This is a genomic window from Halomonas salinarum, assembly GCF_012062845.1.
GTDB classification, from domain to species: Bacteria; Pseudomonadota; Gammaproteobacteria; order Pseudomonadales; family Halomonadaceae; genus Onishia; species Onishia salinarum.
In genome coordinates this window covers 1-57,671 of sequence record NZ_WWNB01000010.1, presented here as the reverse complement: position 1 = coordinate 57,671, position 57,671 = coordinate 1, and the positions used below count along the sequence as shown (strand labels likewise).

The window sequence follows — 57,671 nt, the reverse complement described above, 5'->3', positions numbered from 1 at the left end:
AGAATGTACCCGATGGTGAAATTGCCGGCGATTGCCGGCCGACGCCCGAGGTGGCGAGAAGGGGACTGCCATGCTGAGCAAAGAACTCGAACTCACGCTGAATACGGCCTTTACCGTGGCGCGTTCCAAGCGTCATGAGTTCATGACCGTCGAACACCTGCTATTGGCGCTGCTGGATAATGCTTCAGCGTCAGACGTGTTGCGTGCCTGCGGTGCCAATCTGGACAAGTTGCGCTCGGATCTGCAGGACTTCATTAATTCCACCACGCCGCTGATTCCCGAGGATCAGAACGACCGTGAAACGCAGCCGACCCTGGGCTTCCAGCGTGTGCTGCAACGTGCGGTCTTCCATGTACAGTCCTCCGGCAAGAGCGAGGTCACCGGGGCCAATGTGCTGGTGGCGATCTTCTCCGAGCAGGAAAGCCAGGCGGTCTACTTCCTGAAGCAGCAGAATGTGGCGCGAGTGGATGCCGTTAACTACATCGCCCATGGCATCTCCAAGGTCTCGGGACATGGCCAGCAGTCGTCGTCTTCGCCGTCTCAGGACGCCGAGGAGGCCGAAGAGGGCGTCAGCGAGGGCAATGCCCACCCGCTGACCGGTTACGCCACCAACCTGAATGAGCAGGCGCGCCTCGGCAAGATCGACCCGCTGATCGGTCGCGACCATGAACTCGAGCGCGTGGTGCAGATCCTTGCCCGCCGGCGCAAGAACAACCCGCTGCTGGTGGGCGAGGCTGGCGTGGGCAAGACCGCCATCGCGGAAGGCCTGGCCAAGCGTATCGTCGAGGAAGACGTGCCCGAGGTGATTGCCGACGCGGTCGTCTACTCCCTGGACATGGGCGCACTGCTCGCCGGTACCAAGTATCGGGGCGACTTTGAAAAGCGTCTGAAGAGCCTGCTGGCCGAGCTCAAGAAGCAGCCCAATTCGATCCTGTTCATCGATGAGATCCATACCGTGATCGGTGCTGGCGCAGCCTCTGGCGGGGTCATGGACGCCTCCAATCTGCTCAAGCCGTTGCTTTCATCGGGAGAGTTGCGCTGCATCGGTTCGACTACGTTCCAGGAATTCCGTGGGATCTTCGAGAAGGATCGGGCACTGGCGCGTCGCTTCCAGAAAGTCGACGTCATGGCGCCGTCCGTCGAGGACACCATCCGCATTCTCAAGGGACTACGCGGCCGCTTCGAGGAGCATCACAAGCTCAAGTATACCGATGGGGCGCTGGAGAGCGCGTCGCGGCTTGCTGATCGCTACATCAATGACCGGTACCTGCCGGACAAGGCCATCGACGTGATCGATGAGGCTGGTGCCCATCAGCGGTTGCTGCCGCCAGAAGTGCGGGTGGATACCATCGACGTCGACCAGGTCGAGGCGGTCGTGGCCTCCATTGCCCGTATTCCGCCGAAGAGTGTCTCCAACTCCGACCGCAAGCTACTCGAGAATCTCGAGCGTGACCTGAAGATGCTGGTCTTCGGTCAGGACGAGGCGATCACGGGCCTGGCAGCCGCCATCAAACTGTCTCGGGCGGGACTCAAGTCGCCGGACAAGCCTGTTGGCAGCTTCCTGTTCAGTGGCCCCACCGGTGTTGGCAAGACCGAAGTGGCTCGCCAGTTGGCCTCGCTAATGGGGGTCGAGCTGGTGCGCTTCGACATGTCCGAGTACATGGAGCGTCACACCGTGTCGCGCTTGATCGGTGCACCGCCAGGCTATGTTGGCTATGACCAGGGCGGGCTTCTGACGGAAGCCGTCACCAAGCAACCGCATTGCGTGCTGCTGCTTGATGAAATCGAGAAGGCTCATCCGGATGTCTTCAACCTGCTGCTGCAGGTCATGGACCACGGCCGCTTGACTGACAATAACGGCCGAGAGGCGGATTTCCGCCATGTCGTGCTGGTCATGACCTCAAATGCCGGGGCCGAGCAGATCACGCGTCGTTCCATCGGCTTCAATCCGCAGGATCATTCGACCGATGGCATGGAGGTGATTCGCAAGACCTTCTCACCGGAGTTCCGCAACCGTCTGGATGGCATTATTCCGTTCAGCTCGCTGCCCGCCGAAGTGGTGCGCAGCGTGGTCGACAAGTTCCTGGTTGAGCTCCAGGCCCAGCTTGATGAGAAACGGGTGCAGCTTGACGTCGACGAGGACGCGCGTGCCTGGTTGGCTGAGCGTGGATATGATCCCGACATGGGGGCGCGCCCGATGGCTCGCCTGATTCAGGAAAAGCTCAAGAAGCCACTGGCCGAGATGATTCTGTTCGGCAACCTGGCCGAGCAAGGTGGGGTCGTTCACGTGACACTGGACGAGAGCAGCGACGAGTTGCACCTCGCCACCGAAGAAGAACTCGCGGAACCTTGAGGGTTCGGAGCCTTGATGGTTTGATGGCGATACCTGCCTAGCCACCACCGACCGGCGCCCTGTCTGATGACGGGGCGTCTTCTTTTGGCCGGTCGGTTGGTGAAAGGCGCGCCGGGACGGGGCCGGGACGCTTAACGGGAACGGTAGACGATGCGTCCCTTGGACAGATCGTAGGGAGTCAGCTCGACCTTGACCTTGTCGCCGGTAAGGATGCGGATGTAATTCTTGCGCATCTTGCCCGAGATGTGGGCGGTCACGACGTGGCCGTTTTCCAGCTCGACGCGAAACATGGTGTTGGGCAGCGTATCGACGATGACGCCTTCCATTTCGATATGGTCTTCACGAGCCATATAGGCATTTCCTCATGATGGTGATTAGCAAAGCGATGTCTTGATGATGACTGCGCCGGTAGCATCGCGGCCGGAAAGGCCGGGATTGGGACGGAACGTTGGCCACCTATCATCAATATAGCGCGGTATTGTGCCGTATGCCGGACGTCAAGGCAAAACATGCTGTGCTTGAGCGCTGTTCAGCGCTGCCTCATGCCATTGGAATCGTGCGTCGCCAGTGGCGACCATCGAGGTATTCCAGGGGCTGAAAATAGCGCTTGTAGTCCATCTTCCGGCATTCACGAATCCAGTAGCCCAGATAGACGTGTGGCAGTTGCTCGCTGCGGGCGCGTTCGATCAGGTGCAGTACCGCGAAAGTGCCCAGTGAGCGCCGAGCAAGCGTCGGTGATGGGTCGAAGAAGGTATAGATGGCTGACAGACCGTGGCCCAGCCTATCGATGGCGGTGACGGCCACCAGCTGATCGCCGAGCCGAAACTCCAGCAGGCGTGCATAGGCATGGTCCAGCGTCAGGAAGGTGCGGTACTGCTCGTGACTGGGTGGAAACATGTCGCCATCGGCATGGCGCGTGCGCACATAGCGGGCATAGAGTTCATAGTGTTCGGGGTCATAGCTGGCGTCACGTTCATGCACCGTCAGGTCGGCATTGCGATTGATGAGCCTGCGCTGACTGCGACTGGCGGCAAACTCCGCGACCGGTATGCGTACCGAGATGCAGGCACGACATCCCTCACAATGAGGTCGATAGAGGTGTCGACCGCTGCGGCGGAACCCGAGTAGGGTCAGGGCATCGTAGATCCCCTGGCCGGGAGATTCCTGAGGATCAAGAAAGAGGGTGGTCGCTTCGTGCCCCTCGAGATAGCTGCAGGCATGAGGGACCGTCAGGAAAAAGCGCAGGTCCCGAACCGGATGTTGCGGAGCGCGACTGCTCACGTTCAACGGCCCCCTTCGTCATTGATGTCATCGTGGCGGGGCGTGGTGAACATTCGCGGCGCGATGCTCTTTTGCCCCTCAATATACTGATCAAGATAGCTGATGAATTCCTGGCGAGCGATCTCGCGTGCGCCCATGCTGGCGAGATGCGAGGTATGCATCTGGCAGTCGATCATACCGCCGCCCAAGGCTTGAAGCTGGCGGGTCAGATGCACCAGCGCGACCTTGGAGGCATCGGGTTCACGGCTAAACATGGATTCACCGAAGAACACACGGCCCATGCCGACGCCGTAAAGACCACCGACCAGGCAGCCGTCGCGCCAGACTTCGACCGAGCGTGCATAGCCAAGCGAGTGCAGCGCAATATAGGCTTCGCGCATCTCCTCGTTGATCCAGGTGCCTTCCTCCGCTGATCGTACGGCGGCGCAGGCTTCAATCACTGACGGGAATGCCGTGTTCCATGTCACCGTGAAGCCCGCATTGCGCAGCCGTTTGGCCAGGCTGCGGCGAATGCGAAGCTCTTCAGGGAACAGCACCATGCGTGGGCTGGGGCTCCACCACAGGATCGGCTGACCGTCGCTGAACCAGGGGAAAATGCCGCGGCGATAGGCGGCGATCAGCCAGTCAGGCGTAAGCGAGCCGCCTGCGGCGAGCAAGCCATCCGGCTCGTCGAGTGCCTGTTCGAGCGAAGGAAAATGCACAGGAGAGGGGGGCAACCAGGGCAGCATGGTGAGAACGAGTTCGTTGTTGGAGAGACGAGAGTGTCTCAAGGGCTGTGTTTAACGCGAGGTGTTCAAATGCGGTGGTTCAGGCTTAGTGTGACGGGGTTAGCGGTCCGCCTCAAGCATGTCATGGTCCCTGGGGGCGAATGTCTGGCGGCGCGGGAGAATGAAGAGTGGCATGGCCCCTGTGCCCTGACCCCAAGGCTCGGTATCATGCCTGTCGATGTAGGACACACGAAGACGCCACAGACGGCGCAAGGGGAATGGCGACTTGAGTGTCAACAACAAGGCAAGTAGCCGCCGCGAATCGGCGGCCGGTGCCAAGGAGAGGGCGCGCCACTTCGGGGTGCGACTGCAAGGTGCCGCCCGTGAGGGCGTGGTGATTTTGCTGCTGGCAGCCTGTGTTTTCCTGCTGCTGGCCATGTTCAGCTATGAGGCGTCGGATCCCGGCTGGTCGCATAGTGGCCCGGATGTGACGGTGAGCAACTGGATGGGCCCTGTGGGCGCCTGGCTTGCGGATGTGCTGTATTCGCTGTTCGGTGCCAGTGCTCTCTGGTGGCCGGGCATGCTGGGATTCGCCGGCTGGCGGATGAGCCGTGTGCGCCAGGTGAACCTTGAATGGGACACCCTGGGGCTCGCTGTGCGCACCGGTGGGCTCTTCCTGCTGGTGATGGGGACGACCACCCTCGGGGCCTTGCATTTCTTCAATCCGGAAAGCGGGCTGCCCTATGCCGCCGGCGGCATCATCGGTGAGGAAATGGTGCGCAGCCTGACACCCCTGGTGGGCAATCATGGCACCACCTTGCTGTCATTAGTTGCGCTGCTGTGTGGTTTTCCGCCTTTCACCGGGGTCTCCTGGCTGAGAGTGATGGATGAGGCCGGCCATCTGATGCAACGCGGCATTGCCTGGTGCCGTGATCGGGCACAACGAGCACGCGATGAAGCCGATGCCCTGAGTGTGGACGCCGATTCTGCTGGCGAATCCGAGCAGGCGTCAGAGTCGACGGCGTTTGCCGATGCCAATGATGAGACGACAGTATCCGCCCGTTGGTGGCAGCGCCTTTGGCCCTGGAGTCGCCGCTATAGCGACGATGAGATGCCCAAGGGTGGGCCAGGGCTTCGTGAGCCACAGTGGAATCCTGATCAAGGCACCGACATACCTTGGGATGTGCCCGAGCGCACGCCCTCCGCCAAACAGCCCGGTGCTGCCTATAGTGAGCGCTTCGCGCCTCAGGCTGCGTCCGAAAAGGCATCCACCGCTGAGCCGGCGGCCCAGTCTGCAGCCGCTATGACAGCTGCTTCAACAGCGGCTGGCGAGGCACATCCAACCAGCGCCGCATCCACATCGCAGGCTGCGGCCACGACGGAAAGCGCGCCGTCGGCGAGAAAGCGCACCGCAGAACCCGAGGCGTCAAAGGCGCCCCCGATGCGTGCCGAGACGATTCCCGAGCCTGTGTTGCCGGATGACGAGGAGGCGCCCTGGGCCGGGATGTCGCTGCGCGCCGAGCGGGATATGCCGGCCAAGGACTCGGAAATTCCCCGGGAACCGGCTCAAGCCTCGGTCTCAGAACCGGCATCAGCCTCAGATACCGAGGCCGAGACTGGCTCTGTATCTGAGGCAACCGAGCCCTACCAGGAGCAGGATGATCGCCCCGCACCGGCGATGGCGTCCTCTGCGTCCGCCCCGCAATCCGTTGCCCGCCATGGGCGCCGTGAGCCGATGATCAGCTGGCAGGAAGCGGACTGGGACGACGAAGCGCCGACCAGAGAGGAGTCATCGCGTGACTCCGTACGAGATGAAGCACCTGAGCTAGCGGGGGACGCAGGCCGTGAGGCACCCGAAGCAGCGCCATCGGCGGCCCCAGTGCCGCCGGCAGCCTCGGAGCCCGCGCCGAACCCCGCATCGGATGGCGCAGGCCATCATGAGCGCGTGTCTACGGCAACAAGGCCGGAAGCAGACGAGGACGTGACGCAAGACAAGGCAGGCACGCCAGAGCCCGCCTCAGTGGCGCACGCCGATGTGCGCCCCGCGTCTCCTTTAGAGCCGAGAGTCGCCAGCGCCGACCAGGCCCGTGCCGCGGCTGATGATCCGGGTGAACCTGCGCTGTGGACCGTCGAGCACCTGCAGAATCAACGCTCTACGGTTGACGATCTGCCGGACCTGGATGGGAAATTGCCCTCCTTGCGGCTGCTGACGCCCGCCGAGGCCCAAAAGCCCAACTACAGCGAGGAACAGCTCGCCGAGATGGCCGAACTGCTCGAGGTGCGCTTGCGCGAGTATGGCGTCAAGGCCGAGGTGGTGCACACCTGGCCTGGTCCCGTGATCACGCGCTTCGAGATCAAGCCCGCTGCCGGGGTCAAGGTCTCCAAGATCAGTAACCTGGCCAAGGACCTGGCGCGCTCCTTGATGGTCAAGAGCGTGCGGGTGGTCGAGATCATTCCCGGTCGTCCCACGGTCGGCATCGAGATTCCCAATCCGCACCGGGCGATGATTCGTCTGCGCGAGGTCATCGATTCCGATTGCTATCAGGATGAGGGCTCGCCGTTGACCATGGCGCTGGGTCAGGATATCGGCGGGGCACCGGTGGTCGCCAACCTGGGCAAGATGCCGCATCTGTTGGTCGCTGGTACCACCGGCTCGGGCAAGTCGGTAGGCGTCAATGCCATGTTGATCTCGATGCTGCTCAAGGCCTCGCCCGATGAAGTCCGCATGATCATGGTCGACCCCAAGATGCTGGAGCTGTCGGTGTATGACGGTATTCCGCATCTTCTGGCGCCGGTGGTCACCGACATGAAGGAGGCCGCCAATGCCCTGCGCTGGTGCGTGGCCGAGATGGAGCGTCGTTACAAGCTGATGGCGGCCATGGGCGTGCGCAATATTGCCGGCTTCAACGCCAAGCTCGACGAGGCCGAGCGGGCCGGGGCCCAGGTCGCCGACCCGCTATGGGAGCCCCAGCCCTGGCAGATGCATGAGGCCCCGCCGGTGCTTGAGAAGCTGCCCTATATCGTGGTGGTGATCGACGAGTTCGCCGACATGTTCATGATCGTCGGCAAGAAGGTCGAGGAGCTGATCGCGCGACTGGCCCAGAAGGCGCGTGCCGCCGGTATCCATCTGATCCTCGCCACCCAGCGGCCCTCGGTGGACGTGGTGACGGGGCTGATCAAGGCCAACATTCCGACCCGCATGGCCTTCCAGGTGTCCTCGCGCATCGACTCGCGGACCATCCTCGATCAGGGCGGTGCCGAGAACCTGCTGGGTCATGGTGACATGCTCTACCTGCCGGCCGGCGCAGGTTTGCCGATGCGTGTGCATGGCGCCTTCGTCGATGACGATGAGGTGCACCGGGTCGCCGAGGACTGGAAGCGTCGCGGCGAACCTGAGTACATCGATGAGATCCTTTCTGGCGGTGTCTCAGCGGATGCCCTGACGGGACTCGAGGGAGATGGCGGTAGCGGCGATGACGACGCCGAGCAAGACGCGCTCTACGACGAGGCGGTGATGTTCGTCACCGAGTCGCGTCGCGCCTCGATCTCGGCCGTACAGCGTCGCTTCAAGATTGGCTATAACCGTGCAGCGCGCCTGGTCGAGACCATGGAAGGCGCCGGTGTGGTGTCATCCATGGGCACCAACGGTTCCCGCGAAGTGCTGGCGCCGCCGCCGGTAGGCGACTGACGCCGCTCGTTGTCGTTTCACAAATCGTGCAGCAAACAAGGAAGGCGCGTCGCCGGGGCAACCTGGCGCCGCGTCCCCTGTCTGAGTAGTGCGTCTTTGCTGAATGCACGCGAAGACAGGACATATTCGCCGGCCATTGCCGGCCAAGGAGACGCCATGACACCGACACGCCTTGCCACCTTCGGCTTTGCCCTGATGATGCCCCTCACGGCGCTTGCTGATGCCGGCGCCGAGCGTCTGACGCAGTTGCTTGAGCCGATCAACACCTATCAGGCTGACTTTGAGCAGCAGATCCTCGATGGCAGCGGCCAACGCCTGCAACAGGCGAGCGGTCGCATGTGGCTATCGCGTCCGGGACGCTTTCGCTGGGAGGTTGAGTCCCCCTATCGTCAGGAGGTGGTCTCCGACGGTGACGATGTCTATCTGCATGATCCGGACCTTGAACAGGTCACCGTGCAGCCGCTGGATACACGGGTGACTCATACCCCGGCTCTGCTGCTCTCGGGCAGCGTCGATGAGCTGACCGCAAACTACGACGTCGAGCGTCGCCAGCAGGGCACTGCCGAGACCTTTACCCTCGACCCTCGCAGCCCGGATACGCTCTTCGAGGAGCTACAGCTGACGTTCTACTCGGAAGAGCTTGGCATGCTGCAGATGACCGACAGTACCGGCCAGCGCACGGCCATCGACTTCGGGAACGTGGAGCAGAATGCCAACATTGATGAAGCGCGTTTTAATTTCCAGATTCCCGACGGGGTCGATGTGATAAGGGAGACCGCGCGCTAAAGCCCTCGAGGTGACGTCCCCGTCTGTATCATCGGCCTTGTCGTATCCAAGTGCTTAAGCCCCAGTACCAACGCCCAAATACCCAAGCCCCTGAGCCTTACGGCCGGGGGCTTTCGGTTTGTGTTTTACTTTTTTTGTGGGAGCTTGGGCTTTTCTGGCGGACCCGCGCTACATCAGCCCTGCTGGTCGGCCTGTGCATCGAGCTCGGCGCGCCAGTCGAGCATCTGTTTGAAGCGTTTCTCCTGACCGTATTCGCTGGGGGCGTAGAGACGGGTGCGTGGCGCGCCCTCGGGCCAGCAGTCATGCGATGACCCGGCGGGGTAGCCGTTGGGTTCATTATGGGCGTAGCGATACCCCTGGCCGTGGCCGAGAGACTCCATCAGCTTGGTAGGCGCATTGCGTAGATAACTGGGGACTTCCAGGGTCGGGTGCTCGGCGGCAAATGCCTTGGCTCTGTTCCAGGCCTGGTCAATGGCATTGCTCTTGGGGGCAATGGCCAGATGAATGGCCGCCTGGGCGATAGCCCGCTGGCCTTCATAGTCGCCCAGGCGCAGGTAGGCATCCCAGGCGGCCATGACCAGCGGCAGCGCCCGTGGGTCGGCATTGCCGACGTCTTCTGAGGCGATTGCCGTCAGTCGCCGGATCACATCCAAGGGGTCACCCCCGCCCTGGGTAAACTGGGCGATGTAGAGCAGTGCCGCATCGACGCGCGAGGAGCGGATCGACTTGTGGATGGCGGAGAGCAGGTCGTAGAAGTGATCGCCCTGCTTGTCGAAGGCACTGGCCTGATGGCCGAGCACTTCGGCCAGGCCCTCCTTCTCGAGCCGTTCTCCGCCATCGTCGGGTACGGCGAAGTCGCAGGCCGTTTCCAGAAGGCCGAGCGCCCGGCGGGCATCACCGCCAGCGGCATGGGCCAGCAGCTTGAGTACCTCATCTTCGGCACGGATATGCCTTGTTCCCAGGCCGCGCTCCCGGTCCTCAAGGGCCTGGCGCAGCACCGAGAGCAGCTCTTCTTCATCGAGCGCCTTGAGCACATAGACCCTGGCCCGAGACAGCAGCGCCGAGTTGACCTCGAAGGAAGGGTTCTCGGTGGTGGCACCAATCAGCGTCAGAAGGCCCGATTCCACATGCGGCAGCAGGGCATCCTGCTGGCTCTTGTTGAGGCGGTGGATCTCATCAAGGAACAGTAGAGTAGGACGGTTCTGGCCCTGGGCTACTCCCGCCCGTTCCACGGCCGCGCGGATATCCTTGACCCCTGCCATCACGGCCGACATGTGCTCAAGCTCGGCGCCGGACTCATTGGCGAGGATCTCAGCAAGGGTGGTCTTGCCGACACCCGGTGGGCCCCACAGGATCATCGAACGCACCGTGGCGGTTTCGACCATGCGGCGCAGCGGCTTTCCGGGGCCGACCAGAGCTTGCTGACCGATATAGTCGCTCAGCTGGCGCGGTCTCATCCGGTAGGCTAGGGGAGCATGCTCCTGGGCGTGCTGCTGGCTGAAAAGGTCCATGTTGATCGGGTCCTCTGGCGGGAGTGTTCGGCGTCGCTTTTCAGTACAAATATCTATAAGAATAGAGCTGATGGCGCTAGGCAGGTCGGTGGTGAAGGCGCTAGGGTTAGACATTCTAGGCTGGCAGCCGGTGGGTCACCATAGATTTACTTATTAGGTATATCTAAAAAGGGTAGAGTGTACAGGATGCGCTTGTGAGGTAAGCCTTCGTCGCCATTTCATGTTAAGACTACCCCTGCTTTCATGCTGGTCGTTCTGATTGTTGAGTGAGACATTGACGGTTAGTGATGATCGCATGGAAAGATCACCGAACCCGTGGAGGCTTGTAGGATCAAATGACCATACAGACGTTCGCCCGGACAGCACAGGAGGTTCCGTCATGCCGATGCTGAATCAATTACGCCAGGATCACGCCAACATGGCGCGGCTGTTGCACGTGCTGAAACTCAAGCATAAAACGCTGGCGGAAGGTGAACGCCCCAATTTCCAGTTAGTGCGCGAGGTGGTCGATTACATCCTCGACTACATGGATGGTTTCACCGTGCCACTGGAAAAGGTCTTTGGTCAGGAGTTGATGGCCAAGGCACCGGAAGCCGAGGGGCTGAGCGAGCGGCTGGCCAAGAATTATCACGCCCTTCACGAGCGGCTGATGCAGCTCTCTCAGGATCTGGATATGATCCTGATGGACGTGGCGATCCCCATGGATCGTTTCGCCGACGACCTGGGGGCTTATCTTGAAGCCCACCGCGCCTATCTGCGGGAAGAGCGCGAGGAGCTCTTCCCGCTGATTCGCGAACATTTCGATGACGCGGCCCTCGATAAACTGGCGGAAACCCTGCCGGAAGGGGCTGCGGCCAAGCTCGAGCGCCTTCAGGAAGCCTACCCGGAGCTTTATGAAGAGCTCTGTGCAGCGCCTGACCCGATGGTTTGACCCGCCTCGAATAGCCCTTGCCTCTGCGCCCCTGCATCGATAAGACGGCATGAAATGACAGGGTCTCGTACCATCCCGCCGCCTGGCCATTTGGCCGGGCGGCGGCGTATCTGCATGTGATGGGCTCGGCCCCTGGTCGGTGGCTGGGGTAGAATGAGTCACTTCGCGGTGGTCAGGCGGGAACGGTCGTTGATCCCAGGGCCATGATGAAACTCGCCGCGGCTGGCCGTGAGAAGCCTTTCAACACAAGCCAAGGGTGTGCGTCGAGTGACGCCAAGGAGCCTCAGTCCATGCAGCAGATTCAGGCCCGTTGTGCATGAGCGGTCCGATTCTGATCTTTGATTCCGGTGTAGGTGGCCTCTCGGTGGTTGCCGCCATTCGTACCCGGTTGCCCGAGGTGGCGCTTTGCTATGCCTGCGACAACGCCATGTTGCCCTATGGCACCAAACCGGATGAATGGCTGGTACAGCGCATTCTGGACGTCTGCCAGGCCGCCGTGGCGGTAAGTCACGCCAGCGCCCTGGTCGTTGCCTGTAACACCGCGAGCACCTTGGCCCTCGAGGCGCTGCGCAACCACCTTGAGATTCCGGTCATTGGTACCGTGCCAGCCATCAAACCGGCTGTGGCGGCGAGTCGCAGTGGTCATCTTGCGCTGCTGGCGACCTCGGCGACCGTGCATCGTCCCTATACGCGCCGGCTGATCGACGACTTCGCTGGTGATTGCCGGGTGATGCGCCTAGCCGCCGACCCGCTGGTCGAGCAGGCCGAACGCCAATTGGCCGGCGAACCTCTGGATCCCGATGTAATCTCCGCCTGCCTGGCTCCCCTTTGGGAGGAAACGGCGCTGGATACCGTGGTGCTGGGCTGTACGCACTTTCCGTTGCTGATCCCAGCGCTCGCCGCCGCTGCTCCACGACCGATTACCTGGGTCGATTCGGGGGACGCCATTGCCCGGCGCGTGGTGCAAGTGGTCGCGCCGCTGCCTTGTTCCACCAGGCCTGGCGGCGGAAACCCTGGCGTTGAAGCCCACGGTGCTTCCTGGGCAACCGCGCCGGGCGGCACTCTCGCACCGGTGCTGTCTCGGTATGGCTTCGCGGCTCCCGGCAGACTCATGGTGGCGACGACGGCCTTCGAATCCTGACCTTATTCCCTTATCGATTAGACCGATTTAACGATTCACAAGGAGACTCTGTGGCCGTACCCGTTGTCGACCCCGCCCGCTACGGCGAGCAGCTAGAAGCCAAGCGCGAGCGTATTTCCACCCAGTTCGCGCACCTGACGACGCCTGAGCTCGAGGTCTTTGCCTCGCCGGCGAGCCATTACCGCATGCGCTGCGAGTTTCGTATCTGGCGTGAGGGGGACGAGCTTTTCTATGCCATGTTCGAACCCGACCCCGAGCGACCCGACAAGAAACGTGCGGTGCGGGTCGATCAGTTCCCGGTGGCAAGCGAGCGGATCAATGAGCTGATGCCGCTGCTGCTCGAGGCAGTGCGCGAGGATGAAGTGCTGAGTCGCAAGCTGTTTCAGGTCGATTTTCTCACCACTCTTGCTGGGGAAGCACTGATCACCCTGATCTACCACCGCCCCCTGGGCGATGACTGGGAGGTTGCGGCGCGTGCGCTGGAAGAGCGTCTGGGGGTCATGATCATCGGCCGCTCGCGCAAGCAGCGCCTGGTGCTGACCCGTAACCATGTCTGGGAGCACCTCACGGTCGATGGTCGCGAGTTTACGTATCAGCAGGTCGAGAACAGCTTTACGCAGCCCAATGCCGCCATCTGCGAGTCAATGCTGAGCTGGACACGGGATGTCACGCGTCAAAGCCAGAACCGTGACCTGGTCGAACTTTACTGTGGCAATGGCAACTTTACGGTGGCGCTTGCCGAGAACTTTCGCCGGGTGCTGGCGACCGAGATTTCGCGCACCTCGGTTGCTTCTGCCAAGGCTAACCTTGCGGCCAACGCAGTAAACAATGTACACGTGGCACGCATGTCGGCAGAGGAGTTCTCTTTGGCCCTCAAGGGCGAGAAAGGGGGGCGTCGGGTGGCCGAGATGGGGCTTGCCGACTACGATTTCTCTACCGTATTAGTCGATCCGCCCCGCGCGGGACTCGATGACGATAGCTGTGATCAGCTCAGCGATTACGACCGCATCGTCTATATCTCATGTAATCCGGATACGCTGGTCGACAATCTGGAGCGCCTGACGCAGACCCATGACATCTCGCGCTTCGCCCTGTTTGATCAGTTTCCCTGGACGCATCACTGCGAATGTGGAGTGCTGCTCGAGCGCCGGGCATGAAGTCAAGTACCGATGCGCAACTGACATGCTCCATGACAAAGGGTTAATACAGTGGGGGTGCTCCATGCACTTCCGTATGCTGGAAGCATCCATGACCGTCATGGACGTGTCTATGAATATCCCGCCGACCAAGAGGGTTGGTGTAAGCCGAGGTGATTGATGCAACACGTCGCGATCGAAGACAAGCAGGAATTGCTGGCCCAGCTTAGGGAACAGCTGGCGCACCGACTGGACGATGAAAAGGTGAAGGCGGTCGCTTCCTTTGCCGAAGTGTTCTTTGCCAATGCGCCCTTTGGCGACTTGGCTGAGCGCCGCCTCGAAGACCTCTACGGGTCGGTGCTCTCCGCCTGGCATCTCATTCAGCAGCAGGATCCCGATGATCCCGTTGTGCGGGTCTTCAACCCGGACTATGAGGGGCATGGCTGGCAGTCGACCCATACCCAGGTCGAGGTAATAGGACGCGACATGCCGTTTCTGGTCGACTCGGTGCGCATCGAGCTCAACCGGCGCGGCATCACCGTGCACTCGATCTATAATGCGGTGCTTGCCACCAAGCGCGATGCCAAGCATCAGCTCAAGTATATGACCAGCACCCATGCCAAGGATGCGCCGGAAGGGCGCGAGTCACTGATCGTCATCGAGGTCGACCGCCATTCCGACCCTGACTTGCTGGCCGACATCGAGGCGAGTCTGCATGACGTGATGGCTGATGTACGCACGGCGGTTGCGGATTTCGATTCGATGCGGGAACAGGTCAAGGCCTCTCTCGCCGAGCTCAAGGCCGTCAAGCCGGCTGAGGTCACTGCCGCAGACCACAAGGAAGCCATTGCCTTTCTCGAGTGGCTACTCGAGGATAATTTCACCTTCCTCGGCTATGACGATTATGACGTCGTTCAGGTCAAGGGCCAGGATCAGCTCAAGAAACGCAAGGGCAGTGAGCTTGGGGTCTTCACCCTCGATGCCTCGCGCTATCAGGAGCGAATCCGCAACGACCAGGGTGTCGACGGCGATCATTACGTGCTGGTGCCCGAGTTGCTGTCGTTTGCCAAGAGCGCCTATCACGCTCGAGTGCACCGTCCGACCTACCCGGACTACATCTCCATTGATCGCTACGATGATCAGGGCAAGGTGATTGGCGAGCGCCGCTTTCTGGGTCTGTTCGCCGCCACTGTGTATAACGACTCGCCACGTCACATCCCGGTACTGCGCCGCAAAATTGAAGCGGTCATGCAAGCTGCTGGCGTCGACCCGCAAGGTCACGATGGCCATCAACTGCGCCAGATCCTCAACGTCTATCCGCGCGATGACCTCTTTCAGATCAGTACGGAAGAGCTGACCCGCACCGCGGTGGGCATTCTCAATATTCGCGAGCGGCGCCGGGTGCGCCTGTTTATACGCGAAGACCGTTTCGGCAAGTTCTATTCCTGCCTGGTGTTTGTGCCACGCGATGTCTTCTCCACTGACCTGCGTGTGCGCATCCAGAATCTGCTCTGCCATGAACTCGATGCCACTTTCGGTGATTTCAACACCTATCTGTCCGAGTCGGTGCTGGCACGCATTCAGCTGATCCTGCGCTTTAATGGCAGTACCCCGGCTGATTACGAGCTTGAACGCCTGGAACACAAGGTCAGCGCCCTGGCGACCAGCTGGCGCGATGATCTGCATAACGCCATGGTGGAAGGCTTCGGGGAAGAGCAGGCCAACCGTCTGCTGGATGTCTATCGTGATGCCTTCCCGGCCGGTTACCGCGAGGACTTCAGCGCGCGCTCCGCGGTCTATGACATTCATCACTGCGCCGAAGTCGAGCAGGGGTCACCGCTATCGCTGTCGCTGTATCGCCTGGTCGAGGAAGACGTCGACGGTGTCAACCTGAAGCTCTTCCATAAGGATCATCCGATCCCGCTCTCCGATGTGCTGCCGGTGATGGAGAATCTGGGCCTTAGAGTGATCGGCGAGCGCCCATACGAGATCACGTCCCGCGACGGCAATTTCTGGATCCACGATTTCCAGCTCGAGCACCATGGCAGTGAGATCGTCAACCTGCAGGAAATGCGCGAGTCCTTCACCGATGCCTTCCAGCGGATCTGGGGCGGACAGGCCGAGAACGATCCCTTCAACCGCTTGGTGATCGGCGCCAATCTGAGCTGGCGTGAAGTCGCCATGCTCAGGGCCTATGGACGCTATCTGAAGCAGATTCGCTTTGGGCTGTCCCAGCTCTATATCGCGACCACACTGGCCAGCCACCCGGAGATCACCCGCGAGCTCGTGGCGCTGTTTGAAATGCTCTTCGACCCGGAGCAGGAAGGTGGCCGTGCTGCCGAGGCCGAGGCTTGTCAGTCGCGTCTGATGACGTTGCTCGACGATGTCGCCAGCCTCAACGATGATCTGTTGATACGCCGTTATATCGAGCTGATCCAGTCGACCCTGCGCACCAACTATTACCAGCCGGATGCCGATGGCGAGCTCAAGGACTACTTCTCCTTCAAGCTTGACCCCTCCCGGATCACCGGAATGCCCAAGCCGCGGCCGATGTTCGAGATATTCGTCTACTCGCCACGGGTCGAGGGCGTGCACCTGCGCGGTGGCAAGGTGGCTCGTGGTGGTCTGCGCTGGTCGGATCGTCGCGAGGATTTCCGCACCGAGGTTCTGGGTCTGGTCAAGGCTCAGCAGGTCAAGAACGCGGTCATCGTGCCTGTCGGTGCCAAGGGTGGTTTTGTTTGCAAGCGTCTGCCGGAAGGCGGTGATCGGGACGCCATCCAGCAGGAAGGTATCGCCTGCTACAAGATATTCATTCGTGCCCTGCTCGACGTGACTGACAACCTTGAAGCCGGCGACGTCGTGCCGCCGCTCAATGTGGTGCGCCACGATGCCGACGACCCCTACCTGGTGGTCGCTGCCGACAAGGGGACCGCTACCTTTTCCGATATCGCCAACGAGATCTCGCTGGAATACGGTCACTGGCTGCGTGACGCTTTCGCGTCAGGCGGTGCCAACGGTTACGACCACAAGAAGATGGGGATCACCGCCAAGGGTGCCTGGGAATCGGTCAAGCGCCACTTCCGCGAGCAGGGCGTGAACACCCAGGCCGACGAGTTCAGCGTGGTGGGTATCGGTGACATGGCCGGCGACGTCTTCGGCAACGGCATGCTGCTATCCGACAAGATTCGCCTTGTGGGTGCCTTCAACCACCTGCACATCTTCGTCGACCCGACCCCGGATGTCGCCGCCTCCTTCGCCGAGCGTCAGCGGCTCTTCGATCAGCCGCGCTCCAGCTGGGAGGACTACGATGCCTCCTTGATCTCCGAAGGCGGTGGCATCTTCAAGCGTAGCGCCAAGTCGATCCCGATCTCGGCGGCCATGAAGAAGGTCTTCGGCATCAGCGAGGACAAGCTGTCACCGAATGATCTGATGCACGCTATGCTCAAGTCACATGTCGATTTGATCTGGAACGGCGGCATCGGCACCTACGTCAAGGCTGAGGCCGAGACCGACGCTGACGTCGGTGACAAGGCCAACGATTCGCTGCGCGTCAACGGCAACGAGCTTAACTGCCGCGTAGTCGGTGAGGGCGGTAACCTGGGCCTGACTCAGCGCGGCCGCATGGAAGCCGCTCACAAGGGTGTGCGGGTCAATACGGACTTCATTGATAACGCCGGTGGGGTCAACTGCTCTGACCACGAGGTCAACATCAAGATTCTGCTCGACGACATCGTCAAGCGCGGTGACATGACCGATAAGCAGCGCAACCAGCTGCTGGCGAGCATGACCGATGAAGTCTCCGAGCTGGTGATTCGCGACAATTATCGTCAGACCCAGGCGCTGTCGCTGTCCGAAATCCTTTCCAAAGAGGGCTTGGGACCGTACCGCCGCTTCATCAACGAGCTCGAGAAAGGCGGACAGCTCGACCGCGAGCTTGAGTTCCTGCCCAGCGACGAGGAAATGCTCGAGCGCGCCAGTGCCAACCAGGGCATGACCCTGCCTGAGCTATCGGTGCTGATTTCCTACGCCAAGAGTGTGCTCAAGGGCGACTTGATTGCCTCTGACCTGCCGGATGATCCTTACATCCAGAAGCACTTGGAGAGGGTCTTCCCGAACGTCCTGGTGGAGCGCTTCCATGACGAGATGTACGAACATCGCCTGAAGCGCGAGATCGTGGCGACACAGATCGCCAATGATCTGGTCGATCATATGGGTGTCGTCTTCGTGCGTCGTCTGATCGATACCACCGGTGCCGGCCGTGCCGAGGTCGCCAGAGCCTATATCGTGGCCCGCGACAGCTTCAATCTGGATGGTCTATGGCAGCAGGTCGAGGCGTTGGATAACCAGGTGCCGAGCGAGGTGCAGTACCGCATGATGCTCGACCTGATGCGTCTGCTGCGCCGCTCCACCCGCTGGTTCCTGCGTCAGCGTACCGGCATGACCGCCAAGGATTGCATCGCCCACTTCGCCCCGCGGTTGACACAGTTGCAGGAGAGCATCGGCAAGCGCCTGCGGGGTGACGAACTGGGTGCCTGGACCGAGCGTCGCGATGAACTGATGGCAGTCGGGGTGCCGGATAGCCTGGCCAATGTGGTCGCTGCGACCGGTAGCCTTTATGCGGGCCTTGGTATTATCGAGGCCGCCAAGCAGACCAATGAGAAGATCCAGCGTGTCGCCGACGTCTTCTATGAAGTGGGTCATCGCCTGGAACTGCCGTGGATGACCGAGCAGATCAATGCGCTCGAGGTACGTGATAGCTGGCAGGCACAGGCCCGTGAAACCTTCCGAGACGATCTGGATCGCCAGCAGCTGGCCTTGACGGTCGGTGTTCTGCGCATGGAAGGCGGGCCGCGCGAAGTCGAGAAGCGCGTTGAGAAGTGGTTTGATAGCCATGAGGCCATGTATCAGCGCTGGTGCCGTCTGCTCGAGGAAGTCCACTCGGGTTCTCAGGGCGGTTTCCCGCTGTTCGCGGTCGCTATCCGTGAGCTGGTGGATCTGGCCGAAGGCTATACCGAAAGCTGATCGCTTGCGCTGGCCACGGCTGTGTCAGAGTGCAGCTTTCAAGGCCATCGTTTTTCAAGGCCACAGGTGTTCAAGGCCACAATGCAACGACCCCGCCAATGGCGGGGTCGTTGCGTTATGAGGAGTGGTGCTTAGGAGTGGTGCTTACAGGAGGAAGACGGTGGCCAGGCCCAGGAACGCCATGAAGCCGATCACGTCGGTGACGGTGGTCAGCACCACTGAGCCCGATAAAGCGGGGTCGATGCCCAAACGCTTGAGGCCCAGGGGGATGGCGATACCGGCGATGCCGGCAGCGAGCATGTTGATGACCAGGGCGACAGCAATGATGCCGCCGATCCGCACATCCTGAAACCACAGGGTGGCGATCACCGCGACCACCAGGGCCCACAACACACCATTGATCAACGAGATGCCGATTTCCTTGCGCATCAGCCAGTTGCTGTTGGTGCGGCTGATCTGACCCAGTGCCAGGCCGCGAATCGCCAGGGTCAGGGTCTGGCTGCCGGCGATGCCGCCCATGCTGGCGACGATGGGCATCAACACCGCCAGGGCGACGATCTGATCGAGTGCTGCCTCGAAGCGCCCGATCACCCAGGCGGCCAGGAAGGCGGTCATCAGGTTGATGCCGAGCCATACCGCGCGGCGCTTGGCGCTGGGTATGACCGGGGCGAAGAGGTCCTCTTCCTCGTCGAGACCGGCCATGTTCATCAGCGCCTGGTCCGAGCCCTCGCGGATGACGTCGACGATGTCATCGATGATGATGCGCCCCAGCAGCAGCCCCTTTTCGTCGACCACCGGTGCCGATACCAGGTCGTGGGTCTGGAAGAGGGTCGCGACGTCCCAGGACTTCATCGCCACCGACACACTGTCGATGTCGCTTTCCAGGACATCGGCCACGGCAAGTTCTGATGATTGTGAGACCAGGCGGGCCAGCGGTAGCACGCCGACGAAAATGCCATTGCGGTCGACCACCATCAGCGCATCGGTATTGTCAGGGATCGACTGGTTCTTCCAGCGCAGGAAGCGCTGCACGGTCTCGAGTGTGACATCGGCACGTACACTCACGGTATCGGTGCGCATCAGGCGACCGGCGGAATCTTCCTCGTAGGAAAGCGCCTCCTGAAGTCGCGTGCGCTGCAGCTCGTCCATCGAGCGCAGCATGTCTTCGGCCACCTGTTGCGGCAGATCCTCGAATAGCTCGGCCAGGTCGCTGGTATCCATGTTCGAGGTGGCGGCAACGATCTCATGATCGTCCATGTCCTCGATCAGGGTGCTGCGCACCTCGTCATGCACGTGCAGCAGCACTTCGCCGTCGACATCCTGCGCCACACGCTCCCAGAGCCGTGTGCGAGCGGCCAGCGGCAGGGATTCAAGCAGCAGGGCGATCTCTGCGGGTTCGAGGTCATCGAGAACTTCGTCGATGAGGGCAAAGTCATCCTCGACTAAGGCCTTGTGAATGCGTGATAGCCGGCCTTCCAGCGTTTCGGTGGTCTCGGTCATAGGATCTCCCTGAAATGAAGCGAGGCGAGGCCGCGTTGACGGGTTATGGCTGACAGCGACGCCGCTTTGGCCTAACGTTGGATACGTGCAATAGACCACCAGTAGACCACAAAAGGAGAGGCCCATGGCAGGTGACAGCTATCACGAGCCGGTGGAAGAATTGAGTGCCGACACGCGCGATTATCATCGAGCCATTGTCTCGCTGATGGAGGAACTGGAGGCGGTCGACTGGTACAACCAGCGGGTCGATGCCTGCCAGGATCCTGAGTTACGCAAGATTCTGATTCATAACAGGGATGAGGAAAAGGAGCATGCGGCCATGACACTCGAGTGGATTCGTCGTCATGACAAGACCATGGACGCCCACCTGCGTGAGTTCCTGTTTACCGACGGCGAGATCGCTCACTAAGCGCTCTGATGCCGTTTTGTTCGATACGACCCCGCCCTGTGCGGGGTTCGTCGTTCAGGGACTGTGTGCGCTATAATCCCGGCCGATTTTCTACTCGTGATTGTTAACCTGTTCGCGTTCGTCCATTCGTGTTCACAAACTCAGGGAGTTCCATGTACGCCGCTGCCCGCTCGATACTCTTTCGCCTCGACCCCGAGGCAGCTCATGGTGTGACTCTGACGGCACTTGATCTGGCACATCGGCTGGGGATGTCCGGCAAGCTTGGTGGTGGCGAGCGTGTCGACGACCCTGTTGAGCTGATGGGGCTGCGTTTTCCCAACCGGGTAGGCCTTGCCGCCGGCCTCGACAAGAACGCCGATCACCTGGATGCGCTCGGTGCGCTGGGGTTCGGTTTCGTTGAGGTCGGCACCGTCACCCCGAAGCCGCAGCCGGGTAACCCCAAGCCGCGTCTGTTTCGCCTACCGGAAGCGGGGGCGATCATCAATCGTATGGGGTTCAACAATGCGGGCGTCGACCATCTGGTTGAACGGGTCAAGAAGAGCCGCTATGACGGATTGATCGGCATCAATATCGGCAAGAACCTGACCACGCCGGTAGAGCAGGCGGTAGACGACTATATGATCTGTCTGGAGCGGGTACATGCTCACGCCGACTACATCACGGTCAACATTTCGTCGCCCAATACGCCTGGGCTTCGTAACCTGCAGTTCGGCGAGCATCTGGATCGTTTGCTCGGCGCGCTGCGCGAGAAAAGCTTGCGCCTCGATAATGCTGGCGACAGGACGGTGCCCCTGGCAGTGAAGATCGCCCCCGACATGAGCAGCGAGGAGGTCGGTCTGGTGGCTGAGGCACTGGTCGCCAATAGTATCGATGGCGTTATCGCGACCAACACCACCCTGGCCAGAGAAGCGGTTGCCGGAATGACGCACGCCGACGAGGCGGGCGGGCTCTCCGGTCGGCCGGTATTTGAATCGTCTAATCGAGTGATTCGCGAACTGCGACGCAGGCTGCCGGATATGCCGATTATCGGCGTTGGCGGCATCGACAGTGGCGAGGCGGCTATCGCCAAGCGTGGGGCCGGGGCGGATCTGGTACAGCTCTATTCCGGTTTCATCTATCGTGGTCCGCCTCTGGTAGGCGAATGCAGCCGGGCACTGAAACTGGCAGCCCAGTGACCACCATTCAGGTGCCTTTGGTCACGGGTATCATAAGGCATACTAAAGGCATTGGCTTAAGCGCCGGATCATCGCCACGATAGGGAAGGGGCAGCCGTCATTTGGTGCAAAACAGGGAGTGTCAGGCAGTCAGTTCGACGCCGAAAAACCCGATGTGATGGACACAAAAAGGCCCGTGGTTTCACGGGCCTTGGGGCATGAATCCAGGGAACTGTATGAACAAGAGCTACATGACCAAGGACTTCATGAACAGGAGCTACATGACCATAGGGTTTTTGTGAATGCCGGACACGCCTGTCATGCCCGACCACTGGTCCCCTCGACCTTCACGCCAACCGCTCATCCAATATTCGCGAAGATTAACTTCCTCACTGGGACATTCATCACGGGAACGGCCGCTGACCCCTGCCTTGTAACCGTGAACATAAGCGCGCTGGAAGCGATCACGTTTCTGTCGTTTCATCGGATGGCCTCTTGATGAACCAGTTTTATCTGCAAACCAGTATTAATGGGGCATAGGCTGGGACGAGCACAGATTGCCAAAAGCTAACCGCAAAACCGAGGCTCAGCGCCTGATGCCGATAGCGTCCTTGAACCAGATAACACATGCGTACCGCGTAGCTACCCCATTACAACTAGCGCATCCGCCTAGCCCATGTCGACAGGCGATTTGGAATAAGCGTACTACCAAAACAGCTTTTCAGGAATATGACGGCGCATGGCGCCAGGTGGCTTTTTCATGAAAGATTCACAAGACATTGAAACAATGACGTTATTTGCCACCTGCCCGAAAGGCATGGAGCTCCTGCTGGCCGAGGAGCTTGAGCCCTTCGGGCTGGCAATCACCAAGACCACGGTGGCCGGAGTGCATATTTCTGGCTCCTTGGAAGCGGCTTATCGCGCTTGCTTGTGGTCACGCCTGGCCAATCGCATCGTTCTCAGCCTGTCGCGAGAAGAGGGCATCGAAACGCCTGAGCAGATCAAGGCCTGCGCCGAAGCCATCGATTGGCGCGATCATCTGCCCCTGGGCAAGACGCTCGCAGTGGACTTTCATGGCCTCTCAGACGCCATTCGGCATACCCGGTTCGGTGCTCAAACGGTCAAGGATGGCGTCGTCGACGCCCTGAGAAGTGCCGGCCGCGAACGGCCAAGCGTCGACCCGCGCGAACCCGACCTGCGCCTCTATGCGCACCTGTATCGTGGCCGCCTGATGCTGGGTATCGACCTGTCTGGTGACAGCCTGCACCGTCGTGGTTATCGGCGTGAACTCGGACACGCGCCGCTCAAGGAAAACCTCGCGGCGGCACTGCTCGTGCGCGCCGACTGGCCGGCACGTGCCAAGGCAGGCGAAGCGCTGATTGATCCGCTGTGTGGTGCGGGCACCTTGGTGATCGAGGGCGCGCTGATGGCCGCCGACGTGGCACCGAACCTGTTGCGCGAGCGCTTCGGCTTTCATGGCTGGGCAGGCCACGACGAGGCCCTGTGGCAGGAGATCAAGCGTGAGGCCGAGGCCCGGGCGAGCCTTGGCCGCAAGCGTTGCAAGGCCAAGATCTATGGTCGTGACCAGAGCCCTCAAGCGATCTCGGCGGCGCGCGCCAATGCCATGCGCGCCGGTATCCCGGCGCTGATCGACTTCCAGGGGGCATCGGTCAAGCAGCTGTCTCGCCCCGACGATTTGCCCGCCGATGCCCAAGGGCTCCTGATCACCAACCCGCCCTATGGCGAGCGTATCGGCGAGTTGCCAGAGCTGGTGCCGCTCTATGCGACCCTCGGCGCTCGCGCTCAGGCACACTTCCCTGGCTGGCGCCTGGCGATGTTGACCGGCAATCCGGAGCTTGGCCACCGCACAGGGCTTCGGGCATCCAAGCAGTATGCCTTCAAGAACGGCCCACTGGACTGCAAACTGCTGCTGATCGAGCTGGATCAGGGGCAGGCGAAGGCGTCTGAACCCGAGTCGGCCGCGCCTGCCAAGCGCCGTATCGTCGAGGGTCAGTCATCCGCTGACAGCCAGACCCACGAGGGAGCCGGCAGCCCCCCCGAAAAGGCCTCTCATCAGGCCTCGAAGAAGGCGGCTGCCGAGCCTTCCGAGCGGCCGTCGCGCTCGGAAGGGGCGCAAATGTTCGCCAATCGTCTGCAGAAGAACCGCAAGCGGCTCAAGTCCTGGCTAAAGCGCAGCGGAGAGTCCTGCTACCGGCTGTATGACGCCGACATGCCCGAGTACGCCCTGGCCATCGATGTCTACGGTGACCGCGTGCATGTGCAGGAGTACGCGCCGCCCAAGTCAGTGAATGCCAAGCAGGCCCAACGCCGGCTGCTCGACGCTTTGGGGGTGATTCCTGAGGTGCTTGAGGTCTCCCCGGAGCACATCTTCATCAAGCAGCGCGAGCGCCAGTCGGGCAAGGCCCAGTACCAGAAACACGCCGCCAGCGGCGAGCGCTTCCAGGTCCGCGAGGGCCGGGCGCTGCTGTGGGTCAACCTGCGCGATTACCTGGATACCGGACTCTTCCTCGACCACCGGCCGGTGCGTCGGCTGCTGGCCGAGATGGCGCCGGGCAAGCGCCTTTTGAACCTGTTCTGCTATACCGCCACGGCCACCGTGCAGGCCGCCCTAGGCACCGAGGCCGAGGGGGGCGCCAGCGACAGCGTCAGCGTCGACCTGTCGAATACCTATCTCGAGTGGGCGCGGGAGAACTTCGCCCTGAACCGTCTCGACCCCAGCCGTCACCGGGTGGTGCGCGACGATTGCCTGCGCTGGCTTCAGACCGCCGGCAGCGAGTTCGACCTGATCTTCCTCGACCCGCCGACCTTCTCGAACTCGAAGAAGATGGAGGCGACCCTCGATATCCAGCGTGATCATGGCCAACTCGTCGAGCTGGCCATGGCACGCCTGGCACCGGGCGGTACTCTGGTGTTTTCCAACAACCAACGGCGTTTCGCGCTCGATGCCTCAATCGCCGAGCGCTTCGCGGTGGAGGACATCTCGGGAAAGACATTTGACCCGGACTTTCAACGTCGCCCGGACCTGCACCACTGCTTCCTGATCCGGCATCCAGAGAGCGCGACATGAGACATTCGACCCACTCCTGGTATGGCCAGCGTCGCCCGGACCTGCACCACTGCTTCCTGATCCGGCATCCAGAGAGCGCGACATGAGACATTCGACCCACTCCTGGTATGACCAGCATCGCCCGGATCTGCACCACTGCTTCCTGATTCGTCATTCAGAGCATGCGGCATGAGACATTCGACCCACTCCTGGTATGGCCAGCGTCGCCCGGACCTGCACCACTGCTTCCTGATTCGTCATTCAGAGCATGCGGCATGAGACATTCGACCCACTCCTGGTATGGCCAGCGTCGCCCGGACCTGCACCACTGCTTCCTGATTCGGCATTCAGAGCATGCGGCATGAGACATTCGACCCGCTCCTGGTGTGGCCAACGTCGCCCGGACCTGCACCACTGCTTCCTGATCCGGCATCGGGCGGCGGTATGACGGGGAGGTAATGATGAATAGCGAGGCGCATCTAACGCTCTACACCACCCTGGGTTGCCATCTCTGCGAGGAGCTGGAAGCCTGGCTTGCCCGGTTGGCGCCCGAAGCGCCGGCGCCCGTGCGTGTCGAGATATCAGACGATGCGGTGCTTTTGGCGCGCTATGGCGAGCGAATCCCGGTGCTTGAAGATGCGGCGGGACAGGCACTGGAACGGGGCTTCGAGCCCGAGCGTCTGGCGGACTGGCTCGCTGCTCGGGGCTGGCTTGATCATGAGGCCTGGCGGCAGGTTCAGCAGCCTGCCGTGGTGGACGAGCGTCACGTCGAGGGTGCGGTGATGCGAAACGGTCGCCGTTTTCTTGGCGGCTCGGGCGTTGAGGAGTGACGCCTAGGTCGAGCGTCTAGAGGGCATCGAGCAGTGAGAGCTGCTTGACCGCATCACGCCCCTCGGGTGTGTCGTCCTGGGCTTCCAGTACCTTGTGAAACCCCCGGGAGGTCTGGATGGTGGCGACGTCTTCCAGCCACAGCATGGCCTGGGCATAGTCGTCCGCCAGCCGATGCTGAAGCCCGCCAAACTGAGTGCCAATCTGGCCCCAGGCGCGGCTGAAGATCCAGTCGCCGAACATGTCCTGATGCACGTGCACCAGCACATAGTCATGGTTACTTTCCCAGCGAACGATCACGGCGGCTCCTGGCGGGTTGGCGCTCAATAGATAGGGCGCGAAAACAAGGATATGGAAACAGAGGTAGCTGGAGGCAAGCCTCGCCCTGCGAGAGCTGGCTGGCATGCTATTGTAACGGCCTGACCGGCATGAACAACCCACCTCCGTTTGCCATGGGCATGTCCGTTCCCATCCCGTAACACCCTGTGAAGCTGCAAGGAATTGCCATGCGTTTGCTCATCGACTCCCATGTGCCCAAGGCCGAGGCCTGTTTCGCCGAACTTGGCTCGATCACCCGGCTGCCCGGTCGTGAGATCGATGGCCAGGCGGTGCGCGACGCCGAGGCCGAGGTGCTGGTAGTGCGCTCGATCACCCGGGTCGACGAGGCACTGCTTGGCGGCTCGAAGCTGCGCTTTGTCGGTACCTGCACCATCGGCACCGATCATGTCGATCAGGCAGCCCTTGAGGCCCGAGGGATCGGCTTCGCCAATGCGCCGGGCTGTAATGCCGAGGCGGTGGTCGACTACGTGCTCTCGAGCCTGCTCACCCTTGCCGAGCGAGAGGGCGTCGAGCTCGATCAGCGCCGGATCGGTATTGTCGGTGCCGGTAATGTGGGCGGGCGGCTCTATCGTCGCCTGACGGAGTTGGGTCTTCATTGCCGCGTCTGCGATCCGCCGCTGGCCGAACAAAAAGCCGAGCCACTATCCGAAACAATAGCGGAGTGCAGTGCCGAAGAGGGCGCCGGGCACTCGATGGCATTCGACGATCTCGATACGCTGATCGATGAATGCGATGTGCTCTGTCTGCATACCCCGCTGGTGCGTGACGGCCCCCATCGCACCCATCACCTGCTCGATGAAGACCGCATCGCGGCCCTGGCGCCGGGCAGCTGGCTGCTGAATGCCGGTCGTGGTGACTGTGTCGATGGTCAGGCGTTGCTGACGCGATTGGCGGCGCGAGGGGATCTGCGCACCGTGCTGGATGTCTTCGAAAATGAACCGGCCATCGACGAGCCCCTGTTCAGGCTTGCCGATATCGCGACCCCGCATATCGCTGGCCACAGCCTGGATGGCAAGCTTCGCGGTACCCATCAGGTGTATCGCGCGGCCATGGAACACTTGGGCTTGCCGGTGCGAGTCGCCCTGGCGGATTTGGCGCCGCCACCGGCTCTGCCCAGTCTGACGCTGGATGCGGGGCTCACGCTCTGGGAGGCCCTCCGGCTCTGCGTGCGCGCCTGCTATGACGTGCGCCGGGATCACGATGGGTTGCGGCGCTATCAGCGCGAGCGGGGCCTTGCCGCGGGGTTTGATGCCTATCGCAGCGAGTATCCGCTGCGTCGTGAGTTCTCGACACTGACGATACGCCTGCGACCGGGCGCATCGACACTCGCCCCGATGCTTGCCGCGGCAGGCTTTGCGGTGCATCTCGAAGAGGCGCTACGGATGCAGGGTGAAGCCGCTGGCGAGTCCTGAGCCGCGATGGGGCATGTTAAGGGGTGAAACCCTAGTCTGGTGATCGCATTTTCGACCTTAGTCTTATAAGAATGCCCTGCACTTTTTCGATCCTGGGACATCGTCTCTAGGATAGGGACACGGGGGCTGCCCTCGATGGGCGCGGACAGGCAAGCTTGCTCGCTCATTTTCCGAGGGAATTGCGAGACCATGTCTGATACCCAGCCGCGCGAGGTGCGCGCTCCTTCCTTTCTCGATGCGCTGGTGCCGGTGGCCGTGGTCGTGGCCATGCTGGTGCTGGCGGTCGTGCTGTTCGGTGCCGATGCCTCCTGGGGCCCCAACCAGGTCGTGTTGCTGTTGGGCGCCTTGTTGGCGGGCCTGGTTGGCATGAAAAATGGCCATGGCTGGCATGAGATCGAAGAGGCCATCAACCACGGCATCCAGATCTCGCTAGGCGCCATCCTGATCCTTTTAGCCGTGGGGGCCATGATCGGTACCTGGATCCTCGGCGGTGTGGTGCCGTCGATGATCTATTACGGGCTCGACGTGATTGCCCCGCAGTACTTCTATGCCAGTGCCTGTCTTTTGTGTGCCGTGGTGGCACTGTCGGTGGGCAGCTCCTGGACAGTAGCCGGTACGCTTGGCATCGGCCTGATCGGCATCGCCGATGGCCTTGGCCTGTCACCCGCCGTAAGCGCCGGCGCGGTGATTTCGGGGGCCTATTTCGGTGACAAACTCTCGCCCCTGTCTGATACCACCAACCTGGCGCCGGCCGCCGCGGGGGTCGAGCTTTTCGAGCACATCCGCCATATGCTGTGGACCACGGTGCCGAGCCTCGTGATCGCGCTGATCGCCTTCTGGGTATTGGGGCTCAAGGCCGAAGCCGGCCTCGCGACCCCCGAGCAGGTGCTGGCGCTGCAGGGCAGGCTCAATGATAGTTACGCCATCGGGCCGCATCTGCTGATTCCGCTGGCGATGCTGCTGGTGATGGCGGTACGCCGCTGGCCGGCCTTCCCGACCATCGTCATCGGCGCCTTGATGGGGGCGGTGTTTGCCGTCGTCTTCCAGCCTCAGGCGGTGCTTTCCCTGGCCAGCGCGGCCGATCTGGCGACGCCCCTGGCCCTCTTGAAGGGCGTGTGGATGGCGCTCTTCGACGGCTATGTGGCCAACACCGGCAATGCGGTGTTCGATGACCTGCTGAGCAAGGGCGGCATGTCGAGCATGCTCAACACCGTCTGGTTGATTCTTGCGGCGATGGCCTTTGGTGGCGTGATCGAGCGCCTTGGACTATTGGAGCGCCTGGTGCGGGGCATGCTGGGGGTCACGCAGAGTGCGGGAGCGCTGATCATTACCACCCTGGGCACGGGGCTCTCATCGAACATCATCACCGGTGATCAGTACATCTCGGTGATCCTGCCGGGGCGCATGTACCGGGCCGAGTTCCGTCGCCGCGGGCTGGCGCCGGTCAATCTGTCACGCTCGCTGGAGGACTCCGGGACCATTACCTCGCCGCTGATCCCCTGGAACAGCTGCGGCGCCTACATGGCGGCCACTCTCGGGGTGGCGACCCTGTCCTACCTGCCGTTTGCCATCTTCAACCTGGTGAATTTCGCCCTCGCTATCGTCTATGCCATGGTCGGTTTCAAGGTCGTGCCGCTGGCCGATGACGATGCCGAAGGCAGCGAGCCGACGCCGATGGCAGAGTCGCTGGTGGGCGAGGCCCGCTAGGCCGTTGGGGAACCGGCATCGATGCGTGACAAGCGGTGTTCGAGATAAAAGGTCGACACGATAGGTCGAAACAAAAGGGCCCGCCCTCGTAATGAGGGCGGGCCCTTGTGGTTTACGGCTTACAGCGTGGCCGGCGGGGAAGTGATGGCTCAGCGGTAGGCCGATTCCTTCAGCGCGCGGATGCGATCATCCAGCGGCGGATGACTCGAGAACAGCTTTTCCATCAGCTTGCGGCTCTGGCCGGTCGTGATGGCAAAGGCCGTCAGGGTGTCGGGCATCTGATCCGGCATTTCGGTCTCGGCCTTTAGGCGGGCCAGGGCGTTGATCATGGCACCGCTACCGGCGAGCTTGGCGCCCGCGGCGTCGGCACGATACTCGCGAAAGCGCGAGAACCAGGCGACGATGATCGAGGCGATCAGGCCGAAGACGATCTCGGCGACGATCACCACGGCGAAGTAGCCGAAGAAGCCCAGGCCGCCGTTATCGTCCTTGCGCAGGAAGCTGTCGACCAGCTGGGCAACGATGCGCGCGAAGAACATCACGAAGGTGTTCAGCACGCCCTGAATCAGCGCCAGCGTGACCATATCGCCGTTGGCGACGTGGCCGATCTCGTGAGCCAGCACCGCACGGACCTCTTCCCGGCGCATGCGGTTGAGCAGGCCCGAGGAGACCGCGACCAGGGCATCGTCCTTGTTCCAGCCGGTCGCAAAGGCGTTGGACTGCTCAGCCGGGAAGATCCCGACTTCCGGTGTCTTGATGCCGGCCTCATGGGCCAGCTCGGCGACGGTCTCGAGTAGCCATTTCTCGGTGGCGTTGCTCGGCTGTTCGATGATCTGGGTGCCGGTGCTGCGCTTGGCCATCCACTTGGAAATGAACAGCGAGATCAGCGAGCCTGCCATGCCGAACACGAAGCAGAAGATCAGCAGGCTGTTCATGTTCATGCCCTGGGCGTTCAGGTAAGGCTCGACCCCGAGCAAGCGCAGGGTGATGCTGGCGATCAACACGACCGCGAGGTTGGTGGCCAGGAAAAGAAGGATGCGCATCATGTGGAGTAAGCTCCCGCTAAGAGGGATGGGCGCCGACGGATGCCGGCGCGTTCAATACGTTAGCTTAGATACGTCTTATGAGGGTCGGTTTCAAGTCCTATGATCGCGGATCGATAAAGTCGTTGCTTGACACCTTCACTGACGATAGCGCGACAGGAAGCGACCGAAGCGTTCCAGGGCATCTCCCAGCTGGTCGGCCCAGGGCAGGGTGACGATGCGCACGTGATCCGGTTCCGGCCAGTTGAAGGCGGTTCCCTGCACCAGCAGGATCTTCTCCTGCAGCAACAGGTCCAGCACCATCTTCTGGTCATCGACGATCGGGTGCACCTTGGGGTCGAGCTTGGGGAAGGCGTAGAGGGCGCCCTTGGGGGTGGTGCAGGAAACGCCGGGGATGTCGTTGAGCTTCTCGACGGTGATGTCGCGTTGTGCCTTGAGGCGTCCGCCGGGCAAGACCAGGTCGTTGATCGACTGATAACCCCCCAGAGCCGTCTGAATGGCGTGCTGGGCCGGCACATTGGCGCACAGGCGCATCGAGGCCAGCATGTTCAGGCCCTGGATGAAGTCGGCGGCACGCTGCTTGGCAACGTTGCCGGAAAGAATCATCCAGCCTGAGCGAAAGCCCGCGCAGCGATAGCTCTTGGATAGACCGTTCATGGTCACCACCAGCTGGTCATCACCGGCGAGCGCCCCGGTGGAGACATGCTCTACCTCGTCGTAGAGGATCTTGTCGTAGATCTCATCGGAGAACACCACCAGGTTGTTCTCGCGGGCGATTTCCAGTAGCTCGCGGGTCACTTCCGGTGGATAGACGGCACCGGTGGGGTTATTGGGGTTTATCACCACGATGGCCTTGGTGTGGCTGGTCACCTTGGCGCGGATGTCATCCATGTCCGGGGCCCAGTCGGCCTGCTCATCGCAGCGATAGTGCACCGCGCGGCCGCCTGAAAGGTTGGTGGCAGCGGTCCACAGCGGGTAGTCAGGCGCCGGAATCAGTACCTCGTCACCGTCGTTGATCAGCGCCTGCATGGCCATCACGATCAGCTCCGAAACACCATTGCCGACGAAGATGTCCTCGATGCCAACGCCGGGAATCCGCTTGCGCTGGCACTCCTGCATGATCGCCTTGCGTGCCGAGTAGAGCCCCTTGGAATCGCAATAACCCTGGGCGGTGGGCAGGTTGCGCATCACGTCCTGCAGGATCTCTTCCGGTGCCTCGAAGCCGAACGGTGCCGGGTTGCCGATGTTCAGCTTGAGGATGCGCTGACCTTCGTCCTCGAGACGCTTGGCGTGGTCGAGCACGGGCCCGCGAATGTCGTAGCAGACGTTGTGAAGTTTATGGGACTTGTTGATGAACGTCGGGTTATCCATGGGGTGTCCGGGTAGTGTGTCCAGGGGTAGCCCCGCTCACGCGGGGCCCGGCGCGCGTATCGTCGGCGCAAGACGCAGCCTCACTGACGGTTTCATGAATCGGCGTTGGCTTGCGCGTCTTCACTGTCGGCGTCATCGGCTTCAGGTTCCGGCGGCGGTGGAATGTCCGCCGGGGTCTCCAGGGTCAACCGGCCCAGCTTGCCGTCGCGCAGTTCATGCAGCAGCACCTCGGCGCCCCGGTGCAGGTCGACCTCGCCGCCGGCGCGCAGGCCGCCGCGCTTGGCGGCGATATCGCGCACGATGGCGTTGCCGTCGAAGCCGGCCAGGGCCAGCAGGTCGGTCTGCCTCGTACCATCGGCCTCGACCGATTCTGCGGCGGCGTTGCCTTCGTAGGGCGGCAGCGCCTTGAGCTTGTAGCGGCCGGTCAGCGCCTCGGGGTAGCGCTTGGCCAGCTCGGCGGCGGTGACCACGGCGACATCCAGATAGTCGATGGCGGTATCGCGAATGGCGCCGCTGGCCGCCAGCCGGTGAGCACTGGCCTGGTCCTCGATCTTCGGCCATAGCACCCCGGGGGTGTCAGTCAGCGCCACCCGGCCATCAATGCGCACCTTCTGCTGGCGCTTGGTCACCGCCGGTTCGTTACCGGTCTTGGCGATCTTGCGCTTGGCCAGGCCGTTGATCAGGGTCGACTTGCCGACATTGGGAATGCCCATCACCATCACTCGCACATCGCGGTCGGCACGCACGTCGCCGGCCAGCTCATGACAAAGCTTGGGAATGTGCTTGAGCTCGCGGGCCTGGGTGGTAGTTACCGCCAGTGCTCGGGTGTCGGGCTGAGCGTCGAAATAGGCCACCCACTCCTGGGTGCGCGCCGGGTCGGCCAGGTCAGCGCGCGAGAGGATCTTCAGCACCGGCTTGTGCTCGGTGAGTTCGGCCAGCATCGGGTTGGCGCTGGAATAGGGCAGGCGGGCGTCGAGCACCTCCAGCACCACGTCGATTTCCGGCAGCGCCTCGGTGATCTGGCGACGTGCCTTGTTCATGTGTCCCGGGTACCAGCCCAGCATGGCCTCTTCTCCTGCGCGTTTCTAACGGCCGACCATCTTAGCAGATGGACGGCCGGCTGGGGCCAGCGGGGAAGGGCAGGAGCGTGTGATTTAGCCCTTGATGCTTCACACATGATTCGCCGCATACGGGGTGTGACGGCGAATCATGTGTCTCAGGTGGGAAGGGCGGCGAGTCGCTTGACTCACTCGTCCCGGTTGAAGTCGATGGCCACCGAGTTGATGCAGTAACGCAGGCCGGTCGATTCCGGCGGTCCATCCGGGAAAACATGGCCCAGGTGGGCATCGCAGTGCGAACACACCACTTCGGTGCGCTGCATGCCGTGGCTGGTGTCGTCATGCTCTTCTACCGAGCCTTTGCCCAGTGGGCGGTCGAAGCTTGGCCAACCGCAGCCGGAATCGAACTTGTGCTCGTTCTCGAAGAGCGGAGCGTGACAGCAGACGCAGTGATAGATCCCTTGAGCTTCTCTGACCTGATGATCGCCGCTAAAGGGGGGTTCGGTGCCTTTCTCCCGGGTGACGCGATATTGCTCGGGGCTGAGTTGGCTGCGCCACTCGGCATCGCTTTTCTCAATCTTCTTGCGCATGGCGTACCTTCCAATATCAGAAATGATCGCTTACGGGCCAGGGCGGTCGTTTGGAAGCGCAGCCGACGCGCGCCATCCATGCCCAGAGCCCACTGTGCCACTGCTGGCCGTCGTCTCACAACGCGTTGCGCAAGCCTTGGCCATGTCATTATCTGCCCTGTTCTTCTTGCGCCATCAAGGCTCGATGTCCAGTAGCCTCTTGGTCTGCACGATACTAACTGCTACCTTGCCCCTCCTGTCGACTGCCTGATTATGCCTAACGACGCCCCACGGCGCCTGTCTACTGCCTTAAAGAGTAGCCTGTATATGAGCAAACGTTCGGCACAACAGGCGCTTGACAGTCTCCGGTGTGCTCAGTAAGATACGCGCCATCTTAAAGAGGTTCGGCCACGTCCCATTCGTCTAGTGGTCCAGGACACTGCCCTTTCACGGCAGTGACAGGGGTTCGAACCCCCTATGGGACACCATCCTCTTGAAGATGCCGGATGACCGGGAAGTAAATGCGGAAATAGCTCAGTGGTAGAGCATCGCCTTGCCAAGGCGAGGGTCGGGAGTTCGAATCTCCTTTTCCGCTCCATGCGTCCCATTCGTCTAGTGGTCCAGGACACTGCCCTTTCACGGCAGTGACAGGGGTTCGAACCCCCTATGGGACGCCACTTCGGTCATTCTACAAGCAGTACAGCGGTTGTGAGACATGCGGAAATAGCTCAGTGGTAGAGCATCGCCTTGCCAAGGCGAGGGTCGGGAGTTCGAATCTCCTTTTCCGCTCCATGCGTCCCATTCGTCTAGTGGTCCAGGACACTGCCCTTTCACGGCAGTGACAGGGGTTCGAACCCCCTATGGGACACCACCTCACAACGCACAACGATACGCGGAAATAGCTCAGTGGTAGAGCATCGCCTTGCCAAGGCGAGGGTCGGGAGTTCGAATCTCCTTTTCCGCTCCAATCGTTCCTTCCTATGTGTCATCCGTACGACACTTGATAGCCGCAAAATATCAGCAGTTTTCCCTCCGCATTTTTCCGTGTTCTTTTACGTCTCTGCACGCCTATTTGTTCGCTGGCATTGAATTCTGAGCACTCGCCCCTATCCTTAGTGTCCTAATTTTTAAACCATCTCACAGGTGTCCTGATGGCTGAACCGGCGCTGTCGATCCGTGGCCTGACCAAGGTGTACGGCAACGGCTTTCATGCCTTGAAAGGCATCGATCTCGATGTCCAGCAGGGTGATTTTTTCGCGTTATTGGGTCCCAACGGGGCCGGCAAGTCCACTACGCTCGGCGTGGTCTGTTCGCTGGTACAGAAGAGCGCCGGCAAGGTATCGGTCTTTGGTATCGATATCGACAAGGACTTCGCCCACGCCAAGTACAACCTCGGCGTGGTGCCCCAGGAGTTCAACTTCAACCAGTTCGAGAAGGTCGAAGACATCATTCTCGCTCAGGCGGGCTACTACGGCATGTCTCACCGCGAGGCCAAGCCCCGTGCGGCGAAGCTGCTCAAGGATCTGGGCCTTTGGGACAAGCGTGACGGCAGCGCTCGTGCGCTCTCTGGCGGCATGAAGCGTCGCCTGATGATTGCTCGTGCCCTCATTCATCGCCCCAAGCTCTTGATCCTCGATGAGCCTACCGCTGGCGTTGATATCGAACTGCGCCGCTCCATGTGGGATTACATGCGCCGCATCAATCGCGAGGAGGGCACCACCATTATCCTCACGACCCACTATCTCGAGGAAGCCGAGAGTCTGTGTCGTAACATCGCGATCATCAATAACGGCGAGATCGTCAAGAACACCAGCGTGCGTGAGTTGCTTGGCCAGCTGAATACCGAGACCTTCCTGCTTGATCTGGCCGAGCCGGTGGGCGAGCTGCCGATCCTTGAAGATTTCCAGATCGAAAAAGTCGACTCAAGTCAGCTGGCCGTCTCGGTCAAGCGTGGCCAGCGGCTCAACGACGTCTTTCAACAGCTCTCCGAGCAGGGGCTGACCGTGGTGTCGATGCGCAACCGGGCCAACCGGCTGGAAGAAATGTTTGTCTCGATGGTGGAAGAGTCCAACGCGGAGGCCGCGAAATGAATGCAATGCAGATAGCCGTGGCACTGTGGACTCTGGTCGGCAAGGAAGTGCGCCGCTTTACCCGTATCTGGCCGCAGACACTGCTGCCGCCGTCGATCACCATGACCATGTACTTCATCATCTTCGGCAACCTGATCGGGTCGCGAATCGGCGAGATGGATGGTTACAACTACATGGACTTCATCGTCCCAGGCCTGATCATGATGGCGGTGATTACCAACAGCTACTCGAATGTGGCCTCCAGCTTCTTCTCCAACAAGTTCCAGCGCTCGATCGAGGAAATGATGGTCTCGCCGATGCCCAATTGGGTGATCCTTGCGGGCTTCATTCTCGGCGGTATGGCGCGTGGCCTGGGCGTTGGCATCATCGTCACGGGGGTGTCGCTGTTCTTCACCCGTATCGAGGTGGCGCATCCCGTGCTGACCGTTCTGGTCGTCGTGTTGACCGCCGCACTATTCGCTGCCGGCGGCTTCATCAATGCGCTGCTCGGCAAGAAATTCGATGATATCTCCATCGTGCCGACCTTCATTCTCACGCCGCTGACCTATCTGGGTGGGGTCTTCTATTCGATCTCCCTGTTGCCGGAGTTCTGGCAGGGCGTGTCGATGCTCAACCCGATCCTCTATATGGTCAACGTCTTCCGCTATGGTTTCCTGGGGGTCTCCGACATTCCGGTCGGTTGGGCGCTGGCCGCCATCTGCGCCTTCATCACTGTGCTGTTCGCCATTGCCCTGTGGATGCTCGAGCGCGGTAAAGGCATCAGGAGCTGAGCATGACGCATGATCGCCCCGAGACGCTTGCAAAGGCCCCGCTGGGGCGCGAGTCCGCCTATCCGGATCGCTATGACCCGGCCTTGCTGTACCCGATCGCTCGGGCCGCTAACCGTGCGCCGCTGGGCATCAGCGACGGCGCCCTGCCATTTGTCGGTGAAGACGAGTGGCACGCCTTCGAGGTCTCCTGGCTCACGCCCCGCGGCAAGCCGGTGGTCGCCGTGGCGCGCTTTCGTCTGCCCGCCGACTCGCCGAACCTGATCGAGTCGAAGTCCTGGAAGTTGTACCTGAACAGCTACAATCAGACGCGTTGTGCCTCCCGCGAGGAGGTGATCGCCACTCTCGAGCAGGATCTCGCCACCGCTGCCGGGGCGCCGGTCTCGGTTGAGCTGTTCGGCGTCGACGACCAGGCCCTGGCCACGCAGCGCCTGCCTGGCGACTGCATCGACGAACTCGACGTCGACATCGATGCCTATACGCCTGACCCGGCGCTGCTCACGGTGGGCGAGGAGATCGTCGAGGAGACCCTGCACTCGCACCTGCTCAAGTCCAATTGCCCTGTCACCGGCCAGCCCGACTGGGGCAGCGTGCTGATTCGCTATCGCGGCCCGCGGCTCGATCGCGAGGGGCTCTTGAAATATCTGGTCTCCTATCGTCAGCATCAGGATTTCCACGAGCACTGCGTCGAGCATATCTTCACCGACCTGATGGCGCGTGCTTGTCCCGAGCGGTTGCTGGTGCTTGCCCGTTACGTGCGTCGCGGCGGTCTGGATATCAGCCCCTGGCGGGCAACACCGGGCGAGCGGCCGCCCGAGCCGCTGCGTCTGGCGCGACAATAGTCACCTAGCGTACAGTCAGGCTATATGCATGTAAGCGGGCAGGGTGCGACGCAACACGCGTGGCGCTGCCTGCCACCCCATTGCTGTAAGGAGAACCGGATGGATGCGATGACGCTGCTGCATGAACGCAGCTCCATGGGCAAATTGCGCGGCCCGGCGCCCGACGCCGATCAGATGGATGCTATCTACCGCGCCGCCCTGCGTGCTCCTGATCACAAGGAGCTGACCCCCTGGCATTTCATCGAGTTCTCGGGGGAAGGCCTTACTCGGCTTGGTGAGGTGTTTGCCGAGGCGGAGTTCCACAATAACCCGCATATCGACGATGCCGCCCTGAACGCCGCGCGCAAGAAACCGTTGCGGGCGCCGATGATCATCGCCGTGGTCGCCAAGATCACCCCGGACCTGCCCAAGGTGCCACCGCTCGAACAGTCGCTTTCTGCCGGTTGTGCCGCCCATGGCATGCTGTTGGCGGCTCAGGCCCTGGGGCTTGGCGCCATGTGGCGTACCGGTCACTATGCCTTCGACCCGACCGTCAAGAAGGGGCTTGGCCTTGACGAGGACGACGAGCTCGTCGCCTTCCTCTACCTGGGACAGATGGGCGGGCGTCACAAGCCGGTGCCAGCCCGGGACCCCGCTGACTTCGTCGAGCGCTGGAGCTGAAGCATGCGCCAGGCCGGTGTGCCGCATCCGCGCTTGGCGCTGCCTGCGGCGGGGCAGGGCGACAACCTGAGTGATTTCCGCCACTGGCTAGAGGCCGCCATTCCGCTGGTCCCGCAGTTGGGTATCACGGACATGCACTGGGAGAACGAGGCGCTGGTATGGTCGCTGTCGCTTGCCCCCAATCTCAACGACAAGGGCACCGGCTTTGGCGGATCGCTTGCCGCCCAGGTCACCCTGATCGGCTGGTGCTGGGCCACCCTGTGGCTGCGTGCACAAGGCCGTGATCAGGATGTCGTGGTCGCCGAGGCCACCCAGCGCTTCCAGGCGCCGGTGACCGGCGATTACCGCCTGGTGTGCCGCCCAGAAGACCCGGCAGGGCCAGCGGCCCTGGCTGAACGCCTGACAAGCCGTGGCAAGGGGCGCATCGTACTGCTTCAAGAGCTCTATTGTGGTGAGACTCTTTGTCTCTCCGCACACGGCGACTATGCGGTATTGCCCTGAAGAGATTGGAAAAATTTCGGCCCCGGCTTGCAATCACCACCCGATCTCGATACAGTATGCGCCGTTCTGACGCGGAAGGCGTAGCCCCACGGCAGAGCTAAAAATTGCGGAGGGGTGTCCGAGTGGTCGAAGGAGCACGCCTGGAAAGTGTGTAAGTCGAAAGGCTTCGAGGGTTCGAATCCCTCCCCCTCCGCCACGAATATCGAGAAAGCCGCTGATTTCAGCGGCTTTTTCTTTTTCTGGCCAATCATGGCCCATACTTTGTGTCTGGCTTTTACTGGCCTTCACAGGATGTATGTGGACTGTTTTCCTTTCTGCGCTATCTTCCCTCATCTCCCTGCAGCCTCATCCCCCTCTTGGTCATTCATCTGCTAATTCAGTCATTGCAGCTGTTCGGACTTTCAGCATCCAACGGATGTGCGCGTTTATCGTCGTTGCATAGCGTTCCAGTAGGCGCCGCCAGCCGAGATACTTGGTGGCAACGCCATGAACACGGCCCATCCACTGCTTCAACCGGCTTTGTTAGGCATAAAGGTTCTGGATATGAAAGCCCCCCTTGACTCGCTGTCCGAGCTTGCCATTCACCACCTGATGGGTGATGCCACAGTGTCTGGCAAATGCCGCTTACACACTGGCCCCGTCCGTACACAACACGGGCTCGCGATCGACCAATGGCTGGAGCACCTCCTGCATATGCAGGGCGTCGAGCTTTTCCAGCTGGAAACCGGTCGTATGGCCCGCTCGGTCGCGCACGACCATGACCGGCGTCTGGTCCACTCCTGTGCCTCCTGGCGGCACCGGATAGCGGCGCAACCCGCGATTTCAGCCCCTCGGGGTTAACGGCGGGGCATCGGCCGCACAGTGCGGGCAGGCCTTGAGCGCCGGTTCGGTATTGTGGAGTACGTCCTGCTGGGGTCGCTTTTTAAGCCGACACCGAAGAAGGTTCTTTTGCCGGGTGTTGAGTGGGGTCAGCTGACCCAGCCAGGGCTGGAAGGCGTGGGCCTCCATGAGCAGATACCTCACGAGGTCTCTACCAACAGTTCAGCACGTAATGGGGACATGACTTTTTTTGTAAGTACCTATTTTTCGATACGCGTTACAGACCGGCTTTCAAGGTCCGGTTATCCGCTTGCATGTCGGCATCCTGCTGCCAGACTCCATGGCTGTGCCTCCTTCAGAAGATCGCAGCTTGTTGTTCTTTTTTCTTTTTCGTCAAGGACATCCTGAGATTACCTCACCAAGGTGTACTACAAACGTCTAGGCCTTCTCCCTTTTTTTACTTAGGTGTCTGGGTGGAGAGAGTAGTAAATTAGTTGGCAGTTTTAAGCTGCATTTCAGAAAAGGCTTCCGTGATGATCGATACGACCCTCAAGCACCAGCGTCTCGCAGGGGATACATACTTGGTCGTCTTGCTGGCTGGCACCATTGCGATGGGTGTGTTCGGCAGTCTTTTCAGCCTATTTGGGCTGCAGTTGCACCTGCCTGTTGGTTTGAGCGCAACCCTTTGCTGTGCGTTTTCCGGTTTGTTGGCCGGTCTCGGATTATTGGCCCTGATCCATAAGAACCTGATATGGCGCGTGGGTATTTCGGTGCTGTTGGCGGGTTTTGCTTTATACATGCTGGCAGAATCGCAAGGCTTGATAGCGCCACGAGTCGACGCTGAAAGCGTCATGCAAAGCAGTGTTCCGGCTCTTATGTTTCTGTTGATCGCCATTAGTTTGGGGTTTGGCATTGAAGGGGTGGCCCGGCGCACGCTCTTCAGACTCATGGGTAACGGGGTCTTCTTGGTTGGGCTGTCGAGCCTCCTTTTGGACTGGATGCCGGAGCAACATGGCGTTTTGGGTGAGTTGCAGAGAACCGGCGCCTCTCTGGCCAGTAGCTTCTTACTGTTCTTTGGCCTTGCTATGCACTATTTGGCCGATCGCTGGCGAAGTTTACCTTTGGCAATTAGCCGCCGGCACCGTGATGTTGCGGTCATCGGAGTCACCTTGAGTGTGCTCGGCTTCCTGCTGGTCGGTTGGCAGCAACATCGAGCTGAAGCGGAACAGGCTGAGCATGTAGCTGATGTAGTCGAACTGACCAGTGAATCGGTCATCAGTCGACACGAGCAAGCGATGCAACGCATGGCTGAGCGTTGGAGAGCCATGGGGGGTATGCCAACGCTGTTGCTGAGGAAAAAGGAAATAGACAGCTATCTGCGCGACCACCCGGCCCTGAAAGGCATCGCCTTCATCAGTGACTTGGAGAACAAGTTCTGGCATCGCTCTCAAGACGGACAGACTCAATCACAGATGCAGGTATGGCTGGAAGACAATGCTGCCAAGACAAGGTTGGCGTCGGAGGGCAGTTCACCTCAATGGCGATTCCTTGACCCTGAAGCGCCATTGAACGCTTTGATAGTGACCCTGATCCCTGGCTCGAATTCAGGTCGTTTGATTGGCTTCGTGGATGTTGAAGAGCTTTTGGTGGAGCAGCTGCATCTTGAGCTCGGCGGGTATGCCATGCATCTGGAGCAAGGTGGCGCGACAGTGTTGGAAGTGGCATCCGCCTCACATGATCATTCGGGAGGCGCTCAAGCCCTTAAACCGCTTGCCTCAAGGCAAGTCGATTTTTCCGGTGCCAACCCTTTAAGTATCGTTCTATTTGGAGGCCCTCCTGCTCCCTGGTCCGGTTCTGCTCTTCTATCGACGGGCGTTGGTGCAGGCAGCCTTTTCCTGAGTTACTTGTTGGCCTTCAGTTTTGGCGTCATGAGGTTGAGTCAAGGGCGGGCTAAGCAACTGGACCAAACCAATCAGCGACTCCAGTTGCAGTATCGGGCTCAGTCACAGATCGCAAGAGAGAGTTCTATTGAGAAGTCTCTGGAAGCCGTTTGCCGAATGCTAGAGCAGCAACTCCCTGGGGCCTTTTGTTCCGTTATGCTATGTGACGAGGCCCAGACACAGTTCGATGAAGTGATTGGTCCCAGCCTGCCGGATGATTATCTAAAAGCGCTAGTCGGTCTTGAAATCGGTTCAGGTATTGGTGCCTGCGGTAGTGCGGCTTATTCGCAAGAGTTAGTCGTCTGCGAAGACCTGTCTACCGATCCGCGCTGGAAGGGGTATCAAGAATTGGCGCGACACCACGATCTCGCTTCGTGCTGGTCATTTCCCTTGTTGGCATCAAGTGGTCAAGTACTGGGCACTCTGGCGCTATATCAATCTGAGCCCGGTACACCTGGGGACGAGGAGCGCCAGTTGGCCTTTAAAGCCGTAGGCCTCATCGTGCTGGCGATTGAGCGGTTTCGAGACCGACAGGCTCTGATTGATAGCGAAAACCGTTATCGCTCACTCTTTACTCACCATCCCGATGCGGTTTTCTCGGTGGATCTGGACGGTAAATTTCTGAGTCTTAATCCGCAGACCACCAGGATAACAGGGCTTCCAGCTAGCGAGATGCTGGGTAAACATTTTGCGCACTTCGTCGAAAGTGCCGACGTTCCTCAGGGGCAAGCCCTTTTCGAGAGTGCACGTAGTGGCCATGCCTTGCGCTATGAACTTCAGAACCGGGACGCGCACGGTGTGCGGCATGTGCTGGATATCACCGCCATCCCCATGATGACAGGCGATCACGTCAACGGGGTGTTCGGCATTGCCAAAGACATTACTGCACGCAAGCGGGATGAAACCCAACTGCGCATTTTAGAACGTAGCCTGGAGGCCAGTATCAATGGTGTGGTGATTGTTGATGCGACCCTGCCGGACATGCCGATCATCTTTGCAAACCATGCGTTCAGCAATATTACCGGTTACACCAATGATGAGATCAAGGGCCGCAATTGCCGCTTCCTGCAAGGGCCCGACACTGACCCCGAGGCCATCGAAAAAGTTCGTCGGGCGCTAGCAGCTGAGCAGGACGTGCAAGTGACGCTCTGCAATTACGGCAGGAATGGCGAGCGGTTCTGGAATGATCTGCACATTTCACCGGTGCGTGATGACCATGGTGTGGTGACACACCATATCGGCGTGATTAACGATGTGTCGAAACGCATCGCAGATGACGCGGCGCTAGCCCACCAGGCCAGCCATGATGGCCTGACTGATGCGTATAACCGCGCGGTGTTCGAAGAGCGCCTGCAGCACGAAGCCGGTCTTGCGCGTCAGGAAAATAGGCTTGTCGTCGTGCTGTTCATCGATCTTGATGACTTTAAGCCGATCAATGACACCTTCGGGCATGCCATGGGGGACCGCTTGCTCGTAGCCGTTGCCGATCGCCTAAATGGTGCGCTGCGCCCCGGGGATACTCTGGGGCGGTTTGGCGGTGACGAATTTCTGGTGCTACTCACCAACCTCGAGCATGAGCGGCAAGTGCAGTCGATTGCCGATAGGCTGCTAGCCGCCATCACGCGCCCCTATCACGTCGAAGACCATGCCTTCCGACTCTCTGCCAGCATCGGTATGGCCTCAAGCCGTGAGGTGCTTATGCAGCACCCGGAGCAGCTGATTCTTCGAGCCGACAGTGCCATGTATGCGGCCAAGAAGCAGGGAGGAAACACGGCGCAGTGGTATCACCATCAGTCCGGTGAGGTTGCCCCCGGGCGAGTCGAGTTGCGCAAGGATATTCAGGAAGCGATCGAGCTCGAGCAATTCTCGCTACATTACCAACCTTTGATGAGTTATGACGGTGATGTGAAGGGCTTCGAAGCACTGATCCGATGGCATCATCCGAGCAAGGGGCTAATCTCCCCGGGAACCTTTATTCCGGTTGCGGAAATAACTGGCCAGATCGTCCCGATCAGCGAGTGGGTGCTGGCACAGGTCTGCCGTGACTTGCCGGCCTTGCGCAAGCTTGGGGATCAGGACTGCCGTGTGGCGATTAATCTATCGCCCATGCAGTTCCAGCGCCCAAACTTCCTCAGCAATCTTGAGCAACAACTCCGAGAAAGCGACATACCGGCGGAATGGCTCGAAGTGGAGGTCACGGAAGGTGTGCTGATGGAGGACCAAGAGGTTGCCATCTCGGTGTTGGAGGCCTTGCGGCATTTAGGTGTTGGGGTGGCCATCGATGACTTTGGCACTGGCTTCTCCAGCCTCAGCTACCTGAAGCAGCTGCCCGTCACGAAAGTCAAAATCGATCGCAGCTTTATCCGGGATATAGCCGTAGATGAAAGCGATCGGGCCATCGTGCTGGGGATTCTCTCCATGGCGCATCAAATGGGCCTTGAGGTAGTGACCGAAGGGGTGGAAACGGAAGACCAGCTGCAGTATCTCGCCGACTCCGGCTGCGACATCTTCCAGGGGTACCTGCTGGCAAAGCCCATGTCGATGGAGAAATTGGAGCCGTTCCTTGCTCGGACACCCGAGTTTTGATCTGGTTTTTCTTGGGAGCTGGCAGGTTAGATCCTGGATTCATAGGTTAAACGAAGTAATGCCGCCATTGTGCAGCGTGTTATCACCATGGCCTATTATCGGGATCTGGTGGTGGCCGATTACCTATCCGGCATGGGTGAACTAATTTAGACAAAATACACCAGCCCCCACACAGACACGAGACCACGACCAATGGTACAACCGCCCTGTTCCGCCTCCCTCGATGATCCGGAGTTTGCTGACGCCCTGGCTGGCTGTGCCGAGGAGCCGGTCCATATTCCCGGCGCCATCCAGCCGTCGGGCTGTTTGATCAGCCTGGCTGCGGATCTGAGCGAGATTCGCCAGGTCAGTGGCAATCTCGAGTCGATGCTGGGCATCGCCCCTGAGCAAGCGCTGAACAAGCCTCCCGAGCAAGTGCTGGGGACGTCGCTTCTCGCACGCATCGCTCAGAAACTGGAGGAAAAAGGGCCGATGGCGGGCGATCTGACCGCCTGGATGGGCGATGAGGCGCAACGCTTCCAGGTGACCCCCTACCGCAGTGGGTCCCGCGTGGTGATCGAAATGGAGCCGTTCTCGGAGCAGGACGAACGCTTCCGCATCGGTACACTCGATCGTTGGCTCGCCATCGCGGAAGAGGCCACATCCACCGGCGACCTGCTGACACGGCTGGTCCACGAGGTGCGCCGGCTTTGCGGTTTCGATCGTGTCCTGATCTATCACTTCGACGAACGCTGGAACGGCAGTGTGAGTACCGAAAGCCGGGATGAGGGTATCGGCAGTTTTCTCGGGCACCACTTTCCGGCAAGCGACATCCCGCCTCAGGTACGCCGACTCTACGACGTCAATCGCGTGCGCAGCATACCCGATGCCACCGCCAGACCGGTCCCTCTGGAGCCTGCCGTGGATCCCGTGGACGAGACGCCACTCGACCTGACACTGGGCGTGCTGAGGGCTGTATCACCGATCCACCAGAGGTATCTCGCCAACATGGGCGTCGCCTCTACGCTTTCGGTGGCCCTGCACGATGAGAAGGGGCAGCTGAGCGACCTACTAAGCTGTCATGCCCTGTCGACGTCTTACCGGCTGTCGCCGGGCGTGCGCCAAACGGTGCACCACATGGTGATGACCACCATTCCCCGGCTGAGGCTGCTGCACCAAAAAGCAGAGACCGAGTTGCTCAGGCAAGTGCGGCTCGGTCGAGAATTGCTGCATACGAAGCATGAGCGCTGGGTTGATCCCGAGGTCATCCTCGGCCAACGCGGCGACGAATGGCTCGCGCTGTTTCGTGCCGACGGTGTGGCGCTCTTCCATCGGGAACGCCTAGGCAAGCGGGGTTCGGCCCCCGAGGTCGCCGATCTCACCCCTCTGATCGCCTGGCTCGGCGACCAGCCAGGCGATACCGGCACGTGGTCCAGTGACTGCCTGAAGGAGACGCCACTTGCCCCATGGCGGGGAAAGAGTTGCGGCCTGCTGGCCATTCCCCTGCCCCTCGATGCCGAAAAGCCGAGCTGGCTTCTACTGTTCCGGAATGAGGAGGTCGAGACACTTCGCTGGGCGGGGTTACCGGGAAAGCGTATCGAATGGCATGGAGAGCGGAAAATTCTGTCACCACGCAACTCCTTCGCCGTCTGGCAGGAGGTAGTGTTCGGCCGTAGCCGGATCTGGCCCCGCAAGGAACGGCGTGCCGCCGAAGAACTGGCCGAGCACCTCGCCGTTCTTATCGCCAACCACGAGATTCACTTGCTCAACGACCATCTGGAGCGCCTCGCCACGCATGACAGTCTCACCGGGGTGTGGAACCGCTATCGCATCGAGCAGGCTATCGAGGCCGAGGTCACCGCTACGCACCGCTACCAGCGCGACTGCGCTCTGCTGCTGTTCGACGTGGATCACTTCAAGGCCATTAACGACGAATATGGCCACGAGGCCGGCGACAGGGTGCTGAAGACAGTGGTATCCGTGGTGGACGCCAACCTGCGGGAAACCGATCGACTGGGTCGATGGGGTGGCGAAGAGTTCATCGTGCTGGCGACCGGCACAACGACGAGTGGTGCCAGGGAGCTGGCCGAGCGCCTGCGACAGCAAATCGCCACGACATCCTTCGAGCAGGTCGGCACGGTGACGGTAAGCATTGGCGTCTCCGCCTGCCAACCAGAGGACTCGGCCAAAACACTGATTGGTCGCGCCGACCAAGCGATGTATCAGGCCAAGCAGAGTGGACGCAATCGAATCCATGACGCCTAGCCCACACAGCGGAAAGGCCTTCGAGAATGGCGCCCATTTGCGTAGAGCACTTGATGCGTTATTTCGCTTGGCACGCCAAAGAACGCTCCCACCGCGGCAACCCGTTTTGTCACGCCGCGCCTTGAGTGAGTGCCGAATGCGCTTGAAGCTGAGGTCATTTTTTTCAACGCCCGGCGAAGGGTCACCGTGCTGACCGTCTTGCCGGTCTCTTCTTGAAAGCGAGCCTGCAAGGATCGGATCTGATGAGGCTGTTCGGCCATCAGTTCCTGCAATCGCTGGTGGTCATCCTCATCCAAGACCGGCGTGCGGCCACTGCGCGGCTTATCGGGCACTTAGCTGGCCAGCGCTTGTAAACGCTGCTTTTCATATTCGGCTGAAAAGGGGCCAGTGTTGTTAGACATGGGCACCAGCGTGTCTACGTAAGTCAACGAAGTTGTTCATGGATACCAATGCAAAGAATAAACGTTATATCCAGTGATCGTATCCATGAACTCTTCCGGCAACAATCTATAATCGACTTAACATCAGCGGCAGCACTGAGCCTCGTCGCAGGAAAGGCTCATGCCTCTCGGATGCTTTCACTGACGAGTGACTATAGCTTTGAGGAATGATGGCGACACGCTTCAAGCATCTCAAGGTGGGTTTTGAACGCCTTTCTCATTCTTCATCAAAATTGATGACCACTTTCTCCACGTGCAGGCAAAAGGCCCCGGCGGTGCGGTCGGCAATCAGGAAGCCGATTTGGTGAATGTCAGCAGGTATCAGCGGTGGGGCGTCATTGAGTACGGTGCCGCGTCTAACCGCTTCAAACGCATCCCAGGTAAAGCTGAATGTCTCCCAGGCATCTTCACGCGGGGTGAAGGTCACGCGGTAAGCGCTCGAATCGCCAAGCGCTGTACTTTTCAGGCGAAGCTGATAGGGGCGTCCATCGCCGCGTACCGTGATGGCCACTGATTTGGCCAGGGCGAAACTTGGCTCGAAGGCATCGGGGGCGCGGCGCACAGACGCAAAGCCGCCGCCGTTCTCAAGCGAGATATCACCATGAAAGCGGCCCTCGCCGTGAGAAACGCTGAAGGCGCTCTGGGATACGCCGCCCATTACGTCGTCATCCACGGGATACCAGCGCTGTTGCTCTTGTGGATCGTCGAACCTCAGTTCCATCTGTCCTCCTAGGGTTGCTGCTTTTTGTACTGAGTATCGTCACGCAGATATCGCTGAGCTGCCATGAGTTTTAATTATGGCACTAATTATTAGTGTGGTGTGGTCAGCTCTTCGACGTTACTAGTAAACTGGTCTAATCACATCAGGCAATCAGTCCAGACGCGCTGTATCAAGCCTTGAAACTATTGAAACGGGAGTTGCCGAATGGCGCACGAAACCTTACTGATACCGACCCGCTTGGGTAGCTTGACGCTGCCCAACCGTATTCTAATGGCGCCGTTGACCCGTGCCCGCACGCCTGACAGCGTGCCGGGCAAGTTGCAGGAGGCCTACTATGGCCAACGCGCTGGCGCGGGACTGATTGTCAGTGAAGCGACCAATATCTCGCCGACGGCTCGGGGCTACGTTTATACACCGGGTATCTGGACTGACGAACAGGAAGCCGGCTGGAAGGGCGTCGTGGACGCCGTGCATGCCAAGGGTGGGCGCATGGCGCTACAGTTGTGGCACGTTGGCCGCGTCTCTCACGAGATGGTGCAGCCGGACGGCCAGACACCGGTGGCGCCCAGCGCGCTTAAGGGCGAGGGTGCTCAATGCTTCGTTGAGTTCGAGGACGGCACGGCCGGTCGGCACGAGACCAGCACCCCGCGGGCGCTGGAAACCGACGAGATCCCCGGCATCGTCGAAGACTACCGTCAGGCGGCCATCCGCGCCAAGCGGGCGGGCTTCGACATGATCGAGGTGCATGCCGCCAACGCCTACCTGCTCAACCAGTTCCTGGCCACTGGTACCAACCAGCGTACCGACCAGTACGGTGGTTCGCTTGAAAACCGTGCGCGTTTCCCATTGGAAGTGGTCGATGCGGTCGCCGAGGTGTTTGGCCCCAAGCTCACCGGCATTCGCCTGACGCCCTTCATCGAGATTTTCGGGCTGACCGACGATGAGTCCGAGGCGATGACATTCTATCTCCTGGAGCAGCTATCCAAGCGTGGCCTGGCGTATGTACACGTCAATGAGCCCGATTGGGCCGGTGGTGACATCCAATTCAGCGATGACTTCCGTCGTGCGATGCGGGCGCGTTTTACCGGTAGTCTGATCTTCTGCGGCCACTACGACGCCGAGCGCAGTGAGCGGATTATTAGCGATGGCATCGCCGATGCGGTTGCCATCGGGCGTTCCTACATCGCCAACCCGGACCTCGTCGAGCGCTTCCGTGTGGGAGCCGAGCTCAACGAGCCGAATCCGGACACCTTCTATGGTGGCGATGAGAAGGGTTACACCGATTATCCCTTCCTCGATAACGGTTTCGATCGCCGCGACTGATCGGTTCTGGCCTTGTGACTGGCCGATGCTTTGCCCCTTTGCCCCCTCAATGAGGGGGCTTTTTTGTAGGTATGGAGGACAAGACGGAGGCCCACTAGGTCCATGCACGCCTCGGATGCCGTCATCCGGCTATCGGTCGACCCATCAGGTCAGTGGCGTTCGCAGTCAACGGGGACGGATGCTTATACTGATGTCGCATCTCGGTCAGGAGCAGGTCCATGAATCTCGAACGTGTCGTATTCGGCTTTTTTATCATTCTTACCTTAAGCCTCAATTACGCGTTCGTCGCGGGAGGTGTTGAGACCCCTGCGCATCATAATGTCTGGATTCTCACCTTCACTATCATCGTCAACTTGGTGGCGATCGGTTTGAAACTGGGGGATCGCTCTCAGACCGGCGCGTTGCTGCTGGCGTCCGGCCTGGTGGCTGGCCTTCTGTTGATCACGGCGCGCGTCGTGTGGATCGTCGCGCAACCCGGTGACGGGAGCGGGCCGGGGCCCGGCGACATGGCCGATATCGTCTCGATCGCAAGGGGAGCACTGGTCGCGAATATCATCGCGGCAGTGATTCTTGTCGGCGACACGCTGCTCTCGCGGCGCTAGGCCATGCTCGAAAACTGGCCTGCTGAAGACTGTTTCAGCGTGACAGCCACAACCTGGTACAGGCAGTGGGAGGGATGAACGCGTGAGATATACCTCCGATCTCGACCGCGTGGCAATGATTGTCCTGCGCTTTATGCGCCGGCCCCTATTCGTGCTGCTGTTCGTGTATTCGCTGGGCATCATGGGCATGGTGCTGATGCCAGGCCAGGTCGTCGATGGTGAGGCGACACGCATGAGTCTCTTCCATGCCTTCTATTTCTTCACCTATACGGCGACCACTACCGGTTTCGGTGAACTGCCGAACGGCTTCAGTGAGGAACAGCGCCTGTGGACGATCTTTTGTCTCTATACCGGCGTCATCGCCTGGTTCTATGCGATCGGCTCCCTGATTCGCCTGGTGCAGAATCCCTACTTCATCCGGGCCATGGATGGGTTCAGGTTCGCCCGCAGGGTCAAGCACAACGTGGAGCCCTTCGTCATTCTCTGCGGTTTTGGCGATGCCGGCAGTCTGCTTGCCCGAGGGCTAAGCGACCACCTGATGCGCGCGGTGATACTGGATTCCGACCCGGAGCGCATCAAGGCCCTGGGGGTTCGCGATTACCGGGTCGCGATGCCGGGACTCCATGCGGACGCCAGTGTGCCGAAACATCTCCTGGCCGCGGGTCTGGAACACCCCGCATGTCGGGCCCTGGTTGCGTTGACCAACGATGACGACGTCAATCTCAAGATCGCGGTGATGGCACGCCACCTCAATCCGCAGCTCCCCGTTATCTGTCGTTCGACCTCTGCCCGCCACGAGGCCAATCTGCGGTCGCTTGAGAATGTCACGGTTGTCGACCCCTTCGAGATATTCGCCCAGCTTGTTTCCTGGGCGATCGCACGCCCGGAACTGCATAACCTCAATGCGTGGATTGTAGGGCAACGTGGCGTCAAGCTCGGAGAGCCGATACAGGTGCCGCGAGGCAAATGGATCCTGTGCGGATATGGGCGAATGGGGCGCTGGATACATCGCGACCTTCAGGCCCATGGTGTTAATACATGCATTATCGATCCGGAAGTGGAGCCTAACCAGGCTGGGGAAGATACGTTCATTGTCCAGCAGCACGCCGATCATGCGGCCCTGGTGACGGCGGGAATTGACGACGCGGCCGGGATCGTCGTCGCGACGAATCGCGATGCCGACAACCTCAGTACGCTGTTGTCAGTTAACGCGCTCAACCCTGATGCATTGCGCATCGTGCGCCAGAACAGTCACGAGAATCAGCTCGCGTTCGATGCGGCCCGGGCCGACCTGATCCTTCAGCACAGCCTGACAACGGCACGTCGGATCCTGAAACTTTTGATTTCGCCCCTCGTTCAGGAGCTGATCGACTGGCTCGCGGAGCGCGAACCGGTGGAGACCCGAGCCGTGACGACCCGTCTAAAGGCCGTCTTGGGGGAGCGTCCCCCGCACCTGTGGTCGATCAAGCTGGTCCCAGAAGAGGCGCCGGCGGTGACCGAATATCTGCATAACCAAGGCGAGATCACGCTTGCCGCCTTGTGCCGTGATGCGCGGACGTTCCCGGAGAAGTTCCCGTGCGAGGCACTCGCGATCCGCCGGGCAGGCCATTCGATCATGCTTCCCCATGAGGCGTGTCCGCTCGAAGTCGGTGACGAGATTCTTTTCTGCGGGATAAAGTGGGTAGAGTCGATGCTCCAGGCGACACTCCATAACCCCTATACGCTTCGGTATGTGGTGACGGGTGTCGATGAGCCCCGCGGGGCCCTGTTCGTGTGGCTGAAGGATAAGCTTGCGCGTCGTCGCCGCGATCCTGCGCCGAGGCGTCGTCGGCCCCAACCATGACCGTTCGCGTGAGCGTGCCGGGAGTTTCCAGTGTCAGAATGAGTCGGCCCCCTCAATGAGGGGGCTTTTATATGAAGCGAATGTGTATGAAGGGCATGCGAGGCAAGGCGAAAAACCCGAAACCGTCAGGCCTGTGAGGCCGCCAGGGCCTGATCGAGATCGGCGATGATGTCGTCGACATGTTCGATACCGATCGACAGGCGCACCATGTCGGGACGTACGCCGGCGGCCTTGAGCTCTTCGTCGTTGAGCTGGCGGTGCGTCGTCGAGGCGGGGATGGACGAGCAGGTCTTGGCATCGCCGATATTGACCAGGCGCAGGATCAGTTGCAGGGCATCGTAGAAGCGAGCACCGGCCTCTCGCCCGCCCTCGATGCCGAAGCTCAGGATGCCGGATGCGCGGCCATCCATATAACGCTTGGCGAGGCCGTGATCCTTGTGACTCTCAAGTCCCGCGTACTGTACCCAGGTGACGTGGGGATGCTGTTCCAGATAGGTGGCCACCTTGAGAGCGTTGTCGCAGATACGCTCGATGCGCAGGGATAGCGACTCGAGGCCCTGCAGCAGGTTCCAGGCAGCCTGAGCCGACAGGGCCGCGCCCATGTTGCGCAGTGGTACCACCCGGGCACGGGCGATGAAGGCCGCATCGCCGACGTCGCGCGTATAGCTGACGCCATGATAGGACACGTCCGGTTCGGTCAAGAGCGAGAAACGCTTGGGATGATCGGCCCAGGGGAACTTTCCGGAATCCACGATCACCCCGCCCACCGTGGTGCCATGGCCGCCGATGTACTTGGTGGCCGAGTGGATGACGATATCCGCACCATGTTCGATAGGGCGCCACAGGAAGGGGGTGGGCACGGTGTTATCGACGATCAACGGCACCCCGTGGCGATGGGCGATATCGGCCAGTGCCTTCAGGTCGACAACGCCGCCTGAGGGGTTACCGACGCTCTCGCAGAACACCGCCTTGGTATGATCATCGATCAGGGCGTCGATGCCGGCGAGATCATCCTTGTCGGCGAAGCGCACGGAGATGCCCTGCCGGGGCAGGGTATGGGCGAAGAGGTTATAGGTACCGCCGTAGAGCTCGCTGATCGAGACGATATTGTCGCCTGCTTCGGCGATGGTCTGGATCGCGTAGGTGATCGCCGCCATGCCCGAGGCCACTGCCAACCCTGCGATGCCGCCTTCAAGGGCGGCGACGCGCTCTTCGAGCACGGCGCAGGTCGGGTTCATGATCCGTGAGTAGATGTTGCCCTCGACCTTCAGGTCGAACAGGTCGGCGGCATGCTGGGCGTTGTCGAAGGCAAATGAGGTCGTCTGATGGATCGGCACGGCCACGGCATTCTGATCATCCGGGGAGTAACCGTGGTGAAGAGCGAGCGTTTCTCTTTTCATGACGCATCCTGAAAAATGATGACTGAAGGGTGAATGACAGCATAGCAGGGCCGCCCTCAAGGTATGCTACCAACGCCTGTCTACTTTCGCTTATGACGGGTCAACGCAGCCCAATAGCTCATCGCCCTCATCGGTTGACAGGTAAACCTCAGCGGCCTTGTAGGGAAGTGGCTTTAGAGGAAACGGCTGTATTAGGGACTCGCAGCGACCTTCTGCCGGCACGCTGGTCTACGCTTGAAAGACTATCCTTGTCGGAGTCGTTGCCATGTCACCTGTTTTGCCACTCGCTCTCGTCTTGCTGATGTCACCTGCCATGCTGCTCGCTCAGGAGAGTACGCCGGATCTGGTGCCCGGCATGTGGGAGTTCAATAGTGTGACCAAGGTCGAGGGCGACCTGCCGATTCCCGATCAGACGGAATCCCATCAGGAGTGCCTGACGAAGGCCGATATTGCCGATGCTCAACGCTCTCTTATTCAGGAACAGGAGGGCTGTGAGCTGGTCGAGTCGACCAGCAATCAACAACGCATGGATTACCGAATGATCTGTCGGGGCAGCGGAGGTGAGGCGAGTATCGATGGCAACCTTCTGTTTCTTGGCGAGCGGGCCAAGGGGCGGGTGGACGTGGAAACCACCACGCAGATGGGGGCGATAAGGATGCACAGCACGATCGAGGCACAGCGGTTGGGTGATTGCTGAGCCATTAAGACCGGTTTGCCAGGAAGCCGAGCCTGCACAAGTGGCGCCCAAACGAGCTAACCGCTAATTAGCGAATCGCTAACGAGCCTTGCCCGCTAACCGGCATCTGCGTTGTCGGCACTGGCGTTTTCGGGTGCCGTTGGCAATTGGCGTACCCATTCCTTGGCCTCGTCCTTGTGGTGGGTATCGAAGACGCGTACCTCGAGCGGCTTGAAGAGCTGGTTCTCGATAGACACCAGCGGTCGCAGCCAGTCATGGTCGGTGACCAGGGCGGCACGGTGATAATGCTCTAGATCGCCGATCTGGGTCAGGCCATAACCCAGGTCGCGCATGATGGCCGACAGCGTCATCCAGCGCATTTCATCGATTTCGGCGTAGAGGCTGACGCGCTCATGGGTCTTCTTCAGGGCCTCGATGGCGTCGATGGCTTCCTGGAGGTCATCGGCGCTTACCCGTCCACTGGCACGAAGCGCGACCACGTGGCTGGCTTCGCTGGGCAGTAATTCAATCATGTCATTACTCCTATCGGCTGTGGCGATATCGTCTTGCCATGTGTGAGAAAGAGGTATCCTTCCCTGAGCATAGCAGTCGTCACGCCCGGGTCTTTAAGCCGGGTACTTTGTCATCAGGGCGTCATCTCGTCGGCCAGACGCTGGGCGACCGCCTGGGGGGAGCCGGTACGCCTCGCCAGCAGATCATAGGCGACCGGCACCACCAACAGGGTGAAAACCGTTGCGGCGGCGACACCGCTGAGAATCACGACGCCGATCACCATCCGCGTCTCAGCGCCCGGTCCGGTTGAGAGAATCAATGGCAAGGCGCCGGCCATGGTGGTCACGGCGGTCATCAGGATCGGCCGCAAGCGGGTCACCGAGGCATCGATCAAGGCGTCGCGAAAGGCGCTGCCCTGGTCGCGCAGCTGGTTGGCAAACTCGACGATCAGGATGCCATTCTTGGCGGCCAACCCAATCAGCATGACAAGTCCCACCTGGCTGTAAAGGTTAAGCGACTGTCCGGTGACGTAGAGCCCCAGCAGGGCACCGCACAGCGCCAGTGGCACCGTGAACATGATTACCAGAGGGTGTATGAAGCTCTCGAACTGGGCCGCCAGCACCAGGAATACCACCAGTACACCGAGGGCCAGAAGGAAGGTCGTCGCGCCGCTTGCCTGCCTGAAGTCGCGCGAGGCGCCCTTGAGGTCGGTCTGCGCCTCTGCGGGCAGGATCTCATCGACGCTTGCCTGCAGATAGGAAAGGGCCTCGCCGAGGGGGTAGCCTTCGGCGAGCTCGGCTTCAAGGGTGATGGCGCGGATGCGGTTGAAGCGATTGAGGGTGCTGGCACCGGCGAAGTCGGTCAGCGTCACCAGGCTTGCCAGCGGAATCAGCTCACCACTGCGGGCCGAGCGTACCTGAATGCTATCCAGCGAGCTTGGGCTTCGCGTATCGCTGGGTTCGCCTTCCAGTATCACCTCGTACTCCTCACCATCATCCACGTAGCGGGTCACGTTACGACCGCCGAGCAGCGTCTCGAGGGTGCGACCGATCTCGCTTACGGTGACGCCGAGTTCCGCGGCCCGCGGGTAGTCGATATCCACCCGAAGCTGAGGCTGGTTTTCATCAAAGTCGCTATCGAGGCCGGTCAGGCGCGGGTTGTCGGCGCGGATATGCGCGATCAGGCGGTCGCGCCACTCGGAAAGCTCCTCGTAGGTGCCGCCACCGAGCACGAATTGCACGGGTTTCTCGACGCGGCCACCGAACCCCTGGCGCATCACCGGAAAGGCGCGGACCCCGGGCAGGCCCGAAAGCCGGCTGCGTACGTCATCCATGATCGCCCAGGCAGAGCGACGCTCGCCCCAGTCGGTCAGGCCGACAATGGCGAAGCCATCATTGAAGGTCTCGATGTTGCCATAGCCCCGGGGCGCCCGGATCAGCACCCGGTCGACATCGCCGGTCTCGATCAGCGGCAACAGTCGGGCTTCGATCTCGTTCATGTAATCGAGCATGTAGTCGTAGCTGGCTCCGGGTGGGCCGTTGACGACCAGGAAGAAGTTGCCGCGATCCTCCTTGGGTGTGTATTCACTGGGCAGTTCCACCGCGAGCCAGCTGGCGCCGCCAAGCACCGCCAGAAAAAGCGCGGCGACCAGCAGACGCAGCTTGAGGGCGCGGATCAGTACAGCACGGTAGATACGCTGACTGAATTCCAGCAGGCGCTGGACACCGAGCGCCAGGCGACTCTCGTGCATGCCGGGGCTGAGCAGTTTGGATGCCATCATCGGTGTCAGCGTCAGCGCCAATAGGCTCGAGAGGGTGACAGCCGCCGATAGGGTCAACGCAAATTCGCCGAACAGGCGGCCGATATCACCCTGCAAAAAGCTCAGCGGCACGAAGACGGCCACCAGCACCAGGGTGGTCGCGATCACCGCGAAGGCAATCTGGCGGCTGCCGCGAAATGCCGCCACCAGCGGTGTCTCGCCATACTGCTGCATGCGGCGATGGATGTTCTCGAGTACCACGATCGCGTCATCGACGATCAGGCCGATGGCCAGCACCAGGGCCAGCAGCGTCAGCAGGTTGATGGTGAAGCCGAATACTGCCAGCGCAATGAAGGTGCCGATGACGGCGACCGGCACCGTGACCGCGGGTATCAGGGTCGTGCGCAGGTTGCCAAGGAAGAGAAAAATCACCACGACCACCAGGCCCATGGCGATGAACAGGGTCATCACCACCTGACTGATGGCACCCGACACGAACACCGAGGCATCGAAGTTGAGGCGCAGGCTCAGCCCCTCGGGCAGCGTTTTCTGTAGGCGCTCCAGCTCGGCGCGCACGCCCTGTGAAAGTTCCAGCACATTGGCGGTGGATTGCTTGATCATACCAAGCCCCACCATCGGCACGCCGTTGCCGCGAAAGACGGTGCGCTCCTCGACAGCACCGACCTCGACGCGGGCAACATCGCCAAGCCTTACCAGATAGCCATCGGCGCCTTCGGAAAGCACCAGCCTTTGAAAGTCGTCGGCAGTCGAGAAGCTTCGCGGCAGGCGGACCACGAACTGACGATCCTTGGAAGTAATGGCGCCGCCGGGCAGCTCGACGTTTTCGTCACGCAGGGCATCCTCGACATCGCCGACGCTCAGGTTGCGGGCGGCCAGGGCATGGCGGTCGAGCCAGATGCGCATGGCATAGTCGCGCCCGCCGCCGACGCGGACCTGCGAGACGCCGGGTTGTACCGACAGCCGATCGACCAGGTAACGGTTGGCATAGTCGGTGAGCTCGGTCATCGAATAGCCTTCTCCCGACAGGCTCAACCACACCACGACTTCCGAGCTGCTGTCGGCCTTCTGGATTTCCGGCGGCTCGGCCTCATCCGGCAGGTTGCCTCTGGCCCCCGAGATACGGTCACGCATGTCGTTGGCGGCGGCGTCGATATCCTGGTCGAGGCCGAACTCGACCGTGATCTCGGATTCGCCATCCTGGCTTGAGGAACTGATGGTCTGGATACCCTCGATACCGGAGATCCGATCCTCGAGCACCTGGGTGATACGAGTCTCGACGACGCTCGCTGATGCCCCCGGGTAGCGCGTGTCGACGCTGACGATGGGCGGGTCGATGGCCGGGTATTCCTGCAGCGGTAGACGTTCAAGGGCCAGCAGGCCGAAGGCCACAATGAGCGCGGCCAGAACGGTTGCCAGTACCGGGCGTTGGACGGCGATATCGGACAGGCGCATCAGGCGTCATCCGCCATGGTCGAACGGCCCGTGGCTGGCCGACTGCGTTGCAGGATGTCGGCAACCGTCGTTGAGTCATCGACGATGCCCAGTACCTTCACGGCCTGTCCATCGCGAGTGGCCTGGCTGCCATGAATCACCACTAGGTCGCCATCACGCAAGCCGTCGAGAATTTCGACGCGGCCGGCACGCCGAGCGCCGATGGTCACATTGCGCTGATGCGCGATCATCTCCGCTTCATCGATCACCAGCAGCGATTGGCGACGTCCCTCGGGTATCAAGGCGGCTTCGGGTATCACCAGCGCCTGGCGTGATGCGCCGTCGAGCGTCACTTCCATCAGCATGCCGGGGCGCAATCGGCGCTCGTCGTTGGGCAGCCTGGCGCGAACCGTGACGCTTCGGCTGACCGGCTCGATGCGCGTGCCGATACTGGCAACCTGACCCTCAAAGCGTGTGCCGGGGTAGGCCGAGCTCTTGGCCGTGAGCGGTAACCCCCGTGACAGCAGCGCGATGCGGCTCTCGGGTACCTGGAAATCGAGTTTCACGACATCGAGCTTATCCAGGGTCAGGAGTGCCATGCCCGGCGTGACCAGGCTCCCGGCACTGATATCGCGAAAGCCGATCTCTCCATCAAAGGGGGCGCGCAGCCGATGTGCGGCCAGACGCGCCTCGATCTCGTCGATCTGTGCCTCAACCTGCCTAAGCTGCGCCCGGCTATCCTCGACATTGGCCCTGGGCGCCAGGTTGCGGGCTTGTAGTTGGCTTACACGAGACAACGCATTGCGCCGTTCGTCGCGCAGCGCCTCGGCCGCGCGCAGCTGGGCCTGCTCCTCGCCGTCTTCGAGACGGATCAGCACGTCACCGGCTGCCACCTTCTGTCCATCCTCGAAGCTCACCTCACTGACGATCTCGGTCACGGTCGCCGACAGCGTGACGCTTTCATCGGCTTTCAGAGTGCCCAGTGCTGACAGCTGTTCCGACCAGGCGCGGGTATCAGCGCGGCTGGCGATGACCGTGCTGCTGGCGTCCTGTGCCATGACGGTGCCCGACAGCAGCATCTGCACAAGCCACAGGGCGATCAGGCAAGCAGCGCAGCGATGCGACCACCTAGAAAATGACATGCAGAAACCCCTTTGTTCTCACTGAGCCTTCAGATGGAGGAAAGGCTTGGCTAGGTGGCTTGAAAAGTGTCTTGGCTAGATGGCTTGGATAGATGAGACATCGACGGTAGAGCAGGCCCCATCATCAAGGGCATTTCTGCCGACCGTCCCATCCACTGCGTGGATTTGAGACCGTTTTCAGGAAGAAAGGTGCATCGATACCAGTCTTTGCCGCTCTGGAAAGGGGACGACACCATAATTTTTCCTGATTACGCATAAGACTCAGCCAGCTTCAGGAACCGGTACGGCATCGGCGGCGTTCTCGCCGCCACCGTTAGAAAGCGCGGGATCATGGCCTT

General features: G+C 60.8%; 40 protein-coding genes, 7 tRNA genes and 2 pseudogenes. 31 read left to right on the top strand and 18 right to left on the bottom strand.

From position 1 onward, the window contains the following. Positions 1 to 70: 70 nt before the first annotated feature. Positions 71 to 2,353 (top strand): ATP-dependent Clp protease ATP-binding subunit ClpA, encoded by a 2,283-nt coding sequence (clpA, locus tag HF027_RS08900; RefSeq protein WP_168014859.1) that lies wholly within the window; start codon positions 71 to 73, stop codon positions 2,351 to 2,353. A gap of 131 nt (positions 2,354 to 2,484) precedes the next feature. On the opposite strand, the gene infA is transcribed toward clpA, so the two are convergent. The 3 genes from infA to aat all read right to left on the bottom strand — a co-directional run bounded on the left by infA (position 2,485) and on the right by aat (position 4,362). Then, on the bottom strand, positions 2,485 to 2,703 hold the full coding sequence (infA, locus tag HF027_RS08895; protein WP_007111068.1) for a translation initiation factor IF-1: 219 nt from the start codon (positions 2,701 to 2,703) through the stop codon (positions 2,485 to 2,487). A 190-nt stretch (positions 2,704 to 2,893) separates the two neighbouring features. Then, positions 2,894 to 3,634 carry an arginyltransferase gene (locus HF027_RS08890; RefSeq protein ID WP_168014857.1) on the bottom strand — a complete coding sequence of 247 codons (741 nt, stop codon included), beginning with the start codon at positions 3,632 to 3,634 and terminating at the stop codon, positions 2,894 to 2,896. A gap of 2 nt (positions 3,635 to 3,636) precedes the next feature. Next, the gene (aat, locus tag HF027_RS08885) at positions 3,637 to 4,362 is read right to left on the bottom strand and encodes a leucyl/phenylalanyl-tRNA--protein transferase (RefSeq protein ID WP_168014968.1); all 726 of its coding nucleotides are present in this window, start codon (positions 4,360 to 4,362) and stop codon (positions 3,637 to 3,639) included. Between the two features lie 265 nt (positions 4,363 to 4,627). Here aat and HF027_RS08880 point away from each other — a divergent pair, with 265 nt between their 5' ends. Together HF027_RS08880 and lolA are read left to right on the top strand one after the other, a co-directional pair. Next, positions 4,628 to 8,029 carry a DNA translocase FtsK gene (locus HF027_RS08880; RefSeq protein WP_245184616.1) on the top strand — a complete coding sequence of 1,134 codons (3,402 nt, stop codon included), beginning with the start codon at positions 4,628 to 4,630 and terminating at the stop codon, positions 8,027 to 8,029. Between the two features lie 156 nt (positions 8,030 to 8,185). Next, entirely contained in the window at positions 8,186 to 8,815 is a 630-nt protein-coding gene (lolA, locus tag HF027_RS08875; RefSeq protein ID WP_168014855.1) for an outer membrane lipoprotein periplasmic chaperone LolA, read from the top strand. 173 nt (positions 8,816 to 8,988) lie between these two features. Here the strand turns inward: lolA and HF027_RS08870 are convergent, their stop codons facing one another. Then, entirely contained in the window at positions 8,989 to 10,326 is a 1,338-nt protein-coding gene (locus HF027_RS08870; protein ID WP_168014853.1) for a replication-associated recombination protein A, read from the bottom strand. Between the two features lie 385 nt (positions 10,327 to 10,711). Between HF027_RS08870 and HF027_RS08865 the strand changes: the two genes are divergently transcribed. The 4 genes from HF027_RS08865 to HF027_RS08850 all read left to right on the top strand — a co-directional run bounded on the left by HF027_RS08865 (position 10,712) and on the right by HF027_RS08850 (position 18,556). After that, entirely contained in the window at positions 10,712 to 11,257 is a 546-nt protein-coding gene (locus tag HF027_RS08865; protein ID WP_168014964.1) for a hemerythrin domain-containing protein, read from the top strand. Positions 11,258 to 11,573: 316 nt separating this feature from the next. Then, on the top strand, positions 11,574 to 12,398 hold the full coding sequence (murI, locus tag HF027_RS08860) for a glutamate racemase (RefSeq protein WP_168014851.1): 825 nt from the start codon (positions 11,574 to 11,576) through the stop codon (positions 12,396 to 12,398). A gap of 50 nt (positions 12,399 to 12,448) precedes the next feature. Then, positions 12,449 to 13,555 (top strand): tRNA (uridine(54)-C5)-methyltransferase TrmA, encoded by a 1,107-nt coding sequence (gene trmA, locus HF027_RS08855; protein ID WP_168014849.1) that lies wholly within the window; start codon positions 12,449 to 12,451, stop codon positions 13,553 to 13,555. 159 nt (positions 13,556 to 13,714) lie between these two features. Continuing rightward, positions 13,715 to 18,556: an NAD-glutamate dehydrogenase gene (locus tag HF027_RS08850; RefSeq protein WP_168014847.1), complete on the top strand. Its 4,842-nt coding sequence runs from the start codon at positions 13,715 to 13,717 to the stop codon at positions 18,554 to 18,556. Between the two features lie 144 nt (positions 18,557 to 18,700). On the opposite strand, the gene mgtE is transcribed toward HF027_RS08850, so the two are convergent. Continuing rightward, positions 18,701 to 20,056: a magnesium transporter gene (gene mgtE / locus HF027_RS08845; protein ID WP_168014845.1), complete on the bottom strand. Its 1,356-nt coding sequence runs from the start codon at positions 20,054 to 20,056 to the stop codon at positions 18,701 to 18,703. A 124-nt stretch (positions 20,057 to 20,180) separates the two neighbouring features. On the opposite strand from mgtE, the gene HF027_RS08840 reads away from it, so the two are divergent. Continuing rightward, complete coding sequence (locus HF027_RS08840; protein WP_168014843.1) at positions 20,181 to 20,465, top strand: encapsulin-associated ferritin-like protein; 285 nt, start codon at positions 20,181 to 20,183, stop codon at positions 20,463 to 20,465. Positions 20,466 to 20,617: 152 nt separating this feature from the next. Further along, positions 20,618 to 21,640, top strand: a complete 1,023-nt coding sequence (locus HF027_RS08835) for a quinone-dependent dihydroorotate dehydrogenase (protein WP_168014841.1) — start codon at positions 20,618 to 20,620, stop codon at positions 21,638 to 21,640. A gap of 256 nt (positions 21,641 to 21,896) precedes the next feature. On the opposite strand, the gene rmf is transcribed toward HF027_RS08835, so the two are convergent. Next, the gene (gene rmf, locus HF027_RS08830) at positions 21,897 to 22,103 is read right to left on the bottom strand and encodes a ribosome modulation factor (RefSeq protein ID WP_168014839.1); all 207 of its coding nucleotides are present in this window, start codon (positions 22,101 to 22,103) and stop codon (positions 21,897 to 21,899) included. Positions 22,104 to 22,379: 276 nt separating this feature from the next. On the opposite strand from rmf, the gene rlmKL reads away from it, so the two are divergent. Further along, the gene (gene rlmKL / locus HF027_RS08825; RefSeq protein ID WP_168014837.1) at positions 22,380 to 24,707 is read left to right on the top strand and encodes a bifunctional 23S rRNA (guanine(2069)-N(7))-methyltransferase RlmK/23S rRNA (guanine(2445)-N(2))-methyltransferase RlmL; all 2,328 of its coding nucleotides are present in this window, start codon (positions 22,380 to 22,382) and stop codon (positions 24,705 to 24,707) included. Positions 24,708 to 25,147: 440 nt separating this feature from the next. Beyond that, positions 25,148 to 25,516: a glutaredoxin family protein gene (locus HF027_RS08820; protein WP_168014835.1), complete on the top strand. Its 369-nt coding sequence runs from the start codon at positions 25,148 to 25,150 to the stop codon at positions 25,514 to 25,516. A gap of 16 nt (positions 25,517 to 25,532) precedes the next feature. On the opposite strand, the gene HF027_RS08815 is transcribed toward HF027_RS08820, so the two are convergent. Beyond that, positions 25,533 to 25,814: a hypothetical protein gene (locus HF027_RS08815; protein WP_168014833.1), complete on the bottom strand. Its 282-nt coding sequence runs from the start codon at positions 25,812 to 25,814 to the stop codon at positions 25,533 to 25,535. A gap of 206 nt (positions 25,815 to 26,020) precedes the next feature. Here HF027_RS08815 and pdxB point away from each other — a divergent pair, with 206 nt between their 5' ends. Next, positions 26,021 to 27,265, top strand: coding sequence for a 4-phosphoerythronate dehydrogenase PdxB (pdxB, locus tag HF027_RS08810; protein ID WP_168014831.1), 1,245 nt, complete (start codon positions 26,021 to 26,023; stop codon positions 27,263 to 27,265). A gap of 189 nt (positions 27,266 to 27,454) precedes the next feature. Then, positions 27,455 to 28,972, top strand: a complete 1,518-nt coding sequence (nhaC, locus tag HF027_RS08805) for a Na+/H+ antiporter NhaC (protein WP_168014829.1) — start codon at positions 27,455 to 27,457, stop codon at positions 28,970 to 28,972. Between the two features lie 149 nt (positions 28,973 to 29,121). Here nhaC and htpX read toward each other — a convergent pair whose 3' ends face one another. The 4 genes from htpX to msrB form a co-directional block, all read right to left on the bottom strand. Continuing rightward, positions 29,122 to 30,018, bottom strand: coding sequence for a protease HtpX (gene htpX / locus HF027_RS08800; protein WP_168014827.1), 897 nt, complete (start codon positions 30,016 to 30,018; stop codon positions 29,122 to 29,124). 135 nt (positions 30,019 to 30,153) lie between these two features. Continuing rightward, positions 30,154 to 31,386 (bottom strand): pyridoxal phosphate-dependent aminotransferase, encoded by a 1,233-nt coding sequence (locus HF027_RS08795; protein WP_136253837.1) that lies wholly within the window; start codon positions 31,384 to 31,386, stop codon positions 30,154 to 30,156. 92 nt (positions 31,387 to 31,478) lie between these two features. After that, positions 31,479 to 32,450, bottom strand: a complete 972-nt coding sequence (ylqF, locus tag HF027_RS08790) for a ribosome biogenesis GTPase YlqF (RefSeq protein ID WP_168014825.1) — start codon at positions 32,448 to 32,450, stop codon at positions 31,479 to 31,481. A 182-nt stretch (positions 32,451 to 32,632) separates the two neighbouring features. After that, positions 32,633 to 33,034, bottom strand: coding sequence for a peptide-methionine (R)-S-oxide reductase MsrB (gene msrB, locus HF027_RS08785; RefSeq protein WP_168014823.1), 402 nt, complete (start codon positions 33,032 to 33,034; stop codon positions 32,633 to 32,635). 391 nt (positions 33,035 to 33,425) lie between these two features. Between msrB and HF027_RS08780 the strand changes: the two genes are divergently transcribed. From HF027_RS08780 to HF027_RS08725, 12 genes are all read left to right on the top strand, one after another. Beyond that, positions 33,426 to 33,501, top strand: a tRNA-Glu gene (locus tag HF027_RS08780). A 35-nt stretch (positions 33,502 to 33,536) separates the two neighbouring features. Further along, positions 33,537 to 33,611, top strand: a tRNA-Gly gene (locus tag HF027_RS08775). Positions 33,612 to 33,614: 3 nt separating this feature from the next. Beyond that, positions 33,615 to 33,690, top strand: a tRNA-Glu gene (locus HF027_RS08770). Positions 33,691 to 33,730: 40 nt separating this feature from the next. Further along, a tRNA-Gly gene (locus HF027_RS08765) sits at positions 33,731 to 33,805 on the top strand. Positions 33,806 to 33,808: 3 nt separating this feature from the next. Next, positions 33,809 to 33,884: transfer RNA gene (locus HF027_RS08760), tRNA-Glu, on the top strand. Between the two features lie 21 nt (positions 33,885 to 33,905). Continuing rightward, positions 33,906 to 33,980, top strand: a tRNA-Gly gene (locus HF027_RS08755). 184 nt (positions 33,981 to 34,164) lie between these two features. Further along, positions 34,165 to 35,103 (top strand): ABC transporter ATP-binding protein, encoded by a 939-nt coding sequence (locus HF027_RS08750; RefSeq protein ID WP_168014821.1) that lies wholly within the window; start codon positions 34,165 to 34,167, stop codon positions 35,101 to 35,103. Then, positions 35,100 to 35,873 carry an ABC transporter permease gene (locus HF027_RS08745; protein ID WP_168014819.1) on the top strand — a complete coding sequence of 258 codons (774 nt, stop codon included), beginning with the start codon at positions 35,100 to 35,102 and terminating at the stop codon, positions 35,871 to 35,873. Before HF027_RS08750 ends, HF027_RS08745 begins: the two co-directional genes overlap by 4 nt. Positions 35,874 to 35,875: 2 nt before the next feature. Further along, positions 35,876 to 36,712: an NADPH-dependent 7-cyano-7-deazaguanine reductase QueF gene (gene queF, locus HF027_RS08740; RefSeq protein WP_168014817.1), complete on the top strand. Its 837-nt coding sequence runs from the start codon at positions 35,876 to 35,878 to the stop codon at positions 36,710 to 36,712. A gap of 99 nt (positions 36,713 to 36,811) precedes the next feature. Then, positions 36,812 to 37,372, top strand: coding sequence for a nitroreductase family protein (locus HF027_RS08735; protein ID WP_168014815.1), 561 nt, complete (start codon positions 36,812 to 36,814; stop codon positions 37,370 to 37,372). A 3-nt stretch (positions 37,373 to 37,375) separates the two neighbouring features. Beyond that, positions 37,376 to 37,873, top strand: a complete 498-nt coding sequence (locus tag HF027_RS08730; RefSeq protein WP_168014813.1) for a YiiD C-terminal domain-containing protein — start codon at positions 37,376 to 37,378, stop codon at positions 37,871 to 37,873. A 108-nt stretch (positions 37,874 to 37,981) separates the two neighbouring features. Continuing rightward, positions 37,982 to 38,069: transfer RNA gene (locus tag HF027_RS08725), tRNA-Ser, on the top strand. A 164-nt stretch (positions 38,070 to 38,233) separates the two neighbouring features. Here HF027_RS08725 and HF027_RS15605 read toward each other — a convergent pair. Next, positions 38,234 to 38,659, bottom strand: a pseudogene (locus HF027_RS15605) (IS1595 family transposase); the annotation flags it as partial. Positions 38,660 to 39,225: 566 nt separating this feature from the next. Between HF027_RS15605 and HF027_RS08715 the strand changes: the two are divergent. Both HF027_RS08715 and HF027_RS08710 read left to right on the top strand, forming a co-directional pair. Beyond that, positions 39,226 to 43,218 (top strand): bifunctional diguanylate cyclase/phosphodiesterase, encoded by a 3,993-nt coding sequence (locus tag HF027_RS08715; protein ID WP_168014809.1) that lies wholly within the window; start codon positions 39,226 to 39,228, stop codon positions 43,216 to 43,218. 192 nt (positions 43,219 to 43,410) lie between these two features. Then, on the top strand, positions 43,411 to 45,462 hold the full coding sequence (locus HF027_RS08710) for a sensor domain-containing diguanylate cyclase (protein ID WP_168014807.1): 2,052 nt from the start codon (positions 43,411 to 43,413) through the stop codon (positions 45,460 to 45,462). 69 nt (positions 45,463 to 45,531) lie between these two features. Here HF027_RS08710 and HF027_RS08705 read toward each other — a convergent pair. Continuing rightward, positions 45,532 to 45,788: pseudogene (locus HF027_RS08705) on the bottom strand (IS630-like element ISHsp2 family transposase); the annotation flags it as partial. Positions 45,789 to 46,119: 331 nt separating this feature from the next. After that, positions 46,120 to 46,623: a CIA30 family protein gene (locus HF027_RS08700; protein ID WP_168014805.1), complete on the bottom strand. Its 504-nt coding sequence runs from the start codon at positions 46,621 to 46,623 to the stop codon at positions 46,120 to 46,122. A gap of 204 nt (positions 46,624 to 46,827) precedes the next feature. Here HF027_RS08700 and HF027_RS08695 point away from each other — a divergent pair, with 204 nt between their 5' ends. The 3 genes from HF027_RS08695 (at position 46,828) to HF027_RS08685 (ending at position 50,391) form a co-directional block, all read left to right on the top strand. Further along, entirely contained in the window at positions 46,828 to 47,946 is a 1,119-nt protein-coding gene (locus HF027_RS08695) for an alkene reductase (RefSeq protein ID WP_168014803.1), read from the top strand. A gap of 218 nt (positions 47,947 to 48,164) precedes the next feature. Next, positions 48,165 to 48,548 (top strand): DUF6394 family protein, encoded by a 384-nt coding sequence (locus tag HF027_RS08690; RefSeq protein WP_168014801.1) that lies wholly within the window; start codon positions 48,165 to 48,167, stop codon positions 48,546 to 48,548. 82 nt (positions 48,549 to 48,630) lie between these two features. Continuing rightward, positions 48,631 to 50,391: a potassium channel family protein gene (locus HF027_RS08685; RefSeq protein ID WP_168014799.1), complete on the top strand. Its 1,761-nt coding sequence runs from the start codon at positions 48,631 to 48,633 to the stop codon at positions 50,389 to 50,391. A gap of 125 nt (positions 50,392 to 50,516) precedes the next feature. Here the strand turns inward: HF027_RS08685 and HF027_RS08680 are convergent, their stop codons facing one another. Continuing rightward, the gene (locus tag HF027_RS08680) at positions 50,517 to 51,791 is read right to left on the bottom strand and encodes an O-acetylhomoserine aminocarboxypropyltransferase/cysteine synthase family protein (protein ID WP_168014797.1); all 1,275 of its coding nucleotides are present in this window, start codon (positions 51,789 to 51,791) and stop codon (positions 50,517 to 50,519) included. 265 nt (positions 51,792 to 52,056) lie between these two features. Here HF027_RS08680 and HF027_RS08675 point away from each other — a divergent pair, with 265 nt between their 5' ends. Continuing rightward, positions 52,057 to 52,488 (top strand): DUF3617 domain-containing protein, encoded by a 432-nt coding sequence (locus HF027_RS08675; protein ID WP_168014795.1) that lies wholly within the window; start codon positions 52,057 to 52,059, stop codon positions 52,486 to 52,488. A gap of 95 nt (positions 52,489 to 52,583) precedes the next feature. Here HF027_RS08675 and HF027_RS08670 read toward each other — a convergent pair whose 3' ends face one another. The 3 genes from HF027_RS08670 to HF027_RS08660 all read right to left on the bottom strand — a co-directional run bounded on the left by HF027_RS08670 (position 52,584) and on the right by HF027_RS08660 (position 57,333). Then, a complete protein-coding gene (locus HF027_RS08670; RefSeq protein WP_168014793.1) occupies positions 52,584 to 53,000 on the bottom strand; it encodes a SpoIIAA family protein in 417 nt (138 codons plus the stop codon). A 113-nt stretch (positions 53,001 to 53,113) separates the two neighbouring features. Continuing rightward, the gene (locus HF027_RS08665; protein ID WP_168014791.1) at positions 53,114 to 56,212 is read right to left on the bottom strand and encodes an efflux RND transporter permease subunit; all 3,099 of its coding nucleotides are present in this window, start codon (positions 56,210 to 56,212) and stop codon (positions 53,114 to 53,116) included. Further along, the gene (locus HF027_RS08660; protein WP_168014789.1) at positions 56,212 to 57,333 is read right to left on the bottom strand and encodes an efflux RND transporter periplasmic adaptor subunit; all 1,122 of its coding nucleotides are present in this window, start codon (positions 57,331 to 57,333) and stop codon (positions 56,212 to 56,214) included. Before HF027_RS08660 ends, HF027_RS08665 begins: the two co-directional genes overlap by 1 nt. Positions 57,334 to 57,671 lie beyond the last annotated feature (338 nt).

Coding starts and splice junctions, on each gene's coding strand:
- clpA (WP_168014859.1), top strand. CDS start 71: ATGCTGAGCAAAGAACTCGAACTCACGCTGAATACGGCCTTTACCGTG.
- infA (WP_007111068.1), bottom strand. CDS start 2,703: ATGGCTCGTGAAGACCATATCGAAATGGAAGGCGTCATCGTCGATACG.
- HF027_RS08680 (WP_168014797.1), bottom strand. CDS start 51,791: ATGAAAAGAGAAACGCTCGCTCTTCACCACGGTTACTCCCCGGATGAT.
- HF027_RS08840 (WP_168014843.1), top strand. CDS start 20,181: ATGGCAGGTGACAGCTATCACGAGCCGGTGGAAGAATTGAGTGCCGAC.
- HF027_RS08675 (WP_168014795.1), top strand. CDS start 52,057: ATGTCACCTGTTTTGCCACTCGCTCTCGTCTTGCTGATGTCACCTGCC.
- HF027_RS08865 (WP_168014964.1), top strand. CDS start 10,712: ATGCTGAATCAATTACGCCAGGATCACGCCAACATGGCGCGGCTGTTG.
- HF027_RS08700 (WP_168014805.1), bottom strand. CDS start 46,623: ATGGAACTGAGGTTCGACGATCCACAAGAGCAACAGCGCTGGTATCCC.
- HF027_RS08850 (WP_168014847.1), top strand. CDS start 13,715: ATGCAACACGTCGCGATCGAAGACAAGCAGGAATTGCTGGCCCAGCTT.
- HF027_RS08730 (WP_168014813.1), top strand. CDS start 37,376: ATGCGCCAGGCCGGTGTGCCGCATCCGCGCTTGGCGCTGCCTGCGGCG.
- HF027_RS08660 (WP_168014789.1), bottom strand. CDS start 57,333: ATGTCATTTTCTAGGTGGTCGCATCGCTGCGCTGCTTGCCTGATCGCC.
- HF027_RS08670 (WP_168014793.1), bottom strand. CDS start 53,000: ATGATTGAATTACTGCCCAGCGAAGCCAGCCACGTGGTCGCGCTTCGT.
- HF027_RS08695 (WP_168014803.1), top strand. CDS start 46,828: ATGGCGCACGAAACCTTACTGATACCGACCCGCTTGGGTAGCTTGACG.
- rlmKL (WP_168014837.1), top strand. CDS start 22,380: ATGAAAGATTCACAAGACATTGAAACAATGACGTTATTTGCCACCTGC.
- msrB (WP_168014823.1), bottom strand. CDS start 33,034: ATGCGCAAGAAGATTGAGAAAAGCGATGCCGAGTGGCGCAGCCAACTC.
- HF027_RS08735 (WP_168014815.1), top strand. CDS start 36,812: ATGGATGCGATGACGCTGCTGCATGAACGCAGCTCCATGGGCAAATTG.
- HF027_RS08690 (WP_168014801.1), top strand. CDS start 48,165: ATGAATCTCGAACGTGTCGTATTCGGCTTTTTTATCATTCTTACCTTA.
- ylqF (WP_168014825.1), bottom strand. CDS start 32,450: ATGCTGGGCTGGTACCCGGGACACATGAACAAGGCACGTCGCCAGATC.
- HF027_RS08745 (WP_168014819.1), top strand. CDS start 35,100: ATGAATGCAATGCAGATAGCCGTGGCACTGTGGACTCTGGTCGGCAAG.
- mgtE (WP_168014845.1), bottom strand. CDS start 20,056: ATGACCGAGACCACCGAAACGCTGGAAGGCCGGCTATCACGCATTCAC.
- HF027_RS08835 (WP_168014841.1), top strand. CDS start 20,618: ATGTACGCCGCTGCCCGCTCGATACTCTTTCGCCTCGACCCCGAGGCA.
- nhaC (WP_168014829.1), top strand. CDS start 27,455: ATGTCTGATACCCAGCCGCGCGAGGTGCGCGCTCCTTCCTTTCTCGAT.
- lolA (WP_168014855.1), top strand. CDS start 8,186: ATGACACCGACACGCCTTGCCACCTTCGGCTTTGCCCTGATGATGCCC.
- murI (WP_168014851.1), top strand. CDS start 11,574: ATGAGCGGTCCGATTCTGATCTTTGATTCCGGTGTAGGTGGCCTCTCG.
- HF027_RS08750 (WP_168014821.1), top strand. CDS start 34,165: ATGGCTGAACCGGCGCTGTCGATCCGTGGCCTGACCAAGGTGTACGGC.
- aat (WP_168014968.1), bottom strand. CDS start 4,362: ATGCTGCCCTGGTTGCCCCCCTCTCCTGTGCATTTTCCTTCGCTCGAA.
- HF027_RS08870 (WP_168014853.1), bottom strand. CDS start 10,326: ATGGACCTTTTCAGCCAGCAGCACGCCCAGGAGCATGCTCCCCTAGCC.
- HF027_RS08820 (WP_168014835.1), top strand. CDS start 25,148: ATGAATAGCGAGGCGCATCTAACGCTCTACACCACCCTGGGTTGCCAT.
- queF (WP_168014817.1), top strand. CDS start 35,876: ATGACGCATGATCGCCCCGAGACGCTTGCAAAGGCCCCGCTGGGGCGC.
- htpX (WP_168014827.1), bottom strand. CDS start 30,018: ATGATGCGCATCCTTCTTTTCCTGGCCACCAACCTCGCGGTCGTGTTG.
- HF027_RS08715 (WP_168014809.1), top strand. CDS start 39,226: ATGATCGATACGACCCTCAAGCACCAGCGTCTCGCAGGGGATACATAC.
- pdxB (WP_168014831.1), top strand. CDS start 26,021: ATGCGTTTGCTCATCGACTCCCATGTGCCCAAGGCCGAGGCCTGTTTC.
- rmf (WP_168014839.1), bottom strand. CDS start 22,103: ATGAAACGACAGAAACGTGATCGCTTCCAGCGCGCTTATGTTCACGGT.
- HF027_RS08665 (WP_168014791.1), bottom strand. CDS start 56,212: ATGCGCCTGTCCGATATCGCCGTCCAACGCCCGGTACTGGCAACCGTT.
- HF027_RS08795 (WP_136253837.1), bottom strand. CDS start 31,386: ATGGATAACCCGACGTTCATCAACAAGTCCCATAAACTTCACAACGTC.
- HF027_RS08710 (WP_168014807.1), top strand. CDS start 43,411: ATGGTACAACCGCCCTGTTCCGCCTCCCTCGATGATCCGGAGTTTGCT.